This is a genomic window from Microcoleus sp. A003_D6 (genome assembly GCF_036702825.1).
Classification (GTDB): Bacteria; Cyanobacteriota; Cyanobacteriia; order Cyanobacteriales; family Microcoleaceae; genus Microcoleus.
Genome location: NZ_JAUBWA010000042.1, coordinates 1 through 50,935, shown reverse-complemented (window position 1 = coordinate 50,935; position 50,935 = coordinate 1). Strand labels below are relative to the sequence as shown.

45 protein-coding genes, 1 tRNA gene and 1 pseudogene are annotated in these 50,935 nt (G+C 46.0%); 26 read left to right on the top strand and 21 right to left on the bottom strand.

The features are described from left to right. Positions 1 to 645: 645 nt before the first annotated feature. The 8 genes from QUB70_RS13840 to QUB70_RS13805 all read left to right on the top strand — a co-directional run bounded on the left by QUB70_RS13840 (position 646) and on the right by QUB70_RS13805 (position 9,537). A complete protein-coding gene (locus QUB70_RS13840) occupies positions 646 to 1,212 on the top strand; it encodes a photosystem I assembly protein Ycf4 (protein WP_332981097.1) in 567 nt (188 codons plus the stop codon). A gap of 317 nt (positions 1,213 to 1,529) precedes the next feature. Then, positions 1,530 to 2,321: a peptidylprolyl isomerase gene (locus QUB70_RS13835; protein WP_442927785.1), complete on the top strand. Its 792-nt coding sequence runs from the start codon at positions 1,530 to 1,532 to the stop codon at positions 2,319 to 2,321. Positions 2,322 to 2,365: 44 nt separating this feature from the next. Then, on the top strand, positions 2,366 to 3,616 hold the full coding sequence (locus tag QUB70_RS13830) for a beta-ketoacyl synthase N-terminal-like domain-containing protein (RefSeq protein WP_332981094.1): 1,251 nt from the start codon (positions 2,366 to 2,368) through the stop codon (positions 3,614 to 3,616). Positions 3,617 to 3,954: 338 nt separating this feature from the next. Then, the gene (locus QUB70_RS13825) at positions 3,955 to 5,064 is read left to right on the top strand and encodes an ATP-binding protein (RefSeq protein WP_332981091.1); all 1,110 of its coding nucleotides are present in this window, start codon (positions 3,955 to 3,957) and stop codon (positions 5,062 to 5,064) included. Between the two features lie 287 nt (positions 5,065 to 5,351). Then, entirely contained in the window at positions 5,352 to 7,229 is a 1,878-nt protein-coding gene (mutL, locus tag QUB70_RS13820) for a DNA mismatch repair endonuclease MutL (protein WP_332981090.1), read from the top strand. A 313-nt stretch (positions 7,230 to 7,542) separates the two neighbouring features. Then, complete coding sequence (locus tag QUB70_RS13815) at positions 7,543 to 7,728, top strand: hypothetical protein (RefSeq protein WP_332981089.1); 186 nt, start codon at positions 7,543 to 7,545, stop codon at positions 7,726 to 7,728. 5 nt (positions 7,729 to 7,733) lie between these two features. Then, the gene (locus QUB70_RS13810; RefSeq protein WP_332981088.1) at positions 7,734 to 8,558 is read left to right on the top strand and encodes a SirB1 family protein; all 825 of its coding nucleotides are present in this window, start codon (positions 7,734 to 7,736) and stop codon (positions 8,556 to 8,558) included. A 292-nt stretch (positions 8,559 to 8,850) separates the two neighbouring features. Further along, positions 8,851 to 9,537: an alpha/beta hydrolase gene (locus tag QUB70_RS13805; protein WP_332981086.1), complete on the top strand. Its 687-nt coding sequence runs from the start codon at positions 8,851 to 8,853 to the stop codon at positions 9,535 to 9,537. A gap of 150 nt (positions 9,538 to 9,687) precedes the next feature. On the opposite strand, the gene QUB70_RS13800 is transcribed toward QUB70_RS13805, so the two are convergent. Continuing rightward, positions 9,688 to 10,152: an SRPBCC family protein gene (locus tag QUB70_RS13800; RefSeq protein WP_332981084.1), complete on the bottom strand. Its 465-nt coding sequence runs from the start codon at positions 10,150 to 10,152 to the stop codon at positions 9,688 to 9,690. Positions 10,153 to 10,229: 77 nt separating this feature from the next. On the opposite strand from QUB70_RS13800, the gene QUB70_RS13795 reads away from it, so the two are divergent. After that, complete coding sequence (locus QUB70_RS13795) at positions 10,230 to 11,933, top strand: mechanosensitive ion channel (protein ID WP_332981083.1); 1,704 nt, start codon at positions 10,230 to 10,232, stop codon at positions 11,931 to 11,933. A gap of 174 nt (positions 11,934 to 12,107) precedes the next feature. After that, the gene (locus tag QUB70_RS13790) at positions 12,108 to 12,869 is read left to right on the top strand and encodes a Uma2 family endonuclease (RefSeq protein ID WP_332981080.1); all 762 of its coding nucleotides are present in this window, start codon (positions 12,108 to 12,110) and stop codon (positions 12,867 to 12,869) included. Positions 12,870 to 13,026: 157 nt separating this feature from the next. On the opposite strand, the gene QUB70_RS13785 is transcribed toward QUB70_RS13790, so the two are convergent. The 4 genes from QUB70_RS13785 to QUB70_RS13770 all read right to left on the bottom strand — a co-directional run bounded on the left by QUB70_RS13785 (position 13,027) and on the right by QUB70_RS13770 (position 18,131). Beyond that, positions 13,027 to 15,612, bottom strand: a complete 2,586-nt coding sequence (locus QUB70_RS13785; RefSeq protein WP_332981079.1) for a polynucleotide kinase-phosphatase — start codon at positions 15,610 to 15,612, stop codon at positions 13,027 to 13,029. A 68-nt stretch (positions 15,613 to 15,680) separates the two neighbouring features. Then, positions 15,681 to 16,136: a hypothetical protein gene (locus QUB70_RS13780; RefSeq protein ID WP_332981078.1), complete on the bottom strand. Its 456-nt coding sequence runs from the start codon at positions 16,134 to 16,136 to the stop codon at positions 15,681 to 15,683. A 273-nt stretch (positions 16,137 to 16,409) separates the two neighbouring features. After that, positions 16,410 to 16,670: an AbrB/MazE/SpoVT family DNA-binding domain-containing protein gene (locus QUB70_RS13775; protein ID WP_332981076.1), complete on the bottom strand. Its 261-nt coding sequence runs from the start codon at positions 16,668 to 16,670 to the stop codon at positions 16,410 to 16,412. Between the two features lie 60 nt (positions 16,671 to 16,730). Continuing rightward, positions 16,731 to 18,131 carry a 3' terminal RNA ribose 2'-O-methyltransferase Hen1 gene (locus QUB70_RS13770; RefSeq protein ID WP_332981075.1) on the bottom strand — a complete coding sequence of 467 codons (1,401 nt, stop codon included), beginning with the start codon at positions 18,129 to 18,131 and terminating at the stop codon, positions 16,731 to 16,733. On the opposite strand from QUB70_RS13770, the gene QUB70_RS13765 reads away from it, so the two are divergent. Next, positions 18,118 to 18,240, top strand: coding sequence for a hypothetical protein (locus QUB70_RS13765; protein ID WP_332981073.1), 123 nt, complete (start codon positions 18,118 to 18,120; stop codon positions 18,238 to 18,240). The two genes, QUB70_RS13770 and QUB70_RS13765, sit on opposite strands and share 14 nt — an antisense overlap. An 85-nt stretch (positions 18,241 to 18,325) precedes the next feature. On the opposite strand, the gene QUB70_RS13760 is transcribed toward QUB70_RS13765, so the two are convergent. Then, complete coding sequence (locus tag QUB70_RS13760) at positions 18,326 to 19,777, bottom strand: GTP-binding protein (protein WP_332981070.1); 1,452 nt, start codon at positions 19,775 to 19,777, stop codon at positions 18,326 to 18,328. 389 nt (positions 19,778 to 20,166) lie between these two features. On the opposite strand from QUB70_RS13760, the gene QUB70_RS13755 reads away from it, so the two are divergent. Further along, on the top strand, positions 20,167 to 20,994 hold the full coding sequence (locus QUB70_RS13755) for a CPBP family intramembrane glutamic endopeptidase (RefSeq protein WP_332981068.1): 828 nt from the start codon (positions 20,167 to 20,169) through the stop codon (positions 20,992 to 20,994). 118 nt (positions 20,995 to 21,112) lie between these two features. Here QUB70_RS13755 and QUB70_RS13750 read toward each other — a convergent pair whose 3' ends face one another. From QUB70_RS13750 to QUB70_RS13740, 3 genes are all read right to left on the bottom strand, one after another. Then, positions 21,113 to 21,490: a HEPN domain-containing protein gene (locus QUB70_RS13750; RefSeq protein ID WP_332981066.1), complete on the bottom strand. Its 378-nt coding sequence runs from the start codon at positions 21,488 to 21,490 to the stop codon at positions 21,113 to 21,115. Then, positions 21,480 to 21,944 (bottom strand): hypothetical protein, encoded by a 465-nt coding sequence (locus QUB70_RS13745; RefSeq protein WP_332981065.1) that lies wholly within the window; start codon positions 21,942 to 21,944, stop codon positions 21,480 to 21,482. Before QUB70_RS13745 ends, QUB70_RS13750 begins: the two co-directional genes overlap by 11 nt. Positions 21,945 to 22,116: 172 nt before the next feature. Next, on the bottom strand, positions 22,117 to 23,919 hold the full coding sequence (locus tag QUB70_RS13740) for a bifunctional serine/threonine-protein kinase/formylglycine-generating enzyme family protein (RefSeq protein WP_332981064.1): 1,803 nt from the start codon (positions 23,917 to 23,919) through the stop codon (positions 22,117 to 22,119). A 56-nt stretch (positions 23,920 to 23,975) separates the two neighbouring features. Here QUB70_RS13740 and QUB70_RS13735 point away from each other — a divergent pair, with 56 nt between their 5' ends. After that, positions 23,976 to 24,287, top strand: a complete 312-nt coding sequence (locus QUB70_RS13735) for an S-layer protein (protein ID WP_332981063.1) — start codon at positions 23,976 to 23,978, stop codon at positions 24,285 to 24,287. Positions 24,288 to 24,424: 137 nt separating this feature from the next. On the opposite strand, the gene QUB70_RS13730 is transcribed toward QUB70_RS13735, so the two are convergent. From QUB70_RS13730 to psbH, 4 genes are all read right to left on the bottom strand, one after another. After that, positions 24,425 to 24,691, bottom strand: coding sequence for a DUF3146 family protein (locus QUB70_RS13730; protein WP_332981061.1), 267 nt, complete (start codon positions 24,689 to 24,691; stop codon positions 24,425 to 24,427). Next, positions 24,688 to 25,347, bottom strand: a complete 660-nt coding sequence (gene pth / locus QUB70_RS13725) for an aminoacyl-tRNA hydrolase (protein ID WP_332981060.1) — start codon at positions 25,345 to 25,347, stop codon at positions 24,688 to 24,690. The genes QUB70_RS13730 and pth overlap by 4 nt, the downstream gene beginning before the upstream one ends. After that, on the bottom strand, positions 25,348 to 25,608 hold the full coding sequence (locus QUB70_RS13720; protein WP_332981058.1) for a TatA/E family twin arginine-targeting protein translocase: 261 nt from the start codon (positions 25,606 to 25,608) through the stop codon (positions 25,348 to 25,350). Between the two features lie 151 nt (positions 25,609 to 25,759). Then, on the bottom strand, positions 25,760 to 25,963 hold the full coding sequence (gene psbH, locus QUB70_RS13715) for a photosystem II reaction center phosphoprotein PsbH (protein WP_172189685.1): 204 nt from the start codon (positions 25,961 to 25,963) through the stop codon (positions 25,760 to 25,762). A 213-nt stretch (positions 25,964 to 26,176) separates the two neighbouring features. Here psbH and psbN point away from each other — a divergent pair, with 213 nt between their 5' ends. From psbN to QUB70_RS13675, 8 genes and pseudogenes are all read left to right on the top strand, one after another. Beyond that, positions 26,177 to 26,308: a photosystem II reaction center protein PsbN gene (gene psbN, locus QUB70_RS13710; RefSeq protein WP_193971847.1), complete on the top strand. Its 132-nt coding sequence runs from the start codon at positions 26,177 to 26,179 to the stop codon at positions 26,306 to 26,308. Further along, a complete protein-coding gene (locus tag QUB70_RS13705) occupies positions 26,289 to 26,528 on the top strand; it encodes a hypothetical protein (protein WP_332981055.1) in 240 nt (79 codons plus the stop codon). The genes psbN and QUB70_RS13705 overlap by 20 nt, the downstream gene beginning before the upstream one ends. Before the next feature lie 138 nt (positions 26,529 to 26,666). Beyond that, entirely contained in the window at positions 26,667 to 27,767 is a 1,101-nt protein-coding gene (aroC, locus tag QUB70_RS13700) for a chorismate synthase (RefSeq protein ID WP_332981054.1), read from the top strand. Between the two features lies 1 nt (position 27,768). Next, positions 27,769 to 28,680, top strand: coding sequence for an MBL fold metallo-hydrolase (locus QUB70_RS13695; RefSeq protein WP_332981052.1), 912 nt, complete (start codon positions 27,769 to 27,771; stop codon positions 28,678 to 28,680). Positions 28,681 to 29,312: 632 nt separating this feature from the next. Then, positions 29,313 to 30,236 (top strand): hypothetical protein, encoded by a 924-nt coding sequence (locus tag QUB70_RS13690; RefSeq protein WP_332981049.1) that lies wholly within the window; start codon positions 29,313 to 29,315, stop codon positions 30,234 to 30,236. A 186-nt stretch (positions 30,237 to 30,422) separates the two neighbouring features. Then, positions 30,423 to 31,686 (top strand): annotated as a pseudogene (locus QUB70_RS13685) (RNA-guided endonuclease InsQ/TnpB family protein); the annotation flags it as partial. Positions 31,687 to 31,690: 4 nt separating this feature from the next. After that, positions 31,691 to 31,837, top strand: coding sequence for a hypothetical protein (locus tag QUB70_RS13680; protein WP_332981047.1), 147 nt, complete (start codon positions 31,691 to 31,693; stop codon positions 31,835 to 31,837). Positions 31,838 to 31,966: 129 nt separating this feature from the next. Continuing rightward, positions 31,967 to 34,027 carry a ShlB/FhaC/HecB family hemolysin secretion/activation protein gene (locus QUB70_RS13675; protein ID WP_332981045.1) on the top strand — a complete coding sequence of 687 codons (2,061 nt, stop codon included), beginning with the start codon at positions 31,967 to 31,969 and terminating at the stop codon, positions 34,025 to 34,027. Positions 34,028 to 34,163: 136 nt separating this feature from the next. Here QUB70_RS13675 and QUB70_RS13670 read toward each other — a convergent pair whose 3' ends face one another. Next, positions 34,164 to 34,562 carry an alr0857 family protein gene (locus QUB70_RS13670; protein ID WP_332981044.1) on the bottom strand — a complete coding sequence of 133 codons (399 nt, stop codon included), beginning with the start codon at positions 34,560 to 34,562 and terminating at the stop codon, positions 34,164 to 34,166. 339 nt (positions 34,563 to 34,901) lie between these two features. After that, the gene (locus QUB70_RS13665) at positions 34,902 to 35,417 is read right to left on the bottom strand and encodes an HNH endonuclease (RefSeq protein ID WP_332981043.1); all 516 of its coding nucleotides are present in this window, start codon (positions 35,415 to 35,417) and stop codon (positions 34,902 to 34,904) included. A 569-nt stretch (positions 35,418 to 35,986) separates the two neighbouring features. On the opposite strand from QUB70_RS13665, the gene QUB70_RS13660 reads away from it, so the two are divergent. Continuing rightward, entirely contained in the window at positions 35,987 to 36,322 is a 336-nt protein-coding gene (locus tag QUB70_RS13660; RefSeq protein WP_332981042.1) for a hypothetical protein, read from the top strand. A gap of 839 nt (positions 36,323 to 37,161) precedes the next feature. Beyond that, positions 37,162 to 38,505 (top strand): D-alanyl-D-alanine carboxypeptidase, encoded by a 1,344-nt coding sequence (locus QUB70_RS13655; RefSeq protein WP_332981041.1) that lies wholly within the window; start codon positions 37,162 to 37,164, stop codon positions 38,503 to 38,505. Between the two features lie 244 nt (positions 38,506 to 38,749). Here QUB70_RS13655 and QUB70_RS13650 read toward each other — a convergent pair whose 3' ends face one another. Continuing rightward, positions 38,750 to 39,694 (bottom strand): TylF/MycF/NovP-related O-methyltransferase, encoded by a 945-nt coding sequence (locus QUB70_RS13650; protein ID WP_332981039.1) that lies wholly within the window; start codon positions 39,692 to 39,694, stop codon positions 38,750 to 38,752. Between the two features lie 701 nt (positions 39,695 to 40,395). On the opposite strand from QUB70_RS13650, the gene QUB70_RS32710 reads away from it, so the two are divergent. After that, a complete protein-coding gene (locus QUB70_RS32710) occupies positions 40,396 to 40,623 on the top strand; it encodes a DUF2809 domain-containing protein (protein WP_442927784.1) in 228 nt (75 codons plus the stop codon). Positions 40,624 to 40,677: 54 nt separating this feature from the next. On the opposite strand, the gene QUB70_RS13645 is transcribed toward QUB70_RS32710, so the two are convergent. Beyond that, positions 40,678 to 41,784, bottom strand: coding sequence for an N-acetylmuramoyl-L-alanine amidase-like domain-containing protein (locus QUB70_RS13645; RefSeq protein WP_332981037.1), 1,107 nt, complete (start codon positions 41,782 to 41,784; stop codon positions 40,678 to 40,680). 375 nt (positions 41,785 to 42,159) lie between these two features. Between QUB70_RS13645 and QUB70_RS13640 the strand changes: the two genes are divergently transcribed. Then, positions 42,160 to 43,311 (top strand): serine hydrolase, encoded by a 1,152-nt coding sequence (locus tag QUB70_RS13640; RefSeq protein ID WP_332981035.1) that lies wholly within the window; start codon positions 42,160 to 42,162, stop codon positions 43,309 to 43,311. Positions 43,312 to 43,452: 141 nt separating this feature from the next. On the opposite strand, the gene QUB70_RS13635 is transcribed toward QUB70_RS13640, so the two are convergent. Beyond that, positions 43,453 to 43,524: transfer RNA gene (locus QUB70_RS13635), tRNA-Gln, on the bottom strand. Positions 43,525 to 44,563: 1,039 nt separating this feature from the next. Between QUB70_RS13635 and QUB70_RS13630 the strand changes: the two genes are divergently transcribed. Next, on the top strand, positions 44,564 to 44,953 hold the full coding sequence (locus tag QUB70_RS13630) for a response regulator (protein WP_332981033.1): 390 nt from the start codon (positions 44,564 to 44,566) through the stop codon (positions 44,951 to 44,953). Between the two features lie 179 nt (positions 44,954 to 45,132). Here QUB70_RS13630 and cheB read toward each other — a convergent pair whose 3' ends face one another. From cheB to QUB70_RS13615, 3 genes are all read right to left on the bottom strand, one after another. Further along, on the bottom strand, positions 45,133 to 46,221 hold the full coding sequence (gene cheB, locus QUB70_RS13625; protein ID WP_332981032.1) for a chemotaxis-specific protein-glutamate methyltransferase CheB: 1,089 nt from the start codon (positions 46,219 to 46,221) through the stop codon (positions 45,133 to 45,135). A 114-nt stretch (positions 46,222 to 46,335) separates the two neighbouring features. Further along, positions 46,336 to 48,825, bottom strand: coding sequence for a hybrid sensor histidine kinase/response regulator (locus QUB70_RS13620; protein WP_332981031.1), 2,490 nt, complete (start codon positions 48,823 to 48,825; stop codon positions 46,336 to 46,338). A 139-nt stretch (positions 48,826 to 48,964) separates the two neighbouring features. Next, on the bottom strand, positions 48,965 to 50,758 hold the full coding sequence (locus QUB70_RS13615) for a methyl-accepting chemotaxis protein (protein ID WP_332981030.1): 1,794 nt from the start codon (positions 50,756 to 50,758) through the stop codon (positions 48,965 to 48,967). Positions 50,759 to 50,935 lie beyond the last annotated feature (177 nt).

The following is a 50,935-nucleotide window of genomic DNA, read 5'->3' as shown; positions in this document are numbered from 1 at the left end:
GCGTTTGAGCCAGTCGTCGAGGACATCAAAGATGCCTCTTTCGGTCTGGGCGCGTCCGACTGCGATTGTCATAAAAAAAACTGGGTAAGTGGGAAACGAGCGTGTCTTCCGACCTGAGAGGAAAACAACGCGGCGATTTGAATCGCCTTGAATCTTTCCCCTTTCGGGGTTGGAGGGGTATGGTTGCCCCTCCGATGAGGTATGGTTGCCTCAGTCTCCCTTGCGGGGTAATGTTCGCCTCGACCTGGTTATAAAGGCTTGTTAGACCTGCGACACTGTTTCAGTGACTTTAAAACTGTTTAATCGCAGGTGACAGAGCCCAAAACTGGCGTCGCATTCGCCGGTGTCGCGACCTCAATAACGTCTCCTCTTGCGAGGGGTCTGGTCAGAACAGCTTGCAATTTCTTACAAGCTCAGTGGCCTTAGCCCTTAGTTCCTGACTGGGGTAAAATCCTTTTGCTTGTTAAAAGACCAAGGTTTCTAATTAAAGTTAACATAACTATATATTAGAAGTTCAGAATTTTTTAACATAATTAGCAGAAGTTGATACACAATCCCCACCCGCCCGATCGCGATCTCGTCAGTGAACCGTGACGCTCGGTGGGCGAATTGAATTAAAATTTGGCTTTAAGGCTGTTTAGTTTTATGACTGCAAAAACAACGACCTCGATCGATTCTGTCCTGCGCTACCAGGTTGTGGGCTCCCGCCGCTTCAGCAATTACTGGTGGGGGACGATTGTCACCATTGGAGGGACTGGTTTCCTGCTGTCGGGCATTTCCAGCTACTTGCACGTCAACCTGCTGCCTTTTGCTGACCCGACTCAGCTCATTTTTATCCCCCAAGGCATCGCGATGGGTTTCTACGGTGTCTGCGGCGTGCTTTTGGCGCTTTACCTGTGGCTGACTGTTCTCTGGGATGTCGGCGGCGGTTACAACGAGTTCGATCGGAAAACTGGTAACATTCGGATCTTTCGCTGGGGTTTTCCCGGCAAAAACCGCAAGGTTGATTTTAATTGCAAGACATCGGACGTGCAATCTGTGCGGGTGGACATTAAAGAAGGTCTCAGTCCCCGCCGCAGTATTTATCTTAAGCTCAAAGACCGCCGTCAGTTTCCCCTGACTAGAGTCGGACAGCCGATTGCTTTGTCTCAAGTGGAAAATCAAGCGGCCGAATTGGCTCGATTTTTGCAAGTTCCCCTAGAAGGACTATAGGGATTTTCGATTTTCGATTTTCGATTTTAGATTGGTAATCTCTCGTAGGGTGCGCCGGGCCGCGCACCTTACCTATCTGGTAAGTGAAAAAGATCGATCTGCGAGTCAGCCCGTTACCAATTTTTGAATCTATCAATTAACAATACTTCGGACAGTTTTTGATAGCAAACCCTAGAATAAGGCGTTCAAGGATCTGCGGCAAGTTCGCTACCAAAGGAAAATCGCGGGTTTCAGACGCTCGATCTAAAAACAGTTCGGACTATTGAATTAAAATCTTTAGTTGCCAAGTCCGTAATTGACTCAAAGAGAAAATACAAATGCAAATGCAAATCAAAATTCAGCGGTGGTTGTTCTCACTTTTAATAATTGGTGCGTTGTTTGTTGGGGGATGCGGTAATTCCCCGGCTGCGAACTCGACTCCGACACCGAATCAGCCGTCGGGTGAAAATATTTCTTTGTCTCCGTCTCCGTCTCCTTCTCCTGCTGCTGTGGCGGCGAGTTCGCAATTCAGCAATTTGCCACGATTGGAAGGAAAAGCAACGGTGGTGATGACGGTTAAAGGATCTCCGATTACGATCGAACTCGACGGCACCAATGCGCCAATTACTGCGGGCAATTTTGTCGATTTGGTTCAGAAAGGAGTCTACGACGGGCTGGTATTTCACCGAGTGGTACGGGAACCTCAGCCTTTTGTAGTTCAGGGCGGCGACCCCCAGGGTAAAGACCCTAAATTCCCTACGGCGCGGTTGGGAACTGGCGGTTTTATTGACCCGAAAACTTCTGCCGAACGCAGGATTCCTCTGGAAATTAAAGCTAAAGGTGCTGCCAATCCGACTTACAGCAAAACGCTAGAAGAATCTGGGGTTAAGGAGAAACCTGTGTTGGTGCACAGTCGCGGGGCTGTGGCTATGGCTCGATCGCAGAGTCCTGATTCGGCTTCTTCTCAGTTTTACTTTACTTTGACCGATGTGCCGTTTTTGGACGGGAGTTATGCGGTTTTTGGCTACGTGAAGCAAGGGATGGATGTGATTGATAAGATTGAAGCGGGCGATCGGATTGATAAGGCTACTGTTACTCAGGGTTTGGAAAATTTTAAGGCTGTTAACTGAAGGTAGTCATCAGTCAGTAGTCATTAGTCAGCAGTCATTAGTGAATGGATGTTGTTGTTACGGGAATTGGTCTTGTTTCGGCTTTAGGTACTCTGGAAACTAGCTGGAAAAGACTGCTGTCTGGAGAGTCGGGAATCGATCGACATCAACCTTTTTTAGAACTCGAACGGCGACCTTTGGCTTTAGTTGGCAAAAAACCAGCCGATTTAATAACTTTAATTCGGCTGGTTTTGGCAGATGCTTTGCAAGATGCTAATTTGACTTTGCCTTTGCCAGATTGCGGGATTGCGATCGGTTCTAGCCGCGGCTTTCAGGCAAATTTGGAACTGTTGGCAAGCGAAGGAAGTTCGGCAACGGATTCTGTAACGGATGTAACGGATGTCAGGAAGAAGGAAGAGGGAAGAAGGAAGAGGGAAGAAGGAAGAGGGGAGAAGGAAGAGGGAAGGGAATTGCCAATTACCGATTACCAATTACCGATTACCGATGACCGATTTGTGAATTTTTTGCCTCACATGGGGGCGATCGCAGCGGCGAGGGCCATTGGTTCGACGGGGCCGGTATTAGCACCGATGGCTGCTTGTGCGACGGGCCTACAGTCGATCGCCCGCGCTGTTGATTTAATCCGTACCGGTGAGTGCCAGCGGGCGATCGCAGGTGCTGTGGAAGCGCCAATTACACCGCTGACTGTGGCTGGATTTAACCGGATGGGTGCTTTGGCAAGCACTGGTTGCTATCCGTTTGATGAGGGCCGGGAAGGCTTTGTTCTCGGCGAAGGCGGGGCTTTATTTGTATTAGAATCGGCCCAATTGGCAAAGCGTCGCGGTGCTAAAATTTACGGTCGAGTTTCGGGTTTTGGCTTGACAAATGATGCTTGCCATGCTATTGCGCCGGATGTGGGGGGGGGAAGTGCGATCGCGGCGGTAAATCAATGTTTGAAACGCAGTAATTTAGCAGCGGTTGATATAGATTTTATTCACGCTCACGGTACTGCAACTGAGTTAAATGACCGACATGAAGCACTGTTAATTCAGAAGTTATTTCACCGAGGAGTTGCTGTTAGTTCGACTAAGGGGGCTACGGGTCATACTTTGGGAGCTTCGGGAGCTTTGGGCGCGGCTTTTTGTTTGATGAGTATTAAAGATCGGATGTTGCCGCCTTGCGTTGGAATGAAAAAACCGGGGTTTGAATTAGATTTTGTTCGCTGCGCGCGATCGACTGTTGTGAGAAATGCGGTTTGTTTGAGTTTTGGCTTTGGCGGGCAGAATGCTGCGATCGTTTTATCTGGCGAGTGTTAATTTTTGCAAACTCGGTCGATCGGCATTTAAATTGTACGATCTCTCTACAGTTAAAATCTTGTGGGGCCCGTCGCAGAGCTTGGCCCCACATCCAATTTAAATCTGATAAAGAATACCATATTTATGTATTTTAGTCAAAAAACTGAGAATTTGGGTGAGGTTGCTGGTGCTGCTGTCCTAGTCTGGCTCTGCATCCCGAGGCTGACCCTTCCGTCAAAGCCCGGGATGCCAGAAAATAGAGGCAGATTAAAGCAGTATTGTATTTTATTAACCCACCGATGCCGATCGGCGAAGATAGAAGAAAGAAACTGTTTAAATCAATCCTCGGGTATTTTCACATGGATCTGGCATCTCATCGATTTATGTCTTTTTTTGAAGCAGAGCAAGCTGCTCACCTTTGCCAAATAGCTGTTTTGGAGAGTTTTGCTGAGGAAACACTGGTTTTTGAAGAAGGAGAAACAGCGGATTTTTTATATCTAGTTTTAGAAGGTAAAGTCGAGTTTAGCAAGCGCATTGAAAACAATAAATATCAAACTGTTGCTGTCGCGGGGCCCGACGATTATTTTGGCGAACTCGGAGTTTTAGACGGAGAGCCTCGCAGTGCTAGAGCTGTGGCAGTTAGCGGCTCGACTTTGGCAAAAATAGGTCGGGAAGAACTAATAGCAACTCTCCAGTTTGCCAAAGGCAGTGCGGTACTGCAAATGTTTAGTTTCATTACAAAAAACTTGCGGGATACCACGGATCAATATGTTAGCCAGTTCGTACACAGACAAAAAATGGTATTGGTAGGAGAAATGGTGAGCACAATTATTCACGATTTCAAAAATCCTTTTACGGGAATTAAACTCTCTAGCGAAATGCTCAAAGAAATGCACCCGGATGAGGAAACTCAGGAGTGGTGCGAACTTATTCAATTGCAGGTTCAGCGAATGTTGGGGATGGCTGAAGAAGTATTAGAATTTTCGCGCGGCAACTCTGTATTACATAAAAAACCAGTTAATCTAATCCAGACGTTGCAGCAGTTTGAAAGGTTGAACAGAGTTTATTTTGCGGCGGCAAAAGTAGATTTGGTCTTACGGGTGACAGAAGTGATAGTGGAAGCAGACGAAAATAAAATTTTGCGTGTTTTGCAAAATTTAGTTGGGAATGCTGCTGAAGCTTTTGGGGGGCGCGGGGGGCGAGTAGAGATTGTTGTGACACAAAGTGAGGAGTGGGCAGAAATTAGCATTTACGATAACGGCCCGGGCATTCCGGCGGCAATTAAGGAAAATTTATTTGAACCTTTTGTGACTTATGGCAAGCGGACGGGTACTGGGTTGGGAACGGCGATTGTTAAGTCGATCGTTGATGCTCACAAAGGGGAAATTACTTATGAGTCGGAGGACAAAAAAGGGACAACTTTTTACATCCGCTTGCCTAAAATTATGGCTTTAGCAGACCGAGTTTAAGTAGGTAGGCAGATATAGCTTTTATCAAAAAGATGAGGTATGACTGACAGCTTATATAACCACTAAACTAAGAGGGCCCAAGCCCAACTACGTACCTCATCTTTCTGAGAACCGCTATATATACGATTGACTTTCTCACGAAGCCTCAGACACTTGGTTTATGAGTAAATATATTGTTACCAAACAATATTTCTCTCAGAAACCGGGTTTAAGAGCGTAAGTCCTAATACTGTGTAGCAAGTTGCTCCCATCAAGTAGAATTGAATTAACGAACCGCTAAAAATTTGATGCCAGTTACTATTCAAACGTTACCCGCAGAAGTTATCGATTTAATTGCCGCAGGCGAAGTGATTGACTCGATCGCCGCAGCGGTACGAGAATTAGTTGAAAATTCTCTGGATGCTGGCGCAACTCGCATCGTTGTTTCTGTCTGGCCGGAACAGTGGCGGGTGCAAGTTGCAGATAATGGTACGGGAATGGATCTGGAAAATTTGCAGCAGGCGGCTTCGCCCCACAGTACGAGCAAAATTACCGCTGAAGCAGACCTTTACAAAATTGCTACTTTGGGATTTCGCGGGGAAGCTTTGCACAGTTTGGCTCAGTTGGGCTGTTTGGAGGTTTTGAGCCGATCGAATGATTTGGGATTGGGGGATTTTTCGGAAAATCGAGAGTCGGCACACACCCCCGCCAAATCATCCTTTAACAAGGGGGGAGTTGAAAATGATCGATCGGGCTGGCGGGTGGTTTACAATAACGCGGGCGTTGCTGTGGAGGTGGAAACAGCGGCGATCGCTCCGGGTACGGTGGTGACTGTTGATAATTTGTTTGGCAATTGGCCTGTGCGCCGTAGTTTTTTGTCGCCGGCACAGCAAATGCGATCGATCCAATTAACTCTTCAGCAAATTGCTATTTGTCACCCGCACGTTAATTGGCAGTTGCGTCAAGGAAATACGCCTTGTTTGCACGTAACTCCTGGTAGCACAGCGGAACAACTTTTACCTCAATTCGTGCGCGGTGTGCGATCGAGCGATTTGCAGTATTTAAAGTTAGATTTGCCGGCGAGTCCTCAAAATCAGAAAGCAGCAAATTTATTGCTAGAACCTCAACTTGTTGGAGCTACAAGCAAGCACAATTACCAATTACCAGTTGCCAGTTCCCAATTCCCAATTCCCAATTCCCAGTGTTTGGAGTTAGTAATTGGTTTGCCCGATCGCTGTCACCGCAGACGGCCGGATTGGGTTAAGGTGGGGGTAAACCGGCGAGTTGTGCGATCGCCCGAATTAGAGCAAACTATTCTCAGCGCCTTTTCCCGTACTTGTCCGCGCGATCGCTATCCCGTATGTTTTGTTCACCTGCAAATCTCCCCCTCGGAAATTGACTGGAACCGCCACCCGGCTAAGGTGGAAATTTATCTGCACGATCCGAGTTTTTGGCAAGCACAAGTTAGCGCGGCAATCGATCGGGCTTTGCACCTGAATGATGAGGTTTTGCCGGCTGCCCCAATTCCCGATCGAGTGGGACAATTGCTGAAGGCATCAGAACAAAAAAGTGCTTACAGTGTCGGGATTTCGGCCAGGCAGAACATCGACGGCGGCGAACAGGAAAAAGCTCATAAAGTAGGATTGATGGAATTGAGGGCGATCGCTCAAGTTCACAATACTTACATTGTTGCGGAACATTCCAGCGGAATGTGGTTAGTCGAACAGCACATCGCTCACGAGCGCGTTTTGTACGAGCAATTGTGCGCGGCTTGGCAGCTAAAATCTCTCGAAAAACCAGTGATTCTCAGTCAATTATCGGCGCTGCAAATTGAGAATTTATCGCGTTTGGGTTTGGAAGTAGAAACATTTGGGGAACAGCTATGGGCGGCACGGGAAGTTCCTGAATTGTTGGCTCTTCGAGATGACTGTGCGGATGCGCTTTTTGAACTCAGTAAAGTCGCAGATTTGCAAGCGGCTCAAGTTGCTATTGCTTGCCGCAGCGCTATGCGAAACGGCACTCCATTGAGTCTTTCCCAAATGCAAAATTTGTTGGATGAATGGCAGCAAACTCGCAATCCGCGCACTTGTCCTCACGGCCGCCCTATCTATTTTGCTTTGGAAGAATCGACTTTGGCTCGGATTTTTCGCCGCAGTTGGGTGATTGGTAAAAGTCATGGGATTTGAAGGTTGATTTGACATCTGCGGGGGTTAACGTCAATCTGGCTCATCAAAAAAATATCGTGAAGCTTTATTAAAAATAGTGGAAGTTTTAGAGAAGAAAACTTAGAATATATTAAAATTTAAATAATGCAGTGTTTTTAATATATTTTGGGCAACAGGCAAGATGCCTGTTCCACAAAAAAAATTCCTGTATTACCATCAAAAAGGTTAATTATACTACCAAAAGCTGCAACAGGCAAGATGCCTGTTCCACAAGAAAAAGTCCATATCTTACTAAAAAAAATTAATTGTACTACAAAAAGCTGCAACAGGCAAGATGCCTGTTCCACAAGAAAAAATGCCTGTATTACCATCAAAAAGGTTAATTATTATACTACCAAAAATGTCGGTTTACCCGAATAATCTTTGTTGTGGAACAGGCATCTTGCCTGTTCATTGTGGAACAGGCATCTTGCCTGTTCTTGATATTGGTACAAAAGGTCAATTAAAAATAAATCAATAATAAATATGGATTTTCCGATCGCCCGACAACTCTTTTCTCAAGAAATAAATCAGCCGGATGGCTCGATCGATTTGGCGAAAGCTGCTCTTTACATGGCTTTGGAAGAATACCCAAATTTAGAGCTAGAGGAGTATCTCAATGCTCTGGATACGATCGCAGATGAAGTGCGATCGCGCTTGCCGGCACAGAATTATCCGCTGCGGATTATTCAAACTATTAACCGCTATTTATACGATGATTTGCAGTTTGCGGGCAACGATGTTGATTATTACGACCCCCGCAATAGCTTTTTGAATCAAGTGATCGATCGCCGTACTGGTATTCCGATCTCTTTGTCTTTGGTTTATTTGGAGGTTGCTAAGCGGATTGATTTTCCGATGGTGGGAATTGGGATGCCGGGACATTTTTTAATTAGACCTGATTTTGAAGATGCTGGCATTTTTGTTGATGCGTTTAACGGCGGCGAGATACTATTTCCTGAAGATTGTCAAGGGAGACTTTCTCAAATTTACGGTCAACCTATGGAGTTGCAGCAGGCTTTTCTCGCCCCGGTAAGTCGCCGGCAGTTGTTGGGGCGAATGCTGGGAAATCTGAAGGCGATTTATTTGCAGCAGCGTGATGCTTTGAGGGTGCTGGGCGCGATCGAACGGATTTTGCTGCTGTTTCCCGACGCGCTGGGGGAACGCCGCGATCGCGGAATTCTCTACTATCAACTGGGGCGCTTGACCGAGGCGCGCCACGACTTGGAACTATACCTGAGAAATGCTCCGAATGCTCCTGATGCTGCTAGAATTCGCCAATTGCTCGAAAGGCTCGATCGGGATATGTGAGCTTAAATTAGGTATCGATCGCACACTATAATATCTGAAAGCGACACTCAATAAACTGCTGCCCGACGGCAAAATTTCGCTTTTATAAGTTTTGCAAAGCTATAGAAATTTATCGCGCGCGTTATTTTAACATATAACCGAGCAATTGACACCTATCAAAATATCGGTTAAATTTGCTTGACATGACTGTAAAATCATAGGTCATTACGGAACTCCTGAGTCCACTTTCCCGACTGATACCCGCAGAGACGATCGATCGAAAAAGTATTTTGACGTAAAGAGGCACAAACCCATGAACTTTCAGTTTCAACAAGTTTATCTCAACGGAATGCAAACGCCCTCAGCCCGTTTAACCAAAAGAATGTCAAAGTCTTTATCATTAGGTTTGGCGCTTTTGCTGGGAACAAGTGCAGTATTGCTGAGCAGTGGCAAAGCTTTTGCATTAGACAATGTTACCGTAAAATACGGTGCTGTTGACGTAACATTACCGATGAGCGACTTGCAAAGCTTTGCACAAACCGGCAAAGCATCATCTCAACTGCAAAGCGTTCTGAGTCTTGCGAAACAAAACCCCGAGTCGGTGCGCGCAATATTAACGCGAGAAGTGCCTTTAGATTCCCAATTAGTAGGGCGGCTGGCAAATACTTATTTTGGAGAAATTGTTTTCAAACAATTGGGCGAGGTTGCTTATACGCCGGCAACTCGGACTCAAAGCGCGTCGGCACTGCGCGATGCTTTAGTCGCAGCTTCCCAAGATGGTAAAGTATCGCTGATCGAAGTGATGCAAAGTTACAGTCTTCCAGCCTTAGAAGTTGATGGGAATCAAGCTCTAGCTATCTACCAGCGAGTGATTAAAGACGCGCAAGATTTGCAAGCTTTGTATCAGAATTCCCCGGCTTTGCAAAGTACGGCCGGCCAAGCCGTGAATTCGGCGAGACAAATGATTTGTCAGCCAAATTCATCGGGAACTGCTAAGTAAATAACAGAATTGGCTGGGAATTGGGAATTGGGAATTGGGAATTGGGAATTGGGAATTGGTGCTTTTTTTATTATTAGCTCGGAGTTTTAAGCTATTACCAATTACTCATTATCCATTAGCAATTACCAATTCCCAATTACCCATTATCCCTTACCCATTACCCATTCTGCGAGATAATTGCTCGGCTACCCGTTTGAGTCGTCGGAGTTGGTCTTTCATATCTTTCTGCGTCCAAGGGGCTGCAAAGCGATTGAAACCAAATCTAATTAAAGGATTGGGAATTTGAAATTCAAAGCGGTTAATCAAGAGAGTTCCTTGGATTTGGGGCTGGCATTCCCAGCGATCGCATCCTTTGAAAAATCCGTCAAACCCCCAAACAATTAAACCGGGCTGTCGCTCCAACACCACACTCTCTAAAGTGGGTTGCAAAACGGGAATTTTTATGATAAATAAGCTGCGACTTCCTACAGCAGTATCCCATTCGCCCTGGGGATCGCAGCGCAGCAGGGGATTGAGCCACTTGTGCATCAAAGTGCGATCGACTATACAGCGCTCCACCAGAGTAGCAGCAGCGCGAATTTCAATGGATTGCTCGAAAACTTGACGAATTGACATGAGAACCTGCAAGCTAGAAGCGTATTCTTACAGTTTCTTATTTTCCTTGTCAAATCTGACGTTAACCTGAAAAAACAATGAATGAAACTTGGCAAGAAATAACTCAACCGATATCGGGCCCAATAGCGGCTTTGTCCGATGGCTTACGCCCCGCTACGCTACGACTTTTGGCACAGGCCCCGCCCCCGCCGAATCCGCTGACAGATGCCGAACGCGGAATTAACAATTTCATTCAGGGCTCAAACATTGAAAATCTCATCTGGGCCGTCGGTATCCTGCTAGTTGGCTTGATAGTATCAGCCCTCGTCTCATCTGTAGTCGGAGGATTGCTAAAGAAGACTACGATCGACAACCGGCTGGCTGCTTGGATTACAGGCCGCCCGGAAGGAGCAGGATCTCCGCAAGTGGAAAAATGGATTTCCACAGCGGTGTTCTGGATCATTTTTGTCTTTTTCCTAATTGCCTTTTTCAACCGGCTGAATCTAACGGCTGTCTCGCAACCCCTCAATACTTTTCTGAATCAAATTACCGGTTTCTTGCCGAAGTTAGCCGGCGCGCTAATTTGGTTGGGGATTGCTTGGGTGTTGGCGACTGTTGCCAAATTGGCCGTATCGCGGGCGATGCGGACTTTTAGCGTGGACGAGCGCTTGAATCAGGAGGTGGGTACTGCGCCCAGCGAGCGCCCTTTGCTGCTGAGCGATACTGTGGCGAATGCGCTGTACTGGTTCATTTTTCTGCTGTTTTTGCCGCTGATTCTCGACTCGCTGGAAATGCAGCAGGCTCTGCTGCCAGTGAACAATTTGCTCAACCAAATTCTGGCGGCAATTCCGAAAATTCTGGAAGCTGTGCTGATTGGGTTTGTGGGCTGGCTGCTGGCTATGGTGGTGCGGCGGATTGTCACGAATCTGCTGGCTGCTGCTGGGGCCGACAGTTTGGGCGCTCGGTTTGGAATTTCGCGGACTTCGGGCGGACAATCGCTGTCGTGGATTGTCGGGACGATCGTCTATGTTTTGATTTTGATTCCAACGGCGATCGCGGCTCTCAACGCTTTGGACATTCAGGCGATTTCGCAGCCGGCAGTCGCGATGCTCAACGACATTTTGAGCGCGGTTCCCAAAATTTTTACGGCAGCGCTGATTCTGGCGGTTGCTTACATTTTGGGGCGCTGGGTAGGCGATTTGGTGACAAATATCCTGACGGGAATTGGCTTCAACAATGTCTTTTCTTGGTTGGGAGTGCAGCCGAAGCAGTCGCTGAGGCTAGCGCCGTCGGTGCGCCCGCTAGATCCAGAAGCAACGATACTTCAGGAACCGGAACTTCCCGCCCGCACGCCTTCTGAGTTTGTGGGCATTGTGGTGCAGGTGGGCATCCTCCTGTTTGCTGTGGTGGCTGCTACCGACGTGCTGCGGATTCCGGCACTGACGGCGATTGTTAGCGGTATTGTGCTGGTTGCAGGTCGGGTGCTGGCCGGTTTGGTGGTATTTGCGATCGGCTTGTATTTGGCGAATCTGGCGTTTAGTTTGATTGCCAGTTCTGGAACTCGCCAAGCGCGGCTTTTGGGCCAAACGGCTCGGATTGCGATTATTGCCTTTGTTTCGGCCTTGGCGCTGCAACAGATGGGCATTGGCAGCGATATTGTGAATTTGGCTTTCGGGCTGCTGCTCGGGGCGATCGCAGTTGGCATTGCTCTAGCTTTTGGTTTGGGCGGGCGCGAGATTGCGGCCGACCAAATTCGCGAATGGTTAGCGTCGTTTAAACAAGATAAAACGCCGCGTTTGTAACTCTATAAAAAGGCGTTTGTCAAGTACAAACGCCTTTTTTTTGTCAGTTGTCAGTTGTCAGTTGTTAGTTGTCAGTTGTCAATTGTCATTCAAAACGGTCAGGATGTTCTCACTCATCGTTTTTTTAGAGCTAGTGCTACAATCGAATTAGCGAGAACTGAGGAGGCTTAAACTGTGACAGTTTTAACTTCTATCGAACAAGAAGAAATAGAATATCCCAGCAGTGACGGAGAACCGATGGCGGAAAGCGACATCACGCGCGATTACATGACTTACGGCGTGGAAGCTCTGAAGCTGCACTTTCAAGGGCGATCGGATGTTTATGTATCGGCAAATTCTTTCGTCTATTACGAAGAAGGCAACAAATCAGCAGTAGTGGCTCCTGATATTTATGCAGTATTCGGAGTCAGGAAACGCAAAAGAGATAACTACAAAGTTTGGCAAGAAGGCGGAATAACTCCCCAGTTTGTCCTAGAAATAACATCGGCAACAACTCAAGATAAAGACCAAGAAATTAAACCAGAGATTTACCAACAACTGGGAGTCAGGGAATACTTTCAGTACGATCCATCAGGGGATTATCTGAATCCGATATTGCAAGGAGTGCGTTTAGTCAACAACCGATATGAGCCGATCCCCGTCAATAATACCGCCTTCGATACGCTGTGGCTGTACAGCGAAGTATTGGGACTGGAATTGCACTTAGTCTCTGGAGAATTGAGATTTAGAAATCCTCAAACAGGAGAGTTTCTGAAGACTTACCAGCAATCAGAACAAGCACGGCTGGCGGAACAACAAGCACGGCTGGCGGCAGAATCAGCCTTGCGATCGCTCATTTCTCACCTGTTAAATTCGGGAATGAATTTAGAGCAAGTTGCACAAATGATGAATTTATCGACATCGGAAGTGCAACGATTAATAGGGATAGATGTGTGAGCGATCGCCTGCTTTCTACCTTCTACCTTCAGATTAGACCTCTTGCAAAAGTCCTTTTAATCAAATTTTGGAACGGGCAAGATGCCCATTCCACAAGAAAAAAACTTTTTGTGGGATGGGCATCTTGCCCGTCCCAGCTCTTTTTGCAAGAGGTCTATTACAGCCTCGGATCGACAGGTTCGCTCTCCATCGCTAAAACTCCAAAAACGCACTCGTGAACTTGTCTCAACGGAGCACCCCCCACAAATCGCTCCAATGCTTCTATACCGAGAGCAAATTCTCGCAACGCCAAAGAACGCTTGCCAGAAAGTCCGCGCGATCGCAATTTTTCTAAATGTTCCGGCAGTGAATATTCCAAACCGTAAATAATTCGCAAATACTCTTTACCGCGACATTTGACCGCAGGCTGCACCAGTCCTTTGCTATTTTTTACCGTAAATTCCATCGGTTTGACAACCATGCCTTCTCCTCCCGAATCAGTCAGTTTTTCCCACCATTGAATCCCCCCCAATTGGCTGTCAAAATCTGCTATTTCAACTACTTTGTATTCAGTAGCTAACAGCAATTCCGGGTCAGCTTGACAAATTTCTGCAATCTGTTCCATGTGCCAACAGTGATTTTTGTCAGCGTGCACTGTTCCTTCGGTTGCCAAGATGTGGAAAGGTGCTAATTTGAGGTCGGAGATGGATTTCACAGGCCAGCAGTAGTGCTGGTAGGCTTTAACGTATTGATGCGCTAGTTGCGATCGCTCCCGGCAGCGAGTCAGCAAATCGCTAACTTCAACTCCCCGCTGGCTTGCCTGTTCTAAGTTTTTAATCGCATCCGCAAACGCACTATTAGAAGCTGTGCCCACTGCGGCGTATTGTTGTTGCAATAATTCTTGAGCTTTAGCAGACCAAGGCATCAATTCGCAGTCCAAACAAACCCAGTCAGTTTGAAATTTATCCCAAAAATTGCTGGCAGTTAAAGCAGTATTTATTCGCGCTAAAAACTCAGTTTCTAAAGTAGAATTATTGAAGAAATGCCGTCCCGTGCGGGTGTAGCAAATACCGATGCTGCTGTTGACAGTGCCGAAGCGCAGTTTGGCAGCAAATTCGTCGCGGCAAACAATGACAACGGCGCGGGAACCCATGTGCTTTTCTTCGCAGACAACTGTGGATATTCCCTGCTGTTGGTAGTAGCTAAATGCTTCGGCTGGATGTTCTAAAAGTCCCGGTTCTTTGGAAGTAGCCACGGGAGACATTGTGGGGGGCAAATAAATCAGCCATTTGGGATTGGCGGCAAACCGGCTCATTACTTCAAGGGCGGCGATCGCATTTTCTGCTTTAATCGTAATATTACTTTGCAGGCGAGTTGAAATGATGCGCTTGCCCAACACGTCGGCAATGTCTAATATATCGTCAAACTGCTGTTGAGCGGTGATAGGAGTTGCGAGAGAAGTAAGTGCGATCGGCTTCACGGGTTCGCAGTAAATTCTAGCAGCCGCAACGCTGACAAATTCTCTTTCAGGATAGCGCAAAGCAGTTAGTTTGCCGCCGAAAACGCAGCCGGTGTCAATATCAACAGTATTGTTGAACCATTCTGTTTCTGGAACTGGCGTGTGTCCGTAAACAACTGCTGCTGTGCCGCGATATTCAGCCGCCCAATTGTATCTGACTGGCAATCCGAATTCATCGATTTCGCCCGTTGTTTCTCCGTACAAGGCAAAATCTCGAACGCGGCCGGATGCGCGTCCCTGAAGTTCTGCTTTCATCCCCGCGTGTGCGACGACTAATTTGCCGTCGTCTAAGACGTAATGGCCGATTAAACTGTCTAGAAATCGGGGTATTTCTGCTTCAGCAGATTCGCGGAATTCGTCGGGCAAAGCTGCTATTTCTGCTAAGGTTTGTTCTAGTCCGTGATTGATTTTGACATTTTTGCCGTTGAGTTTTTTCAGCAATTTAATATCGTGATTTCCCGGCACGCACAATGCTGTTTCTGCAACTACCATGTTTCGCGCGAGTTTGAGGGTGTCGAGAATGCGCGGGCCCCGATCGACCAAATCTCCCAAAAACACCGCTTTACGCCCTTCCGGGTGCGCGTAGGTGGGAAAATTCCAAAAAGCAGACTCGCTGGTTTTTTCCACAATTTGATAGCCCAACTGTTGCAGCAATTGTTCTAATTCCCCGCAGCAGCCGTGAACGTCGCCGATGATGTCAAAAGGGCCGCGATCGTGTTTGCGGTTGTTCCACAGCGGTTGTCTTGCGACTTCCACCGCGTCGATTTCCTCTGGGGAACGGAGGACGTAAACGTAGCGAAATCCTTCGCGATCGAGGTTTCGCAGCGATTTGCGCAAACTTTGAACGTGCCGCCGAACTACGTGACTGCCGAAGTTGCGGTTTGGACGTTGTTGGTTGCGATCGCCGCACAATTTTTCTGGTAAATCTAGCACAATTGCGGCCGAAATGCAATGGTATTTTCGAGCTAATTCTAACAATGGTTTGCGACTTTCCGGCTGAACATTTGTCGCGTCTATAACAGTTAATTTACCTGCTGCAAGGCGTTTAGCAACGATAAAGTGGAGTAATTCAAAAGCATCTGCGGTTGCCGCTTGATTGTTTTCATCATCGGAAACTAGGCCGCGACAGTAATCCGATGAAATGACTTCTGTAGGTAGGAAATGCTGCCGCGCAAAGGTGGATTTGCCGGCACCGGATGCACCGATGAGAACGACTAAAGATAGTTCGGGAATCGTAATTTTCATAGTTTAACACTTGTACTTTCTTTTACTCGTTCCCAGGCAGAGCATGGAAACCAGTTAATCACCGCAAGTTAACAAGGGGGTATTTTTTTGTTTTCCTTATGGACTGGAAAGAAGGGCACAGCATCGGGGAATAGCATAGTCCTCAAATTGTATTTACGACCACTGGGTGTAGTCACGGCCGCGATCGATTTCAAAGTCGCGGGTGGTGTATAAGCCGTCAGAATAATTTGGTTTCCTTCATCGTCTAAATAATAGTTGGTCTCATTGGCCAACCAAAACAAAACTCTCCAAACCTGAATGTGACTCGGCATAAAAATTTGCAAGCTTTTCATCACGACAGCCTCAGTAGTAGCCCCGTCAACGGCCTCCGAGTCGTATTTAACCTGGATGACCTGGGTGTTCGGCATCAACGTCAACGTGTAGGCATTTGCCTTTACTTTTTCATTAATGCTAAATCTGCTCCCGGCATTTCCGGCATCCCCTTTAAATATGCCAGTTCGATAGTTCGCACGTGGCAGTCCCAAAAAATTTGCGATACTGTCTTTGCAGAATATTCGACAAAAATTGTAGTCAATGTCAGTAGGAGGAAGGAGGCTTCTATTCCTTTTACTTGCGGGAAGAGGAGCGTGAAAGGGGAACTTAGAACCCCGTAGAGGCCGGCCATTGATTGGCATATATTTTTACGATCTCCAATTATATTTCTCTCAATTATATAGAACTTATTGTTCATCAGTACGGCTCTGACCAAGATATTTAACTAATCGATTTTTGTCAGGAGTCCGAATTTGAACGTTTGACTACCATTCCCACTCAACTTCATCCCACTCAGTAGTTGTGACATGATCGAGCAGGACATCATCATGTTGTTCGGCAATTTTTGCAAACGCTTCATCCCAACCTGCCCGTGGTTTTAGCGCTGCACGAATGACGATCCGATCGCCCTGAACTTCGATTTCTACTGCTCCGCTAATACCAATTTTCTCTAACAAAGATTTGGGAATGTGAATGCCCTGAGAATTGTCAATTTCAACGATCTGGGTTTGAATAGATTTACTCATAGCTGAAGCCTGCATTTTTCCAAGTTTAACTATATTGTAAGCACAAACAGACTATCCGTATTATTTGCGAATGGTGAAAATTGCCATTTGCGTAGGCGAACCTACTTCTAAATCTTCAGTTCCCACGCAGCGAAACTCTACCCCAAAGCCAAACCGTTCAGCAACTCCATTCGCCCAAGTTTGAAACTCTGCCCTTGTCCACTCAAAGCGGTGATCCCGGTGGCGAAATTTGCCCGCCGGCAAGTTTTCAAACCGCACGTTATATTCAATATTTGGAGTTGTAACGATCGCACTTTTGGGACGGATAAACTCAAACAAAACCCGCTCGAAAGCTGCCAATCGGTCTAAATCCAGATGTTCGATTACTTCAATTACCGCCGCTGCGTCAAAATCAGTCAAGCGACTATCTCGATAAATCAGCGAACTTTGAATTAGTAGAATGCGAGATTGCTGTGCGGGAGACAAGCGTTCTATTTGCAATCTTTCCGCGGCTATTTCCAATGCGCGGTGGGAAACATCGACTCCTGTAATTTGTTCGATCGCCTTTTCTTTCAAAAGCAATTGCAGCAGTTTTCCCTCACCGCAGCCCAAATCTACCACTCGCTTAACATTGCTGGCTTTTAAAACATCCATCACAGCTTCTAAACGCTGTTGGTTCAGACTAATTCGCTGTTCTAAAACTTCCTCTTCTTGCTGGTGAGAAACTTCGACAGAATCGGGGTCAATATTATCTGATTCTGCTAACTGCGCTACAGCAATTCGCGTCAGACGGCGCTGGCGTTTCAGATAGCGATCGGCAATTTGTTCGCGGGCCGGATGCGCGTTCAACCAACCTTCGCCGTGACGGAATAACTTCTCAATTTCGTCATCCCCTACCCAATAATGTTTTTCGTCATCCAACACCGGAATCAGCACGTAAAGATGGCTCAACAAATCCGCCAACCGAATTGTATTTTGCAGTTCCACAGCAAAGTAAGGACTCGCGCCCCATTCTGGAAATTGCGCGTCAAGAATCAGCGGTTTTGCTGCGACTTGATAGCCAAGCGGCTCAAATATTTCGCGCAGAAACTTTTCGCCGCCGCGACAGGGCAAAACCGACAGATTAACTGTCAAAGGAATAGGGGTTTCTGCGAGTTCCGGGCGGTCTTTGCAGCGACCGGATAGGGCTGTACTAAAGACCTTAGCGAGGGCGACAGACAGAAACGAAGAGGCAACGTAGGGGCGATCGTTCACGTATTGTTCGAGCGGGCGATCGCCCGATTTCGACTTGCCCCGCACCAAACCAACCGGATCGACATCTAACAATAAAGCGGCTGTACACCTTTCTGCGCTTGACTCTGGATAAAACACGCTGGCTTGTCCGAAAGTCATGGGAAAGCATTGATGGCGATCGGGATGTTTGTGCAGCAAATAACCTAAATCAGTAGCTGGGATGCGAGTTGTAGAAATGGTTAATAACATAATATTAGGAATTGGGCATCGGGCATCGGGCATCGGGCATCGGGCATCGGGAATTGGGCATCGGGAATTGGGCATCGGGAATTGGGCATCGGGAATTGGTTATTGGTAGTTCCTCACAAATAACAAATAACTACTCACGGTCGATAATTAATCCGTGTATCCGTGTCAAAATCGGTGTCGTGCCTTCTTCCTTTTCACTGAAATGTCTGTTTATCCACACTTCCCAAATTCAACTTAGCTCGCAATTCATCCTTAATCCGATTTAAAATAGAATCCTCATCCAAAGAAGACAAAATCTTGCTCACCACAGCCTTCGGCCCATCATCTCCCCAAGAAGCACCGTTAGCCAAATAAGCCTTAGTAACTTGACCGATTCCGTAGCAAGAAACCCCTCCGATCGCCGCCTGCGTCACAGCAACAGACAAATACGGGCCCAAAGCCAAACCACCAGTCGCCGGCGTCGCCAAACCCAACAATCCTTTCAAAGAGCTCAAACCAAAATTCGCCACCAATTCCCCAGCAGTAATTCCCCCCATACTAATTGCAATTTTTTGCAGCAATTCCACAGCTCCCGCTTCCGTCATCGCAATGCCGTAAACTTTAGATAGAGTTAATATCATCACCACATCAATTACCGCACCGCTGAGAATATCAATTACAGTAATTGGATTGAGGGCGATCGCCACCGCTTTAGTCATTACTCCGTTCCAGATAATTCGATTAGCCGCATCATCTCGAATCTCCATTTTTCGCTGCACCAACTGCTCGTTAATATCCCCCGCACAGAGCATTGTATTCAGCGCAACCAAAGATTTGCCTTCCCGGTCTAAAATCTCCAAAATCTTTAATTTTAAATCTTGCACTTGTGGCAAACTGCGAGTCATTTGCACGCCCGTACTTCCGTCGGGACGGCGCACCGCCCTCGCCGTCAAAGGGGAAGCAGCCGCCATCACAATTTCATCGGGAGACAACAATTCTCTCACGCGATCGTCTCGAATTTTGTGATAAATTGCCAGTCTGTCTGCATCGGGATACTGGTCAATTTTATTAAACACTAACAACATCGGTTTTCCGGCTTCCCGCAACTGCGAAAGAGCTTCGTATTCCACCTTCGTAATATCGCCAGCAACCACAAACAAAATCAAATCTGCTTGTTGAGCAACGCGGCGGGCTAAAAGTTCGCGAGTTTCGCCGTCAACTTCATCTATTCCCGGAGTATCGACTAATTCAACTTGCGACAAACGGTAAACAACTGGCGAAAGTCTATCGGGCAAATCCCCATCAATTCCCTCTCCGACATCCCACTGGCCAATAGTCGTCGTGCGAGTCACCCCGTGAGTCGGGCCAGTTTCAAACACATTTTGACCTAGCAGCGCGTTCAAAACCGAAGATTTTCCCCTTCCCACCATCCCAAACACAGCGATTTGGACGCAAGCGCGCTCTAGCTTGTCGAGCATTTTTTCCAACCCGCCAATTTCCGGTTCCAGTCCAGTTCGCTCTTGAACTGTCAAGTCGAGATTTTCTACTATATCTCGCAGAGCATCTTTAGCGTGGCGCAGGTTGAGTTCTGCTTGAATGTCTGCGAAGCTTAAAATTGTGTCATCTAATTCTCGATCGACATTGGAAAAATCCGAGGCTTCAGTCATTGTTCCCTTATTTTTATAGTTCTGTTTTATCTAAAGTTTCAAGCAATACAATGCTATTATAGCTTTTTCCGTCTGCTTCGTACAGCGCCGACTAAGTAGCAGTACGGCATTGCCCGCAGATATCAATTTCAGGTTAAATGCAGTACCAATCTTTTTTGTGAGTTCGAGAGTCCGAAAGTCCGACAGGGGTTAAAAACCCCTGTCTCATAGCTAAAGTCCTCTAAAAGAGGACTAAAAATGATAATGTTTTCTATTAGACTCTCTAGTCAGTTTTTTAAATCGATTGCACTTTCTATTAAACTCTTTAGTCGTCTTCAGACGACTTTAGCTTTGAGGCAGGGGTTTAAACCCCTGCCGGACTGTGGAAAAACGCCTATTTGTTGACACTAATGACTAACCGCATCAAAATAGCAAGTTATCCATTTCCTTTACGTGTCATAATTTTTCTGTTGATTTTGCTAGCAATCTGGCTGCCGCTAGCAGCACCAATTTATCTCTTAGTTAAAGATAGCAACTTAGCAACTATTCTGACAATGGGATTGCTGTTTGCCGAGTTTCTGTTCTTAGTGCCGCGCTGGGGAAAACAGGTTTACGGACAAACCCAATTACTCAAGAGTTACGGTTTAATCAATACGCGAAAAAACGGTTTTGAGCTTTTAATCGGATTGGCGATCGGGCTTTTGCTCACTTTCAGCTTGTTTGCCGTGCAAGGGCTGTTCGGCTTAGTCGCATGGCAAAATTCTGATAATTTGCCGAGAATCATTGCAGAAGGGCTATTAAGCGCCCTTGGAGTCGGTTTTGCCGAGGAGTTGGTATTCCGGGGTTGGTTGCTGGACGAGTTGCAGCGGGATTACAATTATAAAATATCTCTGTGGGCGAATAGCCTGGTGTTTGCCCTATCTCATTTTATCAAACCTGTCGCGGCAATGCTGAGGAGTTGGCCGCAGTTTCCGGGGTTGTTGTTGCTGGGTTTGATACTGGTTTGGGGAAAAAGATCGCGCCAAAATCGCCTCGGTTTGTCGATCGGGCTTCATGCAGGTTTAGTCTGGGGATATTACACGATTAACATCGGGCAGTTAGTGCGATATTCGGGCTCTGTACCCGACTGGGTGACAGGAGTTAACGGCAATCCGCTAGCTGGGGCGATCGGGCTTTTGTTTTTGAGCGTATTGGCTGTGGGAATGCGAAAAATGTCCCAACAGTCCAAAGGTTTGTAATATATCCATCAGGTGCGTCGCTATGAGATTGTTGGTATTGAGTTAGGAATTTATCGCAGGCGATACACCCTACAACTGCTGCTGTTTTAGCAAAGGCATTATCAGATTAAATTGATCTTTAGAGATTATTTAGGTTATAAATTATTTCTTGAGAACGCTTGATCGCAATAGTAGCAATCGCCGATAATAAGGGAAAATCATCGTCATAATCTGCTTGATTTCGATATCGGCGCAGCACTGCTAAATTATCGGCGATTAATTGACATCTTGAGTCAGGATTAATATCAAATTCTTGCCAAACATAGCGGTGAATATCGCTTGTTTTTGGCAGGGAATGACCTTGTTTATCTCGCAAATAGTTCCGCGCTAAGATAAAAGCAGCATAATAGGAACGACTGATAGCATCCCTCAATCGCGCCTCCTGTTCAGCAGGAATAGTTGCTTGACCAGCAAGTTCTTTTGCTAAATTTAGGTATTGCGACCAATCAAAACTCATCAGTATATTCCAAAATCGTATAAAAATGCTCCCGAATTTCATGGGATAATCCCCTAGACCAATTTTTACGCAATTCGTCTTCTCTATCCATTGCTTCATCGGGAGCCAGGTCTGTTAAGATGATTGAGAGAACCAGATGAACATAGTTAGGGATTTCGGGGTCATTGATGACTTGAAGTAATAGTTTTGGTTCTGGAAAATAATTGCTAATCTGAACGGGTGCTTCTAGCACAATGGGAAGTAAAAACGGATATTTGTTAACAAATTCAATGACTTCTGCTTTGTCTCGGAAAATGTATGATTTTTCTAGGGTTTCAATGTCTGATTGGGAAATCAGGAAAGGCGCGACACTTGGTGCTGATATCTTTTGTAAGATTAAGGATGCTATGGCATTTTGTTCTGCTTCGGGTAGTTGAGAAACGGTGGCAAAAGTTTCTTCTAATAGGTTATTCATTTTGTAAATCTCCTATGCGACTATTCGTGAGAAAAATCAATATTTCTAATTATAATCTGTTGTGCGGTGAATCTGAAAAAAAATATTTTTAGCGCTACGCGCGAGAGGGAAAAAGAAAGAAGAGTAAAGAGCAAAAGGGCAAAAGAGCAAAGAAGAGTCCTCGCCGGGAAAACTAGGACGAGGAAGAAACCGACGCAACCGCAACGCGAAAACCCATGTCCCTCCACCTGCTGACCGCCGAGTTGTTGTAGTAACGATAGGCACTACGGCAATCGACCGCATCGTTGATCCAGGAACCACCACGCTGCACACGCTGCACTCGGTTATCATCTATACCTGTTTCCCAAGAAGTTCCGTCTGTTGGTGCGCCATTGTAGTTAGAATGATAGCGATCGCTGCACCATTCCAAAACATTTCCGTGCATATCGTATAAACCAAAGGCATTCGGCGGAAAACTCCCTACATCCGTTGTTTTGGCGCGGTAAAGTCCCTTGGATGCAGCACCGTAGGGATCACGGCTGTCATAATTGACTAAATCTGGGGTAATTGTTTCGCCAAAATAAAAGGGTGTTGTAGTTCCGGCGCGACAAGCATATTCCCATTCTGCTTCGGAAGGTAAGCGATAATTCTTCCCTGTTTTTTGAGAAAGTTTCTGACAGAATTGCACAGCGTCATTCCAGCTTACTTGTTCTACAGGAAGTTTCGCGCCTTTGAAGTAAGAAGGGTTATTTCCCATCACTGCTTCCCATTCTTCTTGAGTGACTTCATATTTTCCCATAAAAAAACTGGTGACATTAACAGTATGCTGCGGCCCTTCGTCGTTACTTCGTCCTGCTTGGGTATTGGGGGAACCCATGACGAAACTGCCCCCAGGAATTGCCATCATCTCTAAAGTAATGCCATTGGCGATAGTTTCTGTAAAAACCTGTGCTTGACTTTGGCTGCGCTTGGTGATTTCTCCCGTTGAATTCACTGTCACCGTTTCAAATTGAACTGTTTTTAGGGGATTTGAGGAGTTATTCAGCAAACTTTTAGTCACAACTGCACCGACAAGTCCTACTCCCGCAAAACCGACTAATTGTAAAAAACCTCGCCTTGTCGGTGCACTTTGTGTCGGTGTCGGTGTCGGTGGCGGTGGTGGCGGTGGGAGAGGCGACAACAAAGATAAAATTGCTTGCAATGCTTCCTCTGCATTTTGATAACGCTGACTGAAATTGTCGCGCACCATTTTATCTAAAACATTAGCTAAATTATTACTGACTTGAGCCTGATTTCGCCAAATTACCTCTCCTGTATGCGTATCTTCTCGTAAGTTAAAAGGATGTTCACCAGTCAATGCTTGAATTCCCATCATCCCCACTGCATGAATATCACTGGCAAATCTAGGTTTGCCCTTCGCTTGTTCGCTCGGCATATAACCAGGAGTACCAATTGCAATAGTTAAGCTAGTTGGCTTTTGAGCATTCACAACTATTGTGCTAATTTCCTTGACAGCGCCAAAGTCAATCAAGACAATTTTACCATCTTGGCGACGCATTAAATTATCAGGTTTAAGATCGCGATGAATCACCTTTTGCTGATGAACAATTGCTAAAATTTCTAAGATATTGTGCAATAATGTAATAGTATATGATTCGCTTAATTTTTTACCTGGAATCAGTTCTTTCGTAAGGTCGTGTCCGGCGATAAAATCTTGCACCAAATAAAATTCCCCATTTTCCTCAAAGTGGGCGGAAAGCTTGGGGATTTGATCGTGTAGCTTACCCAATTTATACAGAGTTTGTGCTTCTGCGTCGAATAAGCGTCTGGCAATCAGCAAAAGGGCGGGGTCAGGGTTTTGCGGTTTAAGATGTTTGACAACGCACTGGGGATGTCCGGGTAAGTCTAAATCTTTGGCTAGGTACGTGTGCCCAAAACCGCCTTTCCCCAAGAATTTGATGATTTGATAACGATTGCGGAGGGTACGACCCAGCATAGTTTTCAGGGAATGCAGTGGAAGTTAGGATATATTGTCGCACCAGAGGAAATTATATGCTTAAACTCAGAATCGTTTCCACAATTATATTGCTAATTAGTGCCAGTTGTTCATTTCCCGTACAAGCACAAAATCCTGCACAAATAAAGCAAAATAATTCTTTAGTTCAAGTGCAGACAACGCCAGAACAAATTCTCAATGCTTGCGTGCATAATCAGGTTGAAACCCTGCCCAATCCTTTTACCGATGTACCTTCCAATCACTGGGCTTACAAAGCTGTTTTGACAATGTATTATTGCGGGGCTTACCGAGAAGCGACGCCACCTGCTTTAATTAAAGAATTGCTGGAATCAACACAAACAAATTGACCATCCCGAATTTCATCTGCGTTAATCGGCGTTCATCTGCGGTTAAAAAAACAAAAACCGCAGATGTAAGGCAGATAAACACAGATAAACGCAGATAATTTGAAGATAATTTGGGAATGAGTGCAAGAGGTATATTTTTAAAACTCAGCCCGAACCGTAAACGAATAATCCCCACCAGGTTCAAGCTGATAATCCCATTTTTCCAGAAAGCGGTGCAGCGGTTCCTGAATCAATGCCCTACCCTGAGAAGGCTCGAGTATCAGTGTTTTTTCTGCCGTGAAACGCCACTGAAACTGCCACTCAAAATTGCCGGCACTTACTTCACCCTCAATCGTGCCTTTTTGCCAAGATTGGCCAGTAACCCGGACATATGCAGTTGTTTCAGGCAAACGTCTCGAACTCACCTTTTTGTTTCCGCGTTTGTTTCTGCAATTGTACGACTATTGTAAAGGCTCATGGCTTTTTCTACTCCTTGGTGCAGGCTTAGTTCCACAGCTTCTACAACCAGTTTAAGCACTTTCTCTACTAACTGACTTTCCTCTGAGGAAAATTTTCCTAAGACGAAGGAAATCGTATCTTTCTCATTTTTAGCATCGTTTTGAGGTTTGCCGATGCCAATCCGCAAGCGGGGAAATTTGTCTGTCCCCAAATGAGAAATTGTCGATTTCATGCCGTTGTGCCCGCCGGCTGAACCGGCAAGCCGCATTCTCAATTTCCCGATCGGCAAATCCATATCATCGTATACTACTAATACCGACTCCGCAGGTATTTTGTACCAATCCGTCGCCGCCCGAATCGCTTGACCCGACAAATTCATGTAAGTCAGCGGTTTCAGCAAGCGGATTTTCTGTCCCCGCGGCCGATTTCCCTCGCCAAATATGCCTTGAAATTTGCGATTTTCCGAAAGCGAAATCTGCCAAGATTGAGCCAAGGCATCGACAGCATTAAAGCCTATGTTGTGTCGGGTGCGATCGTATTTAGGTTCGGGATTTCCCAACCCAACTATTAGCTGGGGAATCACTAACTCCGCTGGTGTTTCCGACTTCTGAGTGTTGTTCATTTAACTGTCTGTGCTATCTTCCTTGGGATTCGCCGCCGCGAGTTTTTCAGTTTCCGGTTTGCTGCTAGTTGCTACTGCTTCTTCTAACTGCTTAGCTTCCCGCGTGAACTCCGACTCAAAATCCCGCGAAGCATCTTGAAAGCCGCGAATTGCCTTCCCCATACTCCGGCCGATTTCAGGTAATTTTTTGGGGCCGAATACCAATAGGGCGATCGTAAAAATAACGGCCATTTCCGGCAAACCAATGCCAAAAATATTCATGGTTTTTCTCCTGCAATTTGTTTAGTTACTTCTTGTTTATTTATGCCAAAAGTAATCGTAAAGGGTAAGGAAAAACGGGAAAACTTACCTTTTACCCTTTCTCCTCAACCCTCAGCTTTTACTTTTAGCCTTACTGTTTTGCGATCGAGTTTTAGCGGCCGAGACTCGACCAATCCATATCCACATTCTCCAGAATCAGCGAAGAGTTGTAGATTTGCAAAATAATCAACAAGAACACGAAAAACAGTCCAATGAACACGCTCATCAACAGCGTGGTTCCCCAGCCGGGGGCTACCTTGCCGTATTCCGAGTTAAGGGGTTTGAGTATATCTCCTAACCAAGTCCGTTGTGCCATAAGTCACCTGCAATGAATCTCTACAGAAAAGTTTGACATATTTCTACCGCTAATTGCGATCGCAATTTCTCAGAAATGCGGCATGAAGGACTCGGACAACGGGGAGTGGGGGTTGGCTGCCATACCGTACAGCGCCTAAAATCACTAGACTTTCAGACGGATTGTTATTTTTTGTAATATTATAGAGTGGATAACTCATAATCGCTCCCCAATATGGAACCAGCAGCAGTTCTAGGCATTTCTCTCGGTATGTGTCTGGTGGCAATCACCGGCTTCTCGATATACACGGCTTTCGGCCCTCCCGCTAAGGAATTGAGAGATCCTTTTGAAGAACACGAAGATTAGAGATGAAGGAAGAAGGAAGAAGGAAGAGGGAAGAAGGAAGAAGGAAGAAGGAAGAAGGAAGAAGGAAGAAGGAAGAAGGAAGAAGGAAGAAGGAAGAAGGAAGAAGGAAAATTTTCCCAATTCTCCCCCCTCTCCCCCTCTCCCCCTCTCCCCCTCTCCCAATTCTCCCCCTCTCCCCCTCTCCCTCTCTCCCCCTCTCCCCCTCTCCCTCTCTCCGTAGCGATCGAACTTCTGCGACGCGCGATCGACCGTTCGCCTGCTGCTGAATGCTATATTTTTTTTAAATACGCTAAATCTATATTTGAGAAATCTATCTTCCAGTTAAAGTAAAAATTATCAAGTTTCAGGCAAAAGCATCATGGGCAATACCTTTGGGCATTTATTTCGGATATCGACATTTGGGGAATCTCACGGCGGCGGTGTCGGAGTAGTAATTGACGGTTGCCCGCCCCTGGTGTCGATCGACGCATCGGAAATTCAAGCGGAACTCGATCGCCGCCGCCCCGGGCAAAGCAAAATTACCACGCCCCGCAAAGAAGCAGATACCTGCGAAATTCTGTCGGGGGTGTTTGAAGGCAAAACTTTGGGAACGCCGATCGCCATTTTAGTCCGCAATCAAGACACTCGCCCCCAAGATTACGGCGAAATGGCGACAACTTACCGCCCTTCCCACGCAGACGCTACCTACGATGCCAAGTACGGAATTCGTAACTGGCAAGGCGGAGGTCGATCGTCCGCGAGAGAGACAATAGGTAGAGTAGCAGCAGGGGCGATCGCTAAAAAAATTCTCTCTCAAGCAGCAGGCGTAGAAATAGTCGGCTACGTTAAACGCATCAAAGACTTAGAATGCGTCGCCGACCCGGACACTGTTACCTTAGAACAAGTAGAAAGCAACATCGTCCGCTGTCCCGATGCCGAATGTGCCGAAAGAATGATTGAACTGATCGAAAAAGTTCGCGATAGCGGTGATTCGATCGGCGGTGTAGTCGAATGCGTCGCCCGCAATGTACCCAAAGGTCTGGGAATGCCCGTATTCGACAAACTCGAAGCCGACTTGGCCAAAGCCATCATGTCCTTGCCCGCCAGCAAAGGTTTTGAAATAGGTTCGGGGTTTGCCGGGACTCTGCTTAAAGGCAGCGAACACAATGATGAATACTATACTGATGAAGAGGGAGTAATTCGTACAGTAACGAATCGCTCCGGCGGCATCCAGGGTGGCATTGCTAACGGTGAAAATATCATTTTGCGGGCAGCATTCAAGCCAACTGCGACAATTCGCTCGACCCAGCGTACAGTTACCCGAGAGGGCGAAGCCACGTTGCTTGCTGCCAAAGGACGGCACGATCCTTGCGTTTTGCCAAGAGCTGTGCCAATGGTGGAAGCAATGGTAGCTTTAGTGTTGTGCGACCATCTGCTGCGCCATCACGGACAATGTGGAACCTTAAAGCCTGAATTTTAAAATGGAAATCAGCTTGTCCTCTGTAGCGGCAACTCCCCTTGATTGCCCTCAACCCTCCGAATCAATAAAAGGTATAGATGATTTTGTAGTACAGTTTTGGGGCGTGCGGGGCAGTGTTCCCACACCCGGACAGGAAACTGTTCGCTACGGCGGCAATACTTCTTGTTTGGAAATGCGAGTCGCTGGCAAACGCTTGATTTTTGACGGCGGAACTGGCTTGCGGATGCTGGGAGACCAGTTGCTGCAAGAAATGCCCGTGCAAGCTTATATGTTTTTTACTCACTATCACTGGGATCACATTCAAGGGTTCCCGCTGTTCGCCCCAGCTTTCATCCGCGGCAATAGTTTTGATATCTACGGGGCGACTCCGCCGGATGGAGATTGCATGAAAAGGCACTTCGTCGAACGGGTGCTGCACTCGAATTCGCCGGTGCCGCTGATGGGTTTGCAGGCAGATTTGAATTTCTACGAACTCAATCACAACCAGACGATGATGCTGGACGATATTGAGATTAGGACTGGTTCTCTGAATCACCCGAATACTGCTATGGGATATAGGGTGACTTGGCAGGGGCGATCGGCTGTTTACTGTTCTGATACGGAACATTTTCCCGATCGCCTTGATGAGAATATTTATAATTTGGCCCTCGACGCTGACGTGCTGATTTACGACGCGATGTACACAGACGAGGAATATCACAACCCCAAGTCTCCGAAGGTTGGTTGGGGACACTCGACTTGGCAGGAAGCGGTGAGAATGGCGAAGGAGGCGCGGGTGAAACGAGTGGTGATTTTTCACCACGATCCGGCTCACACTGACGATTTTCTCGATCGCATCGCCGAAGACGTACAAATCGCTTTTCCGAAGGCTGTCATGGCTCGCGAGGGTCTTATTTTGCCGATCGGCTTCTGAATATTGCTTCCGGGTCGATCGAACCATCAACCGATCGAACCATAATTGTTATGTGAATATGTGGAGCTGGGGGCGAAACCAGCTCCACAATTTTTTTTAATACGCACCAAACTCTTAACTGCATGGTATAATTCTTGCTTGTTAAGTTTTTAGGCAGAGTATTTAAGGTTTTTTTTATTCTTCAACCGCGTCCGCAAGACGCCAAGACGTAAGATAATTGGAGAATTGCCAAGGGTGAAAAGGAGACTGTTTTGAATGTCAACAAACACGGGGAGGCGAGGATCTCGCACGCCAGAGTGCCAGTAGAAGTGCCAGTAGACTTCCAGAAGCCTTGTTACAGATTTAATTATTAAGGACAAAAACTGAAGTTATAGCTCGGATCAAATAAAAGCGCGATCGGTTTTTTCGGATCGTGAATATTGACAAATCTGAAAAGCTCTTAGCTTTTCGCTACAAGCTGAGAGATTTTTCAGCAGTCAATTAGACTAACAAGAAAGAAACGATCGCTCTTTGGTTTGGCAGTAGCTGCGGCAAGCGAATGTTATGACTTGACTATCAAAATGGGAAATTTACGTTTTAGATCTTCAGCAAATCAATACAGATGGATTGCCTTAAGCAGTTTTGCTGTAATTATGGGCATTTCAGGGGCCCTTGCCTACCGCCTAGCCCCGCCGCCCGGATTCCTGGCTCAAGGCACTCTCACTTCTAACAATCCGCCAGTAAAATTTTCGAGCACGGGCACGACAATTCTCAAGCAGGGGGAGCAACTGACTCCGGAGGTTCTGCTGGCAGATAATGTTGTCAAAGCAGTGGCAGATGCAGTTAAGCTGTCGCCTTCTCAAGTTCGACAAAATGCTAGCGTCAAAATTTCCAAGCCGGAACAACCCCTAGAGATTGCTGTTGGGTATCGCTCGCTCGATCGGGAACAAGCAATCCAAACGGCGGATATGTTGATGAAGGGCATGGTTGAAAAAAGCCGCCTAATTAACAGATATCGGTGGCAATCAGTCAATCAGTCGCTCAACCAACGCTTGGCACAAGTCACTCAAGACCTGAAACAAGCTCAGCAAAAACTTGACCTATACGAAAGAGAGCGCGCTCGCCTGTTGCAGCAAATGAAGCTTCAGCAAGACTTTTACAACAAAACTCAGCTTGCAATGGCGGATACGCAAGCGTCGGAAAAAGAAATGGTGAGCAGTTTTGCCGCCGCTACAGTGCCGCAAATTGTGGCTACGCCCACGAGCGATCCGACAGTGCCTCTGATTTTGGGAATTGGCCTGCTGTTGGCAATTTTGGTCAGCCGCGGTTTGATTCCTTCGGTGGCGGATTGGAGGTACAAAGCAGCTTTTCAGCGAGAAGAGAGCGAAAGGCTCCAGAGTGCTTTGTACCGACTGATCAAAGAAGGCCGCGGCGAAATCACTCTGGTGCGGTTTGCGATGGAGACGCGACTATCGCCGGATGTCGCTCAGCGTTTTTTGAACCAACAAGCTGAAGTCTTTAATGCCAATTGCGAAATTAAAGACGACGGCAGCATCTTGTATCACTTCCACATTTAAAGGGCTGCGGGCGATCGCCCTCCACAGAAAAAGGCAAGCCGATCGGGCCTTCACTGCTCGCTCGACTTGCCTTTTTGGTATTGTAAAACTTCATTGAGTTTATAAGCAATTATAAACAATAATGGTATCATATCGCTATGAATGTTGAACAAGGAATACGCACAACTCAAAGAACGGAAGTCTCAAATGCAGCTAACAGAGAGGCACATCATTAAATCGACGGAACACCGTTTCGCCCAAATAGACGAACTAGCTTTTTTGTCCAAAAATCTCTACAATGCCGCCAATTACGTCATTCGTCAGAGCTTTATTTATGGATGGGGCTATATCGGCTACAACGAAATGAATCGCTTGATGAAGTCTCACGAAGCTTATAAGGCAATGCCTGCCAAAGTAAGTCAGCAAATCTTAATGGTTTTAGACAAGAATTGGAAATCGTTTTTTGAAGCCGTTAAAGCTTACAAAGCTGACTCTACTAAATTCACTGGTCGCCCGAAACTGCCAAAGTACAAAGATAAAACTAAAGGGCGAAACATTCTCGTCTACACAATTCAAGCAATTAGCAGCAAACAGTTGAAGAAAGGAATCATTAAACTTTCTGGCACTGAACTTTCAATTAAAACCCGACTCAATCCCAGCCAGATTTGTCAAGTTAGACTGGTTCCCAAATGTGATTCCTATGTAATTGAGGTGATTTACGATGAACCGGAGTCCACCATCAGCAATGCCAACTCTGTAGCTAGTATTGATTTAGGACTGGATAATTTAGTAGCGCCAACTTCAAATCAACCGGGATTTGTCCCTTTGTTGATTAACGGGCGACCATTAAAATCGATTAACCAGTTTTACAACAAACGCAAATCCCAATTGCAATCCCAGTTAAAAGGAAATCGTCAAACCTCACCCAGAATTCAGCGATTAACTCGCTGTCGCAATCAGAAAGTTGATAATTACTTGCATCATGCTAGTCGTGTGATTGTTGACCATTTGGTAGTGAACCAAATTGGAACGCTGGTCATCGGCAAAAATGCACAGTGGAAAACCGATATCAATCTAGGTAAACAAACTAACCAAAATTTTGTCAGTATTCCTCACTCTCGATTAGTTGAGATGTTAGAATACAAAGCTCGGCTGGTAGGAATCACGGTAATTGTACAGGAGGAATCCTACACATCCAGAGCAAATTTTGTGGGATTAGACCCAATTCCTGTTTATGGAAAAACCGAAAAAGAGCCTGTGTTCACTGGAAAACGGATCTCGCGAGGATTGTACAAAACATCGACGGGTCGGTTAATCAATTCTGACATAAATGCTTCGTACAACATTCTCAGAAAAGCAATCCCAAATGCTTTGTGCAATGGGATAGGGAGCTGCGTAGTTGGGCCAATGCGGGTTAATCCGCTCAAAGTAAAACAGAAAGGGGAGGGCCGACGCCTCCCATGTCATTGCAATAAATGACTATAGTTTTACCAGCTATGGCTTGTGCAGCAAGTACCAAAAACCAGGTTTCGATCGCGGTATTTGGCAGCGCCACAGATGATTTTGGCCTGTTCCGGGTTTTTTGGTCGATCGTCCTAAATCAATTAAACTTTTTGTGCTGAGCAGTTCGGACTCTTAGCCTCTTGAAAGACAGACTGTTGAAATTTTTATGGTCAAATTGCGCCTAATACTAAATGATAAACTGGCAGAGTTAAGCAGCAGACAAACTTATTTTAGAGAATTTATAAATTATGCGCCCGATTCCAAATATTGCCATATTTCGGTTGGGGATTTCACTTCTAACTGCGCTCCCGATCGCTTGCTTTTATGCCCATCAAGCTATATCCCAAACTTCCAATATTTCTCAGTTGCCCGCCGCTGCTGACAACTCAGCAGATCCGGGCAACGAAGTATTAGCACTGCAAAGACTGGAAATCCAGCAGGATGAAACTGCAACAAACTTCAATCAACTCCCGGATTCGAGCCAGAGCAACCCTGAACCAGAAACACAATCGAACCGCGCCGAGAACAGGCAAGATGCCTGTTCCACAATTGATGAAACTGCTTGTGGTGCGGGCATCTTGCCCGAAGCAAAAAATCTGGTTGACAGCGAGCCAAAATGTCAGAACCAGCTACCTTGCAATGTTTTAGCCCAGAACCCACCCTCGGCGCCTCCAAACCTGCCGCCGCCGCCGACTCAGCCAGATCCAAATCGCGATCGATTTTTGCAACCAGCCCCGCAGCCTTCCCCAGAACCTGCCCAAATACCGCCAACAGTAGGGCCCCAACCCCCGTCGCCAGTTCCTGTGCCGCTGCCGAATCAGGTAATTCAGGTGCAGAAAATTCAAGTAGTTGGCAGCACAATTTTAAGCCAAGACGAAATTAATGCCTTAGTCAAGCCGTTAGAGGGGCGTTCGACCACCCTAGAACAGCTCAAACAAATCGCCGACAAAATTACCGAAATTTACCTCAATCGCGGCTACATCACTTCGAGAGCAGTCTTGCCGCCCCAAACTATCACCGCAGGGGTAGTCCAAATTCAAGTTATCGAAGGCAAGCTGGCCCGAATTGAGGTAGAAGGAACTAAAAGATTGCATCCAAGTTACATCCGCAGCCGGATTCGACTCGGTGCCCGAATGCCTTTAAGCACAGCTTCATTAGAAGACCAACTCCGGCTGCTGCGAGTCGATCCTTTATTTGACAATGTAGAAGCCAGCCTGCGGGCTGGGGATAATGAAGGCGAGAGCATTCTGATCGTCCGAGTCTTGGAAGCTAATCCGTTTCAATCTAGTTTCAGCTTTGACAATTACTCCCCTCCCAGCGTCGGTTCCGAAAGATTGGGAGTTAGTTTGCGGCACCGCAATATAACAGGAAATGGCGACGAACTTGCGGGGGCTTATTACCGATCGCTAGGCGATTCAGACGTGTTTGATTTCAGCTATCGCGTGCCGCTAAATGCAATGAACGGCACTTTGCAATTGAGGGCGGCACCGAACCGCAACAGTATTGTAGAAGAACCTTTTGACACTTTTGACATTTCGGGCAAATCGCATTTATTTGAACTCAGTTACCGCCAGCCGCTGCGGAGAACGCCGATCGAAGAATTTGCCTTATCTGCCGGTATTACTTATCAGACAGGCAGAACTTTTCTCGCCGGCGAACCGTTTCCTTTTGGCATCGGCCCGGACTCCAAAGGTGTCACGACTACGACTGCAATTAAGCTGGGACAAGATTACATTCGGCGCGACCCGCAGGGTGCTTGGGCCTTGCGATCGCAATTTACGATCGGCACTAGCTTGTTCGATGCTACTCAAAACGAAGGTTCTGTTCCTGACGGACAATTTTTTAGTTGGCTGGGTCAAGTGCAGCGAGTGCAGCGATTGAACGACAAACATTTATTAATTTTGCAGTCAGACTTGCAGTTGTCAGCTAATAGTTTGTTGCCTTCGCAGCAATTTGTAATTGGCGGCGGGCAATCTTTGCGCGGCTACCGCCAAAATGTCCGTTCTGGCGATAACGGCTTCCGAGTTTCGATCGAAGATCGGATTACTTTGCAGCGGGATGCTTCGGGAAATCCCAAACTTCAATTAGCTCCTTTTTTGGATGCGGGTACGGTATGGAACGTTGCGAACAATCCTAATAAATTAACCAATCAAACATTTTTAGCAGGTGTGGGTTTGGGGGTAATCTGGGAACCGATACAGCGGGTGAACCTGCGCGTAGATTACGCTTTTCCTTTGGTGAGAATTAGCGATAAAGGCGACAATCTGCAAGATAACGGCATTTACTTCAACATCATTTATACGCCATAAGGGGAGATGGGGAGATGGGGAGAGGGGGAGAGGGGGAGAGGGGGAGAGGAGAAAATTGGGAAAATCTTCCTTCTCCCCTCAACATCGATCCGTTACATCCCGCACATTGCTCGTTGCCGAACTTCTTTCACCCATGTTAATCGCCGACTTCCCCGACAACCTCCGCAGCAGCCTGAGTTTCGAGCCAGAGTTTGAGCAGCAAGAACTCCGCCCGATCGCCCAACACAGTCGCAAACACCCCATCAGCCCCCTCAGACGCGCTAGAAATCCACGTACCGCGCAGAGTTACTTCTACAAAGTCAGCATCAGCAACACAAAGGGCGATCGAATCAGTATCATCTCGGCGGGCCTCAGATTCTAACAGAGACAGCGCCGGCAAATTCGCCGGCAGCAAAAATGCCGCAGTGCTCGGTTCGACGCTGATGCTTTGACCAACTCGCATAGCCAGCACAACTCGCAGCGCCACTAACTGTTCGGGAGATTGAGCCAAACGCTCCAGGTTAAAGCCCGTTTCAGTGTAAGTCAACTTCAGCATATTGACAGCCCTAAATTTGGAATTGAAAATTTGTCAGTAGTCAGTAGTCAGTAGTCAGTAGTCAGTAGTCAGTTGTCAGTTGTCAGTAGTCAGTTGTCAGTTGTCAGTTGTCATTAATCATTAGTCCTCAGTCTTCAGCCAATGACTTCACAAGGCGCAAGGCATTAGTCATGAAGCATTCTTCATAATTAAAGAATTAAAGAAAAATTTGGAATTCAAGAATTTTCCTTGTTTGTCAATTCCACAAAAAACTCCTTTTGACTAATGACAACTGACCAATGACAACTGACCAATGACAACTAACAACTGTCAACTGTCAACTGTCAACTGACTACTGCCCTATTCCCCAATTTGGTATTCGTGCCAAAACAGTTCGGCAAAAGCAACAGTGGGGTGTATGGGGGCCTTCGGCTTAGTTCGCAGAGGCATTCCAGCTTCTACGGGAGTTCGATCGCCCTTACGAGAGTTGCACCGTTCGCAAGCAGTCACCACGTTGTCCCAAGTATGCGGCCCGCCCTTCGATCTAGGCATCACGTGATCCAGCGTCAAATGCCGGTTGCTGCCGCAGTATTGGCAAGAATGAACGTCGCGGCGCAGAACTTCCCGGCGATTGACCGGCGGCACTTTCCAAACCCGTTCCCTGTTACCAAAAGTCAAGCGGATTTGTTCGGGTACGTGGATGCTGCTGCTGGGCGATCGTACCAGCCAGCCGTTGCCAATGCTAAAATCCAGAGGTTCAGCCTTGCCTGTTACCAAAAGTACGATCGCCCGTTTGATGTTGACACGGCTCATCGGTAGGTAATTCTGAGAAAATACCACCACAGATTGCCTCAATACATCAGTTACTACGGTCACGGCTTGCTCCTCCTCATCAATTTTGGATTTTAGATTTTGGATTTTAGATTTTGAATTTTTGGGTGCTTCATCAGTATTGGCTACATCTGGTTTTTTGCCAGTTCCCCAAGCCGATCGAATTTCTCAAATATCCAATCAAATGCCCCCGCTTCTAAGTAAGAGAAGCGGGGGCCAGAAAAACTGCGTTCATGCAAATTTTCATCCTGTGTTGGTACAGTCGTTTAGCTGTACCTCCCGCTTCGCGTATCTCGATGTGGCTGTGCCACTCGCAGACCGTCTCGGTCTACCTCGTTGTAATTAATTTCTGCAATTTGTCCTAATCCACTATAACCGGGTTTAATTGAGCCCCGGCCCGCCCGCGAGGTCGCTGCGACGGTCGCCAAACCCGTCCTAAAGACGTGCTGTAACGACTCGGAGCGACCCCTGGGGCGATCGCACTTCAGTTGATAGGTGGAGTAGGTGGGGAGAAATTTCAAAGTCGGCAGAAGGTGGTTAAGAGGCTTTCAATCTAGCTGTAAACATACTACACTGATATTACACAGATGTCCACCCGTCACGGAGAAAAAATTATGCATACCCTACCTAGAACCTCAACCACCGAAATGGAAGTCACCAGCATTCGACTAGAAAGAGAGCTCAAAGAGAGACTCAAAGAGATCGCAGGCAATCAAGGCTATCAAGCTTTGATTCGAGATTTGCTCTGGAATTACGTGGAGCAGAAGTCTGGAGATTATCGCCAGATGTTTTCTCGATCGGATATTCGAGCCAGCATTAATGCCACAGCGCAGCAGGAGGAACGCTGCGCGCTTACAGGAGAGTTGATCCGACCGGGCGGGCCGATGTTGTTAGGCTTGACGATGCACGGCGAAATGGTGCCGCTGAGTATAGGGAGTATGGCTGGATAAACCAGTTTATCGAAAATTTGCCAGAGCGATCGGCCTGGGGTGAAGGCCCCAGGCGCTGAAGATCGTACTATTTTAGATTTTAGATTTTAGATTTTAGATTTCGGAATGGCTTATAAGATAAGGGTTTGGAGCTTGTCGAGAGTTGCATTGTTTTTGGGAACTGGCATAACAATACTTCAAACAGTTTTTGATTACCAACCGTAGAATAAGGGTTTCCCGGCTCCAAGGCAAGTTCGCTACCAACGAAAAATCAAGGGTTTCAGACTAGAAACTAAAAACATTAAACATTCCGGGCTATTGGTATAAAATCCCGCAGTATTTAAACAATAGACCTCTTGCAAAAATAATTAGGACGGGCTCTCCGGCCCATCCCACAATAAAAAATAACTCTTGTGGGATGGGCCGGAGAGCCCGTCCCATCAATTGATGAAAAGGATTTTTGCAAGAGGTCTAATATCTATTTAACTAGGGCTTGCTGAATAAAAGTAGAAAGCTTGCCAAATAAGGGGTTAAAGCTTTTTTCGCTCAAACAAGTGCAAGTTATAGGATTATAGAGGCTCAAAACCCTTGCACTTTCCTTATTCATTTCTGGCTAAATTTGGAAATTTAGGAATAAACCTACTATTTTTCAAGCTGTGTAGCCTCGTTTTTCCATTACCTACACTTTTTCAGCAAGCCCTAACTAACCACGAAGACGCGAAGAACACGAAGAAAGATGGAGAAGAAGATAGCTAATGTCAGCGGTTCCGGATTCTGGTAACGCAGCTCCGGATGCTCCAAAACGCGCTGGCTAGTGCTAAACTTTCCATCGGGCGTGCCGACAGACGATCGTACATTTGATGAAAAAAATTAAAGTAATGCTGAAAAACCGCTACTTGACTGCTGCGAGTTCGATCGCCCTTCTCACAATAATTGCCGGATGCGCCGCTACTAAATCGCCGGAACTTGCATCTCCCTCTCCTGTAGCTGAATCTTCCCCGCCCCCAGTTAAACCAAGTCAGCCCTTAACAGTCTCTGTAAACAATCCCGAAACCCCCACAAATACCAAAATCCAGCAATATCTCAACGGGTTGACAGCCCAAGGTTTTGCCAAAGAAGATCAAGGTATCTGGATGCAATCAGGCAATACATTGCTAGCCAATCATCAAGGTACAGTTCCTCTGTCAGCCGCTTCTATTACCAAAGTAGCAACATCTCTGGTAGCGCTGCAACAATTCGGGCCGGAACATCAATTTATTACCTTAATTGGTACAACAGGAAAAATAGAAAACGGCGTATTAAAAGGCGATTTAATTGTTCAGGGAAGCGCCGATCCGTTGTTTGTCTGGGAAGAGGCGATCGCCCTCGGTAACGCCTTAAATCAAAAAGGCATCAAACGAGTCACTGGCAATTTGATAATTGCCGATAAATTTTACATGAACTTTGAACTTGACCCCCTCAAATCGGGAGAATTGCTCAAACAAGGATTGAACAGTGAAATCTGGCCCAGCGAAGCCGCCGCCCAGTATCAAACACTACCTCCAAATACGCCGAAACCCCAAATAGCAATTGAGGGTAATGTCCAGGTTTTACCAGCACCTCCCAACAGCGTGCAGCCTTTAGTCAAACATTATTCTTTGCCCCTCGCCGAACTGATCAAAAAAATGAATCAGTACAGCAACAATCTCATGGCAGATATGCTAGCTGATACTGTCGGCGGCGCCAAAACAGTCGCCCAAAAAGCAGCAGCAGCAACCGGAGTTCCCCCCGCAGAAATTCAACTCGTGAACGGTTCGGGATTGAGCGAAGAAAATCTCATTTCTCCCCGGGCTGCTTGCGCCTTGTTTATAGCTTTAGAACGCTATCTTCAACCTTACAGCATGACAGTTGCTGATGTCTTAACTGTAGTTGGGAAAGATAAAGGAATACTGTCAGAACGGCCGCTTCCCAAATTAGCAGTAGTCAAATCTGGCACGTTGGATAATGTTAGCGCTTTGGGCGGAGCGCTGCCAACTCAAAAACAAGAAACAGTGTGGTTTGTGATTATGAATCGCGGGGCTAATGTCGAGACATTTCGCACTCAGCAAGAGGTTTTGCTGAAAAGCTTTTTGAATGAGTGGGGAAGTGTTCAAGTTTCGCCGCCGGAATTAACGCCAAATCCTGCTAGAAATAGTAAGGTATCTCGCAGCGAAATCATCAATTAATGGGGTTTGTAGTAAGGACTTTAGTCCTTGATTTTTAAGTAGCGTAAGGTGCGCCGCAAGCACCCAGCCCGCGTTTTGGTGCGAGCGACGCGACGTATTTGCGTCATTGTAGGTGTTGGCGATCGGCAATAAACAAGATTTATTACCGATCGCCCAATTCCGAGGAATGCCCTATTTAGAAAGGTGATGAAACACTCTCAGGATAGAAACACCAGATTATTATTCCTATAAAACTGCTCTGTCTCTACAGTTTGCGAAAATAGCCGTTGGAATACTCACAAGCATAGAGTACAGAGACTTTTTCAGGCTTGTCTGCAAAAAACTCATCGCAAGCACGTTTTACACCAGGCGATTTGAAGGGCCCAGCAGTATGTGGACGTGAAAACACCTTTTCATCATAATAAATGCCAAATAAGCAAATAGCTCCTGGCGTTAGACGCTCGTAAACATGGGGGAGTACATATTTAGTAGAGCTATATAAATCGCCGTCCACAACTGCAAAGCTGATCCGATCTGGAAGACATGAAGGAACAGTATCCTCAAACCATCCTTTATGAATATGTGGTAGATCCAGTCCAACAGCGGAAAAATTATTTTTGAATTCGTCGAGTCTAGCTGTCATCGAACCTTGATCGTATACTCCATCTTTAATATCGTCTCCTTGTAGTTTTGGAAGCCCTTCAAAGCTGTCAAACACATGAAATTGTTTCTCCGGGGCATACTCATTCAGAATTTTTTGGATCACAATGGAGCTTTCGCCAGCATTACAACCCACTTCGACAACATCACCAGATACTTTGTATGCTGCTGTTTGGCTTGCCAAATGAAAAATATTCATTCGAGCTTCTATACTTGCCATACCAGGTGATTTGGGAATAACTTGACCGTTCAAGCGCAATTTATTCAATACCCCATTAGCCAAACGATGGCGTTTGCGTGGAGTCCGGTGATCCCAATCAAAATAAGTTGCAATGAAAGTATTGTTCATGTCGTTTGCTAGATGAAATTGTGAATAGTGGTTTAGATGATGGATGACTTCACTTATAATCATTGCGTCAGCAGCATAGCGGTGGAACCGAATTACATAGTTTTGAATAGCGGTGGAAGAAACGTTTTGGAATCTGCTAATAGCAATGATTTTAAATAGAAGAACTGAAAATCCTATCTTTTCAAAGAAGTTGAGGAACACTCACAAAAAAAGCTCGGTAAGTGGGAAGCTCAGAGACTTTAGTCCTGAGAGGAAAACGACCCGGCGATTTCAATCGCCTTGAATCCCCTCCGGCGAGGGTAGAGGGGTATGGTTGCCCCTCCGGCGAGGATATGGTTGTCCTCAAACAAACACCCATTGCTGGGGTAAAGTTAGCTTGTCGGTCAATGTTATAAAGGCTTGTCAGGCTAGCAGCACTGTCGAGAGTGACTTTAAGACTGTTTAACTACTAGCGACAGAGCAAGGGACTAGCTTCGCATCCCAGGGTGTCGTGACCTAAATAACGTAGCCAGTTAAGGCGATAGCTGGTCAGTACAGCTTGCTTGATTTCTCTTACAAGCTCAGTGGCTTTAGCCCTGAGTTACTGACTTCATTGAGACTAGAGATAGAGTAACGAAAGAAAATGTTGCTATCTGAGATCCTCGAAATTAGTTTACTTCTCTAGAATTGCACGCAATTATGAAATCAGGATGAAATGCCGCTGCAAAGCATGAAATCATCTCCTTTTCAGAAAAAAGAGGCAATTACTTGCATTCACATTTCAGGTAAAGCCTGATGTTCGGTAGGTTCTCACGTTTTGTCAAGGTAAATTATGACGACCAGCCCGCTCAGGAGTGCAATCAAGGAGTTGTGTCATCCCAGGGGTAGGCGATCGGCAATAAACCTAGTTTATTGGTAATCAGTTGTTAAAAGAATTAGGAGTTTTCCTTTTTAACTCCGCAATTGAATCTAGCCAACTGTGGCATCCTCGTTTTTTGCAATGGATTAGGGCTAGATTATTCGGGCATCTATTTGTGGGCAGCAGCTTTGCTTGCGAGGATTTTATCGGCTATATTTTGGGATGTATTGTGGAGTGGGTTTTGGTGGTTTGTCTGAAGCATAAAATCCTGAAAAGATACCAAAAATCATAACAGGTTCGTAGTAAGGGCTTTAGTTCTTTCTGTTGATAACCTCACATATCACCTTTATCTGGGATTTATCGGCCTAGCGACTACAATGCCGATCGCACTTTCGACTCTCCTAATATATCTCTGCAAGTCGTAAGCAACTGTCACCTCCCCAGCCGGTGAAGCGTGAATTAAACCGAGGTTCCCGTCAGCATTGCGGTAGACTAAACCCGTGTGGGTGACATCCAATCCTTTAACATCCGTCGCTACCGCTACAATATCCCCGGGTTTTAACTGAGAATAAACACTTTTTATCCGATTTGTCGGGATGTAATTAACAGTAGTTTTGGCTAAGTCTGCTTCTTGGCTGACAATGCACTGATAAGTCGTTTCGTCTTTGACCATTTGCGGGTAACTGCTGCGGTGCTGGCTCATGAAATTTAGTGTTTTATTCATGGGCACTCCGCCCAATTGGGCGGTGATATTTTCCACTGTTTGCCGTTTTTGATTGTCGTTAATCCATTCGGAAAAATAGTGCAATCTGCTGCAATAACCGTTCATTTTACCGTTTAAATACCGCTGTTCTTCTATGCGATTGACAAAATTTTGATAGTCGTAATCTTGTACTGCTACGCCCCGGGCGATCGCCAAAACGGTTTCTACAAACAAAACGCAATCAAATTTATTCAAAGTTACGATCAACTTTTCTTCGCCCGATTTGTCCAGCAAACCCTCGGCGTAGGGCAATCCTTGGAAATAATCGGCGATCGCCTGGACGATTTGTCCGATCGAGCGATCGTGCAAATTTTGTTTTTTTACATACTGTACAATCTTTTCAAAACGTGCTATGTCTTCTGGTTGTGCAGCGGTTTCTCTCTCCGTATTATTTGAGTCTGGTCGTCTGGTCAGCACCTCCAGCAATTGGGAATAGGCAATTTCCGGTAAATTGTTGAAGTCCCACAACAGACTCGGGAAACTGGAAACACTTTGCTTTTTTGTTGCTTCCCGATTTTCGCTTTCTCCCGTCAACTGAGTTGCTACATCCGCGCCCTGTCCTTCTGTTTGTCGATCGACAACCGAGCCCGCAGCAGGTTGAGACTGAAATGCCCAAACATGAGGTATCAAAAAATTATTCGCGCCGGCGATCGCAAATCCCAAAACAGCCAGACTCCAAAAATTTCTCATGTTTTTCAAAGGATTTTGCTTCAACTCAGTGCTATCCTGAAATTTTTACAATTATTAGAAGTCTCAATCAGCCTAGCAGACCGATTAAATTGACACTACTCGGACTCGATCGACACACTTGTCATTTAGACGCCGCCCTATTATAAACTGATCGTGCGAGTTTGATACCACAACACAATGCAAGTAGAACGCCGACGCCGCCCAATCGGGCCCAGAGACCCAATCGGGCCCCGACGCCCAATCCGCCCCCGAGGCCCAGTCCAGTCTCGTCGCCAAAGCAGCGAGAGCCCAGTCCAATCTCGTCGCCAAAGCAGCGAGAGCCCAGTCCAATCTCGTCGCCAAAGCAGCGAGGGCCCAGTCCAATCTCGTCGCCGAGTGAGGACGAAATTTTCTCGGTTAAAATACCGTAACATCCTGTGCTTAATTGCCGGGGCGATCGCGATCGGTTGGATTGTCACAATACCGTTCAGAATTCGCCGTCCCCCAGAACCGCCAGTCATCTTGACTCAACAGCCCATCTCGCCTCAAGAAACACTCTCGCCTCCGACAATTCAAACATCCGAAAATTTAGCCGATCGTCAAAGCGAGCCTACCTTTAGCTACAACATCAAAACACCTCCCAATCCCGTTTACTCTCAAGAATTGCAAGGGATTGTTGATGAATCTGTGAACATTGCAACCAGCAAAGGATTGCCGGCAGAACGGCTATCAATTACCTTATTTGATGTCAGCAATTCCAAAACTCACACCTTTGCCGGATATCAAAATCAAACTCTCAGATTTCCCGCTAGCGTTGCCAAGTTATTTTGGATGGCAGCCTTTTACTCAGCCATAGAAAAAGGCATCATTACGCAAAGAGAATCTGCCTTTAAAAACGACCTAGAACAAATGATTGGTGTCTCCAACAACGATGCAGCCAGCAGGATTTTAGACAAAATCACAGATACAAAATCCGGCGGAAGGCTCGCAGGAGAAGAATTGCAAACCTGGCTTAAAAAGCGCACTCAAATTAACACATTTTTCCAGTCAGCAGGCTTCAATGATATTCGTATAAGCACCAAAAATTATCCCATATACTATTTGAGGCAAGAAGGTCCAATCGGTCGCGACTTGCAATTGCGGGGCGATGCTTCCCAGCCGATTCGCAATCAAGTAACTACCGATCAAGCCGCCAGATTAATATATGAAATCTATACTAGGCAAGCGGTTTCCAGCGTCGCCAGCCGCAAAATGGCTTACTTGCTGACTAGAGACTTAGACCCCAAAGCCTGGAAAAATGACCCTAGCAATTCGATAAAAGGATTTCTCGGCGAATCTTTACCAACTAATATTTATTTTGGTTCCAAAGTGGGCTATACTTCCAAATCGCGCAGCGAAGCGGCATTTGTCAGGACTTTAGACGATCGCGCGATTTATATCTTAGTCGTTTTTGCAGACGATCCGGCTTATTCCAAGGACGAAACCGCTTTTCCGGCAATTTCCCGATACGTGTTCGATCGGCTAAACGCTCGCGGGCCCAGCAGTTAGGAGTGAGATCGTGTCCGATCGAACAACCACAATAAAATTGGTTGGTAGTGAGGACTTCACTCGTCTCTCGCCGGCGAAGCGCGGAGGCAACACAATTATCTGATAATTGATTCACCAGGGACAATTTAAAGCACAATTTAACTGGGGCGAAAGGATTCGAACCTCTGAATGGCTGGACCAAAACCAGCTGCCTTACCACTTGGCGACGCCCCAACGTCTTAACCTTCATCATATTAACATTCCAACCAGGGAATCTGTCAAGCACTTTGACAATAAAATTTAAAAAATCTTTTTGAAACCGATCGCCCGCAGGTTTATTCTTTAACCGCAGCGGGGCGAGCCAGCGGGATTTCGATCCTGAACTCCGCTCTCTGTCAGGCTTGGGAGATACACTTCAAGCGGCCTCGGTGTTTTTCCCCGACAATCTGGTAGCTAAGGAATGAGAATTAAATAACTTACACTCTAGAAAGTGGGGAGTAGGGGTTGGGCGGGAGAGCCCGCCCTTTTTGGACGGGCTCTCCCGCCCATCCCACGCACGTCTGTGGAAGCGTCTCGGACAATGACGGCTTGTTGCTGTTTCTGGAAGGAATTTGCAGGGGGTTCGAGCGCAGATTCGGGAGCAACCGCAGGGTAATTGCCGGGGAATTGCCGGGTCAAATTCCGAGAGAGAGTTTGAGCTGATGGCGAACTCTTCGGGAGTGTGGTCGATCGGACTCGCAAAAATTCAGGTAACGGTGGGCAAAAGTTCGATCTAAATCTAAAATCCTCGATCGGGAGGAAGCAGCTTCCATAAATAGATGGCGGATAGCTTACATAGAATTTTTTAAGAAGTCTAATTGTATCTTAAGAGACTTGTCTAATCGTGGTAGCTGGCTTGCTGGTAGATTAAAATAATTGGTTTGTGCCACAATACCAGTGTCATTTACCGAGCGGTGCCACAGGCTGCGGCTCAACTAAAGTTAGGAGATGAAGTACAAAAGATGTTAAGATGTTAAACTTTGTAAAGATAGTTGGTCAAACTCGACCGTCGAGGGTTTCAGGGTTTGGATGCACATTTTGCAACTGTTGTAATCGCCGATCGACCCCGAGGGCAATCCCTTTTTTGGAGTTTGAGGTCAAAAAAACAAAGGTAAAATTTCTACTAACGCTCCAATGGGGTTGGCAATTATTTAGCAGAGGCAATTCTCAAAAATTGACGGCGGGAATTATGTTTTCTATTTTCAATAACTATTAAATAAACAGGGAGAAGAATATGTCTGCAACTAGCAGTCAAGTACCAACTATTTTGGCAGTTGATGATAGCGTCGTGATGCAAGGACTTGTCAAACAGGCTTTAAGTAAAGAGTTTCGAGTTCTAGTGACAGACAATGCAGTGGATGCTTTGTCAACGATTTATCACGAACAAATTTCGGTTTTGCTGCTCGATGTTTCGATGCCTGGTATTGACGGATTGGAACTCTGCCGCACGGTGCGCAGCTTGCCTCAGTTTCAGAATTTGCCGATCGTCATGCTGACAGCGCGAGATGGAGCCTTTGATAAGGTACAGGGGCGTTTGGCGGGAGCGACAGAGTATTTAACAAAGCCGTTTGATGCTAACAAGTTGCGCGAAGTAATTGGTAAGTTTATCAATCTCCAATCATAAAAGAAGACTCGGCGGTTGAAACCGCGTCTATACAAGCAAAACCCGCCTCCGCGGGTTGAAGATCGGACCGTTCAAATTACGTTTTATGTTATTCTAGTCCGCGGAGGCGGACATCGTTTGTATAGACGCGGTTTCAACCGCCGTCTGCATCTGCAAACCGCTATATTTTCCCGCTTGTCCTAAACTTTTAATTTCGCCAACAGTAGAGGAGCGATCGCGCCCAGGGGTACAACGTGTTGGGCGGCACCGAGGGCGATCGCCTCTTTCGGCATTCCGAAAACCACACAACTAGCTTCATCTTGAGCAATTGTCAAGCCGCCACGTTGGGCGATCGCCAACATACCATCAGCACCGTCTCGACCCATTCCTGTTAGTAAAACTCCCGCCGCCGATCGACCATAAAAATTAGCCACTGACTTAAATGTTACCGTTACTGAGGGGCAGTGTCCCGCGAAAGCAGCAGATTCAGAAAAAATAAATCGCCCTTGAGAATCCAATTCTAAATGACGTTTTTCGGGCGGAAAATAAACAACACCAGCTTGCGGCAATTCCCCCAAACCAGCTATTTTCACCGGCAGTTTAGATTCACAACCCAACCAGTCAACCAATCCTTGCAAAAATCCTTCGCTGATGTGCTGGATGCAAATTACCGGCACTGGCAAATTAGCTGGAAACTGCGAAATAATTGAGTGCAGCGCTTGCGGCCCGCCTGTAGACGCGCCCACAGCCAATAACTTAATCGTTTGAGAATTGAGATTTTTGCTGGATAATTGGTAATTCTGTATTGGTAGTTGATTAGTTTGTATAATAGGGCGATCGCTTGTTTGGATTACTCCCAGCTTTTGATGCCGCGTAAATACTTTAACTCCCGACAAAACTTTAACTTTAGCAATTAATTCATTCGCTAGGCGATCGTAATCTGACGCCAACCCGCCCATTGGTTTCGGAAAAACATCTAATGCACCTGCTTTCAGAAGTTGAAATACATTTTGAGTATCGTTTGCTTGTACAGAAGCACTAATTATTAAAATCGGTCGCGGGTATTTCTTCATCACTTCCTGCGTGAATTCTAACCCGTTCATTTGTGCCATGTTCAAATCCGTACAGATGACTTCCGGCTGAAGTTTCGGAATTAATTCTAGTGCTTCTAACCCGTTGCAAGCGGTTCCTACAACTTGGATTTCTGGCGAAGCATCAAAAATGCGCTTGAGGACGATCGTAGCTACTGGGGAATCTTCTACTAACAATACTTTAATGGGCGATAACATCAATTATTTGGGATAAATGTTGACTGTTGACTGTTGACTGTTGACTGTTGACTAATAACCAATAACTAATAACCAATAACTAATGACTAATAACTAATGACTAATGACTGCTGACTAAACTAACCTTTTCAATGTCTCGATCAATACATCTTGATTGAACGTACCTTTAGGAATATAAGCATTAGCCCCGGCATCAGCCCCTCTTTGTCTATCTTCATCCGACGCCAAAGATGTCACCAAAATAATCGGCAACTCACTGTATTCTTTTTGCTGGCGAATTTTAAGAGTCAGTCCCAAACCGTCCAAATTCGGCATTTGTACGTCAGAAATCAGAGCATCAAAATAGCGAGTCTTTAATTTATTGAAAGCATCCAATCCGTCTACTGCTGTCACCACTTCATAACCTGCACCTTCGAGAATGCGCTTTTCTTGAGTGCGGGTAGCGATCGAATCTTCTGCTAAAAGTATAACTTGTTTTCGGCTGACCGTCTCAATGGGCGATCGGGCACTCCCAACCCCGCCCGACAAAACTTGCTTGCGTACAGATTTTATCAAATCGTGGGGATTGAGCACCATACAAACTTCTCCCGTCCCGAGAATCGTTGCACCTGAAACATTTCGCACCCGTTTCAGCAATAGACTTTGAGGTTTAATCACTACATCCTGTTCGTCAATCAAAGCATCTATAAATAACCCCAATCTTTCCTCCCCAACTTTCAGAACAATACAAGAGATTTTCGGAGAATTTGATGTCAGGAATTCTCCTTTTATTTCGCTATTGACTTCTCTCCAACTTTCCTGTAGCCATTCCCGATTATTCGGCAGCCATTCTCTATTTTTTAATTCTAGTAAATCTGCTAAATAAGCAACTGATAGCGCCTGACCCTCAGAAAGTATAGTTGCCTTACCTTCTACGGCAAAAATATCAGAACAAGCAACCATTTTTGCCATTTCAACAAACTCAATGGGCAGCGCGTAAGCAATACCTTCAACTGCTACAATTAATACATTGGCAGTAGCTAGCGACGTGCCCAGTTGCAGCCGAAAAGTGCATCCTTTTCCTGAGACAGATTCAACTTGAATGCTGCCTTTTAGTGCTTCAACATTAGTCCGAACTACATCTAAACCCACCCCCCGTCCAGAGATTTCAGTAACAAATGTTCTGGTTGAAAAACCAGGAGCAAAAATCAGCGATTGAATTTGGCTTTCTGTCATGGTGGCGAGTTCCTCCAGCGTGCAGATGTTGCGTTTGACAGCAGTTTGTTTAATGCGAGCGAGATTCAGCCCCCGGCCATCGTCAGCAACTTCAATAATAATATTGCTAGCAGTATGGTAGCCTTTAATTCGGAGAGTAGCGGCAGGAGGTTTGCCTAGTTCTTCGCGTTCGGCGGCCGTCTCGATGCCGTGGTCGATCGCATTCCGAATCATGTGCATTAAAGGGTCTTTCATTTCTTCTAAAATGCGTTTATCAGCTTTAGTTTCCGCACCTTCAATGACTAATTTAACTTCTTTCCCTTCCCGCTTCGCCAAGTCTCTAACCGTTCGGGGAAATAGATTAAAAATAGTAGACAAAGGCAGCAGTCTGAGAGTGCGAATTCCTGATTCTAATTCCTCGGCAATTAATTCGAGTCTGGCAGTATCTTCATCAACTCGATTTTTTAAGCGATTTACTAGAGTTCCCAGACGTTCTAAACGTTCTTCAGTACGCTGGCAATAATTCTGTAACTGGATTAGGCTCGCCTTTTGTGGAGACCCATTTTTCTCAGTTTCTATTCGATCAAAAGCCAACCGATTTATAGAAGCTTCTCGGCTCCAATTTTCCCACAAAGTTGTAAGCTTTTCGAGATCGGCAAGTCGGTGTACTAGCCGAGTTTTGGTGACAGTAAGTTCCCCTGCTTGAGTCATTAAATTGTCTAAGTTTTGGGTAGAAACCCGAATGGTTTCGATGCGGTAAGATGAACTAGAAGAAGCGCTAACAGTGGGTTGGGAAGCCGATGCAGCAGGGGGTTCGGAAGCCGCAGGCAAGTTTTGAGCTTGCAGCAGCAATTCTTGCTCGGATTGCAGCGTCGAAGAAGAGTAATTATTATCTAAATTAGTGGCGGAAGAAGTTTCACTGTTTGTTTCTGATGGCGACGTTTCCGAATCAGTAAATTGCATTTTTACTAATTCTTGTTCGGGGACTTGTGAAGATGCTGGCTCTGCTGTCGGGGCGGCTGGCTGGGGCTTGTTAGAAGCACCCATCATGCTAGCAAGCACGTAAAATGTATTGACACCGGAATCTTCACCCGTGACGGCTTCGTCAACGAGTTTGCGGATGGCGTCTAAGCCTTGCGAAAGTCGATCGCTAATATCTCGATTTAGTTGAGTTTCTCCCCGCTTGACACCTCCCAAAATATGCTCTATTTGATGAGCTAAAGATGCTACATTTTTTACGGCCAGCATCCCAGCATCGCCTTTAAGAGAATGGGTTTCCCGCAGCAATTCTTCTAACTTAGCTGAGTCCCTCGGGTGTTGTTCCAAGTACAGCAAACCCTCGTCTATTTTCTGCAAATGTTCTTCACTAGCAATTTTAAATACATCTCGGAGCTCTTCATCTTCAATCATATGTATCTTTGGGTAATCGGTAATCGCTCATTGGCAATTGGGAATTGGGAATTGGGAATTGGGAATTGGGAATTGGATTATTCTCCCTTCTTCCTGACATCCGTTACATCCGTTACATCCGTTGCCGAACTACATCTGACTAAACTACTGATTTTAAATTTTGGGCTGCTTGGTTGAGTTGAGAAATGCCGAGTTTGACTTGAGAAATGCCGGTGGCAGTTTCCTGGGCGGCGAGGTTAAGAGAGTTGACGGCTTCAACTACATCCTGAATGGCGATTGCCTGGTTTCTTGCGGTAAAAGAAATTTGTTTGCTGTTCAAAACAATACGATCGATCGCCTCGGCCACTCCCGCAAATGCGTCTGCCGTTTTTCGGGCAATTTTCACTCCGTTTTTCACAGTTTTTGTCCCCTCATCCGTGACCATTGCTGTCGAACTAATCGCTTTCTGGATGTCTGCAACTAAAACATTAATTTGGCTAGCAGATTCCTTGCTTCGATCGGCTAATTTGCGAATCTCGTTGGCAACAACAGCAAATCCTTTGCCGCTTTCACCGGCTCTAACTGCTTCGACAGCAGCGTTGATGGCGAGCATATTTGTTTGGTTTGCTAAATCGCTGACTAAACTGGAGATATTGCCAATGCGATCGGTTTGTTCGCTCAAACGCAAAATTTGCTTTTGAATTGCTGCTACATTTTCGGTCAAATTTGCCATTTCTTTCAAGGTATTGTCTACTGCTTGACTGCCTCCTGCTGTGAGTTTAAGGGCTTGTGCTGCCCCGAAAGCGGCCGCTTCTGCTTGCTCGGCACAAGCTTTGCTTGATTCGCCCAATTCGTCCATTGTAGTAGCAGTGCGATCGACAGCATATAGTTGTTGGCTGGCGATGCGTTCCTGCTGTTCGACGGTGACAGCAATTTGAGAGGAAGAAGAGGCGATCGCCCGCACAATTTCATTTACCGAGCGAGTAGTTCGACTGGCTATAAAAATTGCGATCGCGCTAACAATAGCAGCAGTAATTCCAACTCCGGCCATGAGAGCATACAGCAACTCTTTTTGCGGAGCAAATACATTTTTTGTATCGTTGGCAATAATCACGCTCCAACCCAATTCAGGCGTATTATTTAAGGTTTCAATAGGAGCGTAAGTAATCAGTTGCTTAGTTCCATCAAGGCGATCGATATCGATGGCACTGTCAATCTTTCTGTCGGTTTGCATTTTGGCAAAAACAGCAAAGTCTGACGATGCATCTCTGCTCACGTGCAGAATTTCTGTTGCTGAGAAAAACTTGCCATTGCCATCAATCAAATGGTACTTCTCTTGTTTTAATTCCTCCGAGTCTCTGGTTAATTTATCTGTATTTTCGTGAAAATCATGCTCTAAATAAGTTGTAGGCGTCCGAGTTCTGATGACGGCGATAGTTTTTCCGGTATTGATATCGACAACCGGCGCCGCAGCAAAAATGGCGTATTTACCATTAATAAATGACTTTCTAGGCTGCACAAGTGTAGCGCGATTAGTTTTTATTACTTCCTGAAAATAGTCGCGCTTTCCGAAATCTATAATCGGTTCTCCGCTCGATTGCAAAATAGTATTTCCCTGGAGGTCTGCGACTGCAATACTGTCGTAGCCTTCGCCTTCTTTTACATATCTATCTAACAGAGCTTGTTTTTGACTGGTTGATGTTGTTTGAGTGACTCTGGGGTCGTTCAGTATACTTAAATTAGCTAGTTCCTTAATGTCTAGGTAGCGTTCAAAAGTAAAGTTGCTGATTTCATTTGCTGTAGAGATCGCCCGTGATTCTTGGTACTTAATTACGCAGTTAGTGAGGTGCTTGCTGGCAAATAAATAAGTCATCGCTCCTGTCAATAGAAGTGGTATGGTACTGAGGGCGATCGCAAAAACAATCGCTTTAATTCTTAAAGATAATTTTTTCATTTTTGTGCCGATTATTAATATTTAATAAAGGATAAGTGATAACTATTCTAAACAACTGCTTTTAAATCTAAAGCAGCTTCATTCAATCTTTGAGTGCCGACGGCTCTCCTGACTTTATGGTGTATAATGTAACAAACAATACATTTGCTGTCATGGACTTTTATTTGGACTATATAT

What these genes read in the sequence shown, in the direction of transcription:
- QUB70_RS13750 (WP_332981066.1), bottom strand. Translation starts at nt 21,490, where the DNA reads ATGAGTTTTGATTGGTCGCAATACCTAAATTTAGCAAAAGAACTTGCT.
- QUB70_RS13620 (WP_332981031.1), bottom strand. Translation starts at nt 48,825, where the DNA reads ATGATTGAAGATGAAGAGCTCCGAGATGTATTTAAAATTGCTAGTGAA.
- QUB70_RS13740 (WP_332981064.1), bottom strand. Translation starts at nt 23,919, where the DNA reads ATGCTGGGTCGTACCCTCCGCAATCGTTATCAAATCATCAAATTCTTG.
- mutL (WP_332981090.1), top strand. Translation starts at nt 5,352, where the DNA reads ATGCCAGTTACTATTCAAACGTTACCCGCAGAAGTTATCGATTTAATT.
- psbN (WP_193971847.1), top strand. Translation starts at nt 26,177, where the DNA reads ATGGAACCAGCAGCAGTTCTAGGCATTTCTCTCGGTATGTGTCTGGTG.
- cheB (WP_332981032.1), bottom strand. Translation starts at nt 46,221, where the DNA reads ATGTTATCGCCCATTAAAGTATTGTTAGTAGAAGATTCCCCAGTAGCT.
- QUB70_RS13805 (WP_332981086.1), top strand. Translation starts at nt 8,851, where the DNA reads ATGAACTTTCAGTTTCAACAAGTTTATCTCAACGGAATGCAAACGCCC.
- QUB70_RS13735 (WP_332981063.1), top strand. Translation starts at nt 23,976, where the DNA reads ATGCTTAAACTCAGAATCGTTTCCACAATTATATTGCTAATTAGTGCC.
- QUB70_RS13645 (WP_332981037.1), bottom strand. Translation starts at nt 41,784, where the DNA reads ATGAGAAATTTTTGGAGTCTGGCTGTTTTGGGATTTGCGATCGCCGGC.
- QUB70_RS13835 (WP_442927785.1), top strand. Translation starts at nt 1,530, where the DNA reads ATGCAAATGCAAATCAAAATTCAGCGGTGGTTGTTCTCACTTTTAATA.
- QUB70_RS13755 (WP_332981068.1), top strand. Translation starts at nt 20,167, where the DNA reads ATGACTAACCGCATCAAAATAGCAAGTTATCCATTTCCTTTACGTGTC.
- psbH (WP_172189685.1), bottom strand. Translation starts at nt 25,963, where the DNA reads ATGGCACAACGGACTTGGTTAGGAGATATACTCAAACCCCTTAACTCG.
- QUB70_RS13695 (WP_332981052.1), top strand. Translation starts at nt 27,769, where the DNA reads ATGGAAATCAGCTTGTCCTCTGTAGCGGCAACTCCCCTTGATTGCCCT.
- QUB70_RS13720 (WP_332981058.1), bottom strand. Translation starts at nt 25,608, where the DNA reads ATGAATATTTTTGGCATTGGTTTGCCGGAAATGGCCGTTATTTTTACG.
- QUB70_RS13800 (WP_332981084.1), bottom strand. Translation starts at nt 10,152, where the DNA reads ATGTCAATTCGTCAAGTTTTCGAGCAATCCATTGAAATTCGCGCTGCT.
- QUB70_RS13840 (WP_332981097.1), top strand. Translation starts at nt 646, where the DNA reads ATGACTGCAAAAACAACGACCTCGATCGATTCTGTCCTGCGCTACCAG.
- QUB70_RS13660 (WP_332981042.1), top strand. Translation starts at nt 35,987, where the DNA reads ATGCATACCCTACCTAGAACCTCAACCACCGAAATGGAAGTCACCAGC.
- QUB70_RS13770 (WP_332981075.1), bottom strand. Translation starts at nt 18,131, where the DNA reads ATGTTATTAACCATTTCTACAACTCGCATCCCAGCTACTGATTTAGGT.
- aroC (WP_332981054.1), top strand. Translation starts at nt 26,667, where the DNA reads ATGGGCAATACCTTTGGGCATTTATTTCGGATATCGACATTTGGGGAA.
- QUB70_RS13815 (WP_332981089.1), top strand. Translation starts at nt 7,543, where the DNA reads ATGCCTGTTCCACAAGAAAAAATGCCTGTATTACCATCAAAAAGGTTA.
- QUB70_RS13810 (WP_332981088.1), top strand. Translation starts at nt 7,734, where the DNA reads ATGGATTTTCCGATCGCCCGACAACTCTTTTCTCAAGAAATAAATCAG.
- pth (WP_332981060.1), bottom strand. Translation starts at nt 25,347, where the DNA reads ATGAACAACACTCAGAAGTCGGAAACACCAGCGGAGTTAGTGATTCCC.
- QUB70_RS13785 (WP_332981079.1), bottom strand. Translation starts at nt 15,612, where the DNA reads ATGAAAATTACGATTCCCGAACTATCTTTAGTCGTTCTCATCGGTGCA.
- QUB70_RS13655 (WP_332981041.1), top strand. Translation starts at nt 37,162, where the DNA reads ATGAAAAAAATTAAAGTAATGCTGAAAAACCGCTACTTGACTGCTGCG.
- QUB70_RS13630 (WP_332981033.1), top strand. Translation starts at nt 44,564, where the DNA reads ATGTCTGCAACTAGCAGTCAAGTACCAACTATTTTGGCAGTTGATGAT.
- QUB70_RS13775 (WP_332981076.1), bottom strand. Translation starts at nt 16,670, where the DNA reads ATGAGTAAATCTATTCAAACCCAGATCGTTGAAATTGACAATTCTCAG.
- QUB70_RS13760 (WP_332981070.1), bottom strand. Translation starts at nt 19,777, where the DNA reads ATGACTGAAGCCTCGGATTTTTCCAATGTCGATCGAGAATTAGATGAC.
- QUB70_RS13830 (WP_332981094.1), top strand. Translation starts at nt 2,366, where the DNA reads ATGGATGTTGTTGTTACGGGAATTGGTCTTGTTTCGGCTTTAGGTACT.
- QUB70_RS13765 (WP_332981073.1), top strand. Translation starts at nt 18,118, where the DNA reads ATGGTTAATAACATAATATTAGGAATTGGGCATCGGGCATCGGGCATC.
- QUB70_RS13675 (WP_332981045.1), top strand. Translation starts at nt 31,967, where the DNA reads ATGCGCCCGATTCCAAATATTGCCATATTTCGGTTGGGGATTTCACTT.
- QUB70_RS13680 (WP_332981047.1), top strand. Translation starts at nt 31,691, where the DNA reads ATGACTATAGTTTTACCAGCTATGGCTTGTGCAGCAAGTACCAAAAAC.
- QUB70_RS13745 (WP_332981065.1), bottom strand. Translation starts at nt 21,944, where the DNA reads ATGAATAACCTATTAGAAGAAACTTTTGCCACCGTTTCTCAACTACCC.
- QUB70_RS13670 (WP_332981044.1), bottom strand. Translation starts at nt 34,562, where the DNA reads ATGCTGAAGTTGACTTACACTGAAACGGGCTTTAACCTGGAGCGTTTG.
- QUB70_RS13690 (WP_332981049.1), top strand. Translation starts at nt 29,313, where the DNA reads ATGGGCATTTCAGGGGCCCTTGCCTACCGCCTAGCCCCGCCGCCCGGA.
- QUB70_RS13615 (WP_332981030.1), bottom strand. Translation starts at nt 50,758, where the DNA reads ATGAAAAAATTATCTTTAAGAATTAAAGCGATTGTTTTTGCGATCGCC.
- QUB70_RS13795 (WP_332981083.1), top strand. Translation starts at nt 10,230, where the DNA reads ATGAATGAAACTTGGCAAGAAATAACTCAACCGATATCGGGCCCAATA.
- QUB70_RS13825 (WP_332981091.1), top strand. Translation starts at nt 3,955, where the DNA reads ATGGATCTGGCATCTCATCGATTTATGTCTTTTTTTGAAGCAGAGCAA.